Genomic DNA, 57671 nt, shown 5'->3' on the forward strand with positions numbered 1-57671 from the left:
GCTGCTGGAGGCGGCAGGGGTCGAGCGCGTCGTCTTCTACGAGCTGATCGACTCGGGCTCCAACCCCGCCGAGCCCGAGCACAACTTCGGCATCGTGCGTCAGCCCGCCGACGGCGGCACCGCTCTCGCGCCCAAGCCGGCCTACCCGGCGCTCGCCGTATTCGATCGGCTCACGGCGGGACGGGAACTGACCGCGCTGCACCGTCTCGACGGCGCCGTCGTGGCCGAGTACACGGATGCGGCGGGCGACGTCCTGCGGATGCTGTGGTCCACCGGCAGCCCGGTCACCTTCGCCGCCGACACGTCCGCGCAGCCGCGGATCACGAAGGGCGACGGCCGCTCATGGCGGGCGCGGGCCGACGGCCGCGTCGAGCTCACCGTGGGCTCGGATCCGGTGTATCTCAGTGGAGCGGCGTCGACACCGGCTCTCGTGACCGGGCCCGCGACGGTCATCGACACCCCCGATCGGATCGCGGTCGACGGCGGTGCTGCCGCGGCGGTCGCGGTCGACCGGGCGGCGCTGGGCGTGACGGGCGATGTGTCGGTGTACGGCCCCGTGGGCGGTGCTGTCGTGCTCAGCGGCGCGGACCCGACGCTCACCGGGTCGGCGAGTCTCGCCCCCTTCCGCGAGCTCGGCACGCACCCGCTCTGGTACACGCTGCGCAGCGGAGACGAGGTCGTCGCGTTCGTCGACGATTCCGCGACGGTGGTCGACAATCCACTGCTCTCGCTCGGGCCGACCGCCGGTGAGGCGCTGCGACCGGCGCTGACGCTGCACAACCTCGCGGGCGCGGGCGAGACGACCGTCGGCGACATCGCCTGGAGCATCGGACCGGCGTCGGGCATGCTCCCCGACGCCGCGCTTGCGGACGGCGCCCGCCGCACCGTCGAGCTCGCCGCCGACGGCCTGGAGCAATGGCATCCGTACCCGTTCACGGTGACCGCGACGACGTCCTCGGGGCAGCGCCGACTTGCGGGCACGACGGCACTGGCACCGGTCGTCGCCGAGCCGGCGACCCCCGTCGCCGTGTCGTGGCGCGATGCCGGCACGTACGTCACGATCGCGGGCGGTGCGCCGGTTGCCGCCGATCTGGGCGGAACGTTCGCGCTGTCGTGGGGCCCCGACGGCCTGCGAGTGCGCGCCGATGTCACCGACCAGGACCACTCGGCCGCAGCGACGATCGACCGGCTGTGGTCGGGCGACTCTCTGCAGTTCGCCGTCTCGCGCGGTCTTCCCGGCGACGATCCGCAGTCGCGTGTCGAGATCGGCGCCTATCTCGGCGCCGACGGTGCCGGCGTCTACCGCTACACCGCGCCGGTCGGGGTCGTCGAGGATGCCGCCGCCGTCGTGACCCGCACGGGCACCACGACCTCGTACGACGTGACGGTGCCGTGGGAGGTCCTCGGGGTCGACCCGCGTGAGGGAGCCTTCTCGTTCTCGGCGCTCGTGAACGACAACGACGCCGGTGTGCGCGAGGGCTTCTCCGAGTGGGGCAGCGGCATCGGCTCGGCCAAGAACGCGGCGCTGTTCGTGCCGGTGCTGCCCCTCGTCGCCGACGGCGCCGGGGTGACGGCGACGGCGCAGGCGCGGTGCCAGGGCGATGTGCCGGTCCTGGCGATCAAGGTGCGCAACACCGGGAGCGCCACGGCCGAGGTGCGGGCCCTGGCGGCGTTCGACGAGGACGAGCGCGCCGCCGTGCGGCCGGGTGCGGCGGCGGTGCTCCGGCTGCGCGCGAGTGGCCCCGCCGTCGGGGCCGGCACGGTCCGCGTCACCTCCTATGCCGGCGGCAGCGATGCGCACCCCGCCGGATCGTATGCGGCGACCGACGTGGCCACGCCGGCACTGGACTGTGCGGCATCCACACGATGACGATCCCCCGAGAGGACCTGACATGACACGACCGACGCGATACGCGCTCGTGGGCACCGGCGCCCGGGCGCAGATGTATCTCGGCGCCTTCGCCGGTGCACACGCCGCCGACGGACAGCTGGTGGCGTGGGCCGATCCCAATCCCGGACGCGTCGACTGGAACGCCCGCCGGCTGGCGGCAGCCGGTCTCGAGGTCCCCGAGAGCTTCGACCCCGCTGAGCTGGACGCCACCGTGCGCCGTCTCGGGATCGAGCGGGTGATCGTCACGGCTCCCGACTTCGCGCACGCGGATCTCGTGGTGGCCGCCCTGGAGGGTGGCGCCGACGCGGTGGTCGAGAAGCCCCTCACGACCGACACCGACGGCGTGCGCCGCATCGCGGACGCCGTCCAGCGCACCGGGCGCTCGGTCGTGGTCACGTTCAACTACCGCTACGCGCCGCGCAACACCGCTCTCAAGCAGCTCATCGCGGACGGAGAACTGGGCGAGATCACCTCGGTCCATTTCGAGTGGCTGCTCGACACGTCGCACGGCGCGGACTACTTCCGTCGCTGGCATCGTCGCAAAGAGAACTCGGGCGGACTCCTGGTCCACAAATCGTCGCACCATTTCGACCTCGTCAACTGGTGGCTGGACGACCTGCCTGAGCGCGTGTTCGCCAGCGGCGGGCTGCGGTTCTACGGTGCGCGCAACGCGGCGCAGCGCGGGATGCCGCCACGCACCGCGCGCGGGACCGCCGATGCCGCGACCGGGGACCCGTTCGCGCTGGATCTGCGCGAGCACGAGGTGCTCCGCGGGCTCTACTACGAGCAGGAGCATCACGACGGGTACCTGCGCGATCGCGACGTCTTCGACGAGGGCATCACGATCGAAGACAACCTGTCGCTGGTCGTGGACTATGCGCGCGGCGCCAGCATGACGTACTCCCTCAACGCCCACTCGCCGTGGGAGGGCTACACGGTCGCGGTGAACGGCACGAAGGGTCGCGCCGAGCTGTCTGTGGTCGAGCGCGGTGCGCTCCTTCTCGATGCCTCCGGGCGCCCCGTCGTCATCGATCCGAGCGCTCGCCCCGAGGACGTCGCCGACGAAACCGGGCGGCCGGTGGGCGAGCGGCTCGTCGTGCAGCGCCATTTCGGTGCGGCGCGCGAAGTCCCCGTCCCGCACGTCGCCGGCGGGCACGGCGGCGCCGATGACGCCCTGCTGCGGGACCTGTTCGCGGGTCCTGGCGCCGATCCGCTGGGGCACGCGGCGTCGTGGCTCGACGGCGTGCGCGCCATGGCAGTCGGCGTCGCGGGCAACACCTCGCTGGTCTCGGGACTGCCGGTCCGCGTGCGCGATCTGGACTTCGGTGCCGCGCGCGATGCACTCGACCCGGCGGCTGTCACGTTCTCGGCGGCATCGTGAGCGAGCGACGGATGCCGCACCCAGCGGTCCTTCGCGGTCAGCGTCGTCCGGTCAGTAGGATCGCGTGATGGTCACCCAACGCGCTGTGCGACTGAGCGACGTCGCCGCGGTGGCCGGGGTCTCGAAGGCGACCGCGTCCAAGGCGCTGAACGGCAGCCCGCTGGTGTCGGCGGCGACCACCGCCAGGGTGCGCGAGGTCGCCGAGCGACTCGATTTCCGGCCCAACGCTCTCGCCCAGTCCTTCGCATCAGGGCGCAGCCGGACGGTCGGGCTGCTCACCCACCGCGCGACGGCGACGTTCTCGCGAGCTGTCGTCATCGGGGCCGTCCTCGAGCTCGGGCGTCGCGAGCGGGCCGCGCTCGTCTTCGACGGCAGGATCGACACCCAACACGAGATGACCGAGAGCATCCGCACGCTCCAGGACCGCCGCATCGACGGGCTCCTCGTGGTGGGGTCGGGCTACGGCCGGATCACCCCCTCGATCACGCACCGGTTCCAGGTTCCCGTCACCTATGCGTTCGCGGCATCCGACAATCCCGACGATTCGGTCTTCGTCCCCGACAACGAGCAGGCCGGCTACCTCGCCGGACGACATCTCCTGGAGTCGGGCCGCAGCCGCATCGCCCACGTGACGGCCGATCGGGACGATCTGGCCGTGCGGCGCCGCGAAGCCGGTCTGCGGCGCGCGCTGGACGAAGCGGGGCTCGAACCGGTCGCCACGCTCTACGGCTCGTGGCGGCGCGAGTGGGGTGCGCAGGGCGCTGCGACCCTGCGCGACTCGGGCGTCGCCTTCGACGCGGTGTTCGCCGGGAACGACCACATCGGGTTCGGTGTGCTGGATGCGCTCGAAGAGCGCGGCATCGACGTTCCTGCGGATGTCGCCGTGGTCGGGGTGGACAACTGGGAGGAGGTCATCCTCGATCAGAAGCTGCGACGGCTGACGACCATCGACCTGGATCTGCTCGGCGTGGGGCGCGTCGCCGCCGACAACGTCATCCAGCCGGCGGCGACCGGAGGGGAGCGCTTCGTCGCACCCTCGCTCGTCCGCGGTCCGTCGAGCTGATCGTCGCTCGCGCCGGTCCGCCGCAGCGTCATCCATCCGGATGGATTGACCGAGCGTCCGGTGCGCCGACATACTGATCGCGACTGACGGTGCTCTGGGTGGATGCCGCTGGTCCGGTGACGTTCTTGGTCCCCGACTGCAGTTGCACTGCCCGACACACTGGCTCGAGCTCGTACCCGGAGTCCGGCGGATCGTTCGCCGGTCGTCGCCTGGTCCGTCGCTCGGACTCCTGGGGGACCCGTGGGGAGACACTCGCGCAACACGCGCCTGATCGCGATCGCTGCAATTCTGCTGGCCGCGTTGCTCAGCGCGCCTGACGGGGCCGTCGCAGCGACCGCGCATTCGGCGGCCAACCCGTCGGGGCTGGTGAAGACGGCTTCGTTCTCGGCACCTGCACCAACCATCTCGGGCACCACGCGGGTCGGATCCACGCTCACCGCATCGGTGGGCACCTGGACGCCGTCACCGTCGTCATGGAAGTTCCAGTGGTACCGATCGGGAGCCGCGATCTCTGGCGCGACGGGGAAGACCTATGTCGCGCAAGCAGCTGACAACGGCAGATCGCTCGTCGTGAAGGTATCGGGCACCCGCACCGGATACACGACGCTCAGCAAGTCGAGCGGGGCCAAGACGATCAGTGCGGGAGTGTTCACGGCACCGTCGCCGACGATCTCGGGCACGACCCGCGTCGGGTCGACCCTCACGGCCTCCGCCGGCACCTGGTCACCGGCACCCTCCGCGTGGAAATACCAGTGGTATCGCTCCGGGGTGCTGATCTCTGGCGCGACGGGGAAGACCTACATCGCGCAAGCCGCTGACAACGGCAAGTCGATGACCGTGAAGGTCAGCGGCTCGCGGTCGGGGTACACGAGCCTGACGAAGAGCAGCGGGGCGAAGACCATCAGCGCTGGAGTGTTCACGGCTCCCACACCGACGATCTCGGGCACGGCGCGCGTCGGATCGACCCTCACCGTGTCTGTCGGCACCTGGTCTCCGACGCCGTCGACGTGGACGTACCAGTGGTATCGCTCGGGAACGGCGATCTCGGGCGCGACGGGCAGGACCTACACGCTGCAGACCGCCGACAACGGCAGGTCGATGACCGTGAAAGCCACCGGCACCCGCAGCGGGTACACGACAGTCACGAAGGCCAGCGCCGCGAAGACGATCAGCGCCGGCGAATTCGGCAACTCCGTGCCGACGATCTCCGGAACCCCACGCGTGGGCTCTTCTCTTACGGCGAGCGCGGGCATCTGGACGCCCTCGGCAACGGCAGTGACCTACCAGTGGTACAGGTCCGGGACCGAGATCAGTGGGGCGACAGGGACGACATACGTGCTGCAGCCCGCCGACAGCGGCAAGCAGATCCTCGTCAAGGTCACAGGCTCGCGAGCGGGTTACAGCACTCTCACGGTGTCGAGTGCCGCGACGACGATCTCGGCGGGTGTGTTCACCGCACCGCTGCCGGTCATCACAGGCACGCCCCGCGTTGGCTCGACGATCAGCGTGACCACCGGCCAATGGTCGCCGACGCCGTCGACGTGGAAGTACCAATGGCTGCGCGACGGCGTCGCCATCTCGAGCGCAACCGGCAAGACCTACACGGTCGTCGCCGCTGACGCCGGTGCGGCGCTCACGGTGAGGGTGAGCGGGACGAGCACTGGTTACACCTCACTCAGCAAGGTCAGCGCCAGCGCCACCGCGACATCGCCGGACATTGTGCGGTATCTGTCGGGTGCGGTCACCGAGGACACGACATGGGACGCACTGGACGGGAAGGTCATCGTCTCGGAGTCTGTCGAAGTCGCCAGTGGCGTGCATCTGGTGATCGGTCCTGGAATCACGGTCAAGGGCGTGATCAGCGTCACCGGCACAGGCAGTGTGTCGGCCCAGGGCACGGCGGCCGATCCCGTCGTGTTCACGAGCCAGGCGGACGACTCCCGAGGCGGAGACACCAATGACGACGACGCGCCGAACGAGGTGTCACCCTCCGATTCGCGGTACTGGCCGACAGCGCCTCTTGACGTCCGGTACGCCAACGGGGCCTCGATCGAGCTCGCTCACGTTGAGGTCCACAACGCCTGGTACCTCTTTCAGGGGTACGGCAAGCCCTACGCCGCTGACATCCGCGACAGCGAGATCCACGCGCAGGTGTCGCTCGGCTACGGGGCGCCGAGTCTCAGGCGGACGACGATCGTCGCTTCCCAGGTGGGATCAGAGGGTCTGGTCGTCGCCGGCGGTTCCGATGTGACGGGCGTCATCCTCAGCGGTCCCGATAGCGTCACGCTCGTGGGATCAGCGAGGCAGCGTGCGGTGAACCTTGCATCGTCCACAGTCCCGGCCGGCAGCAAGTACCTGTTGACCTCCGAGTCCGGGGTGTCGTCATTCGTGGGTCTGCCGAGCATTCCCGAGGGCGCGACGCTGACCCTTGGCGACGGTGTCGTCGTCAAGGGCGGTGTGAAGGTGCGCGGCACGTTCGAGGCGATCGGCAGCGCGACCGCCCCGGTCCGGCTCACGGCCTCGTGGGACGACTCGGTCGGCGGAGACGTGGATGGAGAGGGCACCTCCTCCGGGCCGGGCCTCTACTCGATCGCCCTCGATGGCGCGGCGCCGCACGTGCGTCTTGTGCACGTCGAGGTGCTGAACACGCAGGCGCTGTTCGACTACGGACGCTTCGCGAGCGAGTCCGCGCCGGTCATCGAGATTCACGACAGTGAGGTCCACGCGGGAGCGTCGCTCATCAATGGTGCTCCGCTGATCGAACGGACCTCTTTCGAGGGGCCGTTGTCCATCACCGGCGAGCCGGTGGGCGTGGTTGTCGACGGCCCCGATCGCATCACGATGTCAGGCGATGAGCCGTGGGAGCGCACTATCGGCTTCGGCAGCTACGGCCGCACCGAGGGTGAGTACACGCTCTCGATGGCATCGGGAGTCTCCGCCTTCCTCGGCACTCCCGATGTCGGACCGGCCGGCACGCTGATCCTGCAGCCGGGGACACTCGTCAAGGGCACGACGGAGGTCGATGGCGGACGGCTCGAAGCGCGTGGCACGGAAGCGGCGCCCGTCGTGTTCACCGACTGGAGCGACGACAGCACTGCGGGCGACACGAACGACGACGGGCCATCAGAGCCATCTGAGACCTGGGAGTCCGGCACCGCGCGCATCGTGGCGTTGAACGGTGCCCACATCATCGCCACCCATGCGAACGTCCTCTACGGGCAGGACGGGGTCTCGACGTACGATCCCGCCTGGCGGAACGCGTACATGGCGTGGCGCGGGCAATCCTACGCACACCTCGAGCTCGACGACGTGCACTTCACCCACATCTCCCACACCTGCGTGCACGCTTTCGGCGATTATCAGTACGCGAATGCCGCGACGAGCGGTTGGTTCCACGGCACCGTCGAAGACTGCCAGACCGGTGTCGCCACAGACGCAGGTCAGGAGTACCCGACGTTCGACGCCACTGGCGTTCTCTGGGCGACGGCACAGGGGCCGGCGCCCTTCGGCCCGGGCCCTGCAGCAGCAGGGAACGTGGCCGTCATGCCGTGGGTCGGCTGGGTCGACCCACCACCCACCCCGGTTGTCGAGCCCGCACCCGCTCCGCTGACGTGCACCGCAGACCAGGTGGTCATCGCCCTGCGGGGCTCGGGCGAGCCCCCGCAAGGCGTCATGACACCAGACGTCTTCGACCGGTTCACCTATCAGCAGGCCGTCTCAGGCGACGGGCAGGAGACACGCGGCGTCGGCAACATACTGCTGCGAATGCTCACCGGGCAGGTCGTCACGTACCCCGCGATCGGGACGGACAACGCGTACTCCGTCACGCGCCAGGGCCTTGGCGCGCTCGGGCATCTGGAACAAGTCGACCCCGACCGCGCCAACAGCACCCTCCTGCTGCCGGTGCTCTACGCAGCGGAGCCCGTCAGTTCCCTGGGGAGCTGGATGACCGTGAACGACAATCCCTGGGGCGGGGTGTACTGGCCGGCGACGGGTCAATGGGCTCACCTCGATTCCACCGGCTTCGTCTCCTATATGAACAGCATCCGCCAAGGCATCGGGCAAGTCGTCCGATACGTCGACTGGGCCACCGACAACTGCCCGGACGGTACCGACATCGTTCTCGCCGGATACTCGCAGGGCGCGATGGCCATCAGAATGGCGCTGGCGGAGCTGGAGTCCCACGACTCCGAACTCCTCGGCCGCATCGATCTCGTGCTGCTCGTCGCGGACCCGCTGAAGAGCAAGGCCGGAGGATTCGTCACCCGGTCCGGAACGGACGACTGGTCGACGAACGGCTTGATCAAGGAGGTCTTCGGCCTGGGCGCCGCCAGGGGAGTCGCCACGTGGATCTTCGATGAGGCACAGGTCGACGCCGCATACCCGGCGGACATTCCGTTCCTCAGCATGTGCAACGCCAAAGACATCATGTGCACTCTCGGCGGGGACGTGGGCGTCCACACGGGGTACTCGGTCCAGGACCTTGACTCGATGGCAGGTCTGGCAGCCGTGTGGATGGAAGCAGAGTAGAGCGGGGCGCAGGAGACATGCCGATCCGAGCCGAGGGCAAAGTATGAGCATGCCGTCGTCAACCGGAAGGCGAGGTCACGTCAACGCATCGGCCTCGGTGGGGATGTCTGTCGTGAATACGCCGGTGCGGGTCACCCTGGCGTACCAGTGCGCGGAGTCCTTGAACGTCCGCTCGCCCGTCGGATAGTCGACGTGGAGGAGCCCGAAGCGCCGGGAGGTGCCGAACGCCCACTCGAAGTTGTCCATGAACGACCAGGCGAAGTAGCCCCGCACGTCCGCGCCCAGCGCCCGTGCGTCCGTCACCGCCGCCAGGTGGTCGCTGACGTAGGCGATGCGGTCGGCGTCGTGCACGCGACGCGCGCCTTCCTCGACGACCACGACGTCGTCGAACGCTGCCCCGTTCTCACTCACGACGATCGGCACGCCGGGGATCCGATGGTGGATGCCGAGCAGCAGCTCGCTGAGACCGCTCGCGTCGACCGTCCACCCCATGGCGGTCTGCGGCCCGGGCTGGGGGACGAACTCGACGTCATCGGCGGCCACCCACGGCGAGGCTGCGGACGGCGTGTGGCCGTCGAGACGGGGGCCGCCCGTGGGCCCGGTCCGCCGGCGCACCAGCGTCGGGTTGTAATAGTTGATGCCGAGCAGATCGATCGGCTGCGCGATGACCGCGAGGTCGCCGTCGAGCACGAACGACCAGTCCGACAGCGCGGCGGTGTCATCGAGCAGATCCTGCGGATAGCGGCCCTCGAAGAGCGGGCCGACGAACGCGCCGTTCGAGAGCGCCTCGATGCGACGCGCGGCTTCGCGGTCCTCGGGGCTGTCTGAGGCACTCCGGATCGGGCGAAGGTTGAGCGCGATCGACAGGCGCGCGTCGGGGAGCACTTCGCGGATCGCTGTGGCTGCGAGCCCGTGCGCCAGATTGAGGTGGTGTACGGCGGCGAGCGCCGCAGCCGGCTCGGTGCGACCGGGCGCATGGGCGCCCGCCGCGTAGCCCAGGAACGCCGAGCACCACGGCTCATTGAGCGTGATCCAGGTGTCGACACGGTCGCCGAGCTGTTCCGCCATCCGGCGCGCGTATTCCGCGAACGCGTGCGCGGTCTCTCGCACCGCCCACCCGCCCTCGTCCTCGAGCTCCTGCGGCAGGTCCCAGTGGTACAGGGTGACGTAGGGGCGGATGCCGCGTGCCTGCAGTGCCTCGAGAAGCTCGACGTAGAAGCGCACGCCGGCGGGGTTGAGGGGTCCTCGTCCACCGGGCTGCACGCGCGGCCACGAGATCGACAGCCGGTAGGCGTCGACGCCGAGCTGAGCGAGATGCTCCACGTCCTCCTGCCAGCGGTGGTAGTGGTCGCACGCGGTGTCGCCGGTCTGCCCGCCGAGCACCGCGCCGGGAACGCGGCAGAAGGTGTCCCAGATCGAAGCGGTGCGGCCGTCCTCGAAAGCGGCTCCCTCGATCTGGTAGGCGGCGGTGGCCGCGCCCCACACGAAGTCGTCGGGCAGTCGGCGGTAGGGGGTGGTGATGTCGGTCACGATGGACTCCGTTCGGGATTCGGGCAGGTCTCAGGGGGCGGTGACGACTTCGAGGTACGGTGCATCGGCGCCCGCCTCGCGTGATGTGAACTGGACGTGCGGGCCGTAGGCGGCGACAGCACCGGTCAGCGCCACGCCCAGCGGTTCACCGGCGGCGATGGCGGCCTGGACCGCCGCGGTCACGTCGACCTCGTACCATGCGGAAGCCCCTCCCGACACCGGGAAGGTGCTGATCCGGTCGCCCAGCGGGGGCATGGTGTTCCAGGTGAGGGCTGCCTCATCCCAGGCGGGCGAGGGGATCGCGTGCACGCCGACCGGCGTCGTGGCGGACTCGGTGCTCACGCGTCCGAAGAGGTGGATCTTCGCCGAGGCGACCTCGTGGCCCGCCGCGGCGTCGAGCGCGAACGTCAGGAACGAGATGCGCTCGAACCCGCTGCCGTTCGTCGGGTTGTTGCGGACCTCGAGGTTGCCTCGCCCGTACGCGGTGTCGCTGAACGCCCCGTTGCGGACGTGCGCGTCCTGCGAAGGCTCGATGTGGCCGGGGTCGCGCACGACGATCGTGGCGCGCACCGCGCCCCACGTCGCGCCGGACCGGACGATCGCACCCACCGTGGCCGTGCCGCCGCCGACGCCGGTGACGATGCCGTCCCCATCGACCGCGACCACGCCCGGGTTCGCCGACACCCAGTCGACGGCAGCCGTGGACAGGTCCACCGCGGTCCCATCCGTGAGGACCGCTGCCGCCTCGAGAGGCCGGCTCTCTCCCACCACCAGTTCCGGCACGGGTGACGGCGACAGCGATACCTCGCCGATGCGGGGCGTCGTGGCGAGGCTGTCGGCAGCGGCTGCGGCATCCGTCCCGTACACGCGCACCTCGAGCACGCTGTTGAACGCGCTCGCCGAGTTGCCGTGCCCGACGATGCGCACATAGCGGGCGGAACGGTCCCTGAGATCGTACGATTCGAGGTCGTCCGTCGTGCCGGTGGTGACGATGCGGTCGAGCCCGGCGTCCCACGTCTCGCCGTCGCGCGACGTGAGGACGTCGAACGTCGACGTGCGTGCGAAGCCGTTGTAGAACGCAAGGGCTGCCGCGGCCACGTCGGTCCGGTGCCCGAGGTCGAGCGTGAGAGTCTGGCCGTCGCCCTCCGCGCTCCACCGGGTGCTCAGGCTGCCGTCGACGGCCAGTGCGGCGCTGTTGCCGTCGTCGCTGCTCGCCGTCACGCCGGCGACAGGCAGCGCGAGTCCGGTGGTGCCGTCACGGTGCAGATGCACCTCGTAGGTCGGTCCGGCCTCGGCGCCGCGCCGCGTCTCGATCCGCACCACCCCGGGGACGCCTGGGGCCTTGGTGACCCGGGCCGAGACACGGGCGGGGGTGCTGACGCCGACCTTCGGGATCGTCGTGCGGGCGGCATCCACCGTCACGTCGTAGCGGAAGCGTCCGCCGGCGAAGTCCGTCAGCGATTTGCCGTCGAGCTTGATGCCGGTGAGCCATTCGCGATCGTCCGCGGTGACAGCCCAGTCGGCGAGACGAGTCAGCGCCGGAGCGGTCGCCTCAGGCTGCTGACCGGCGTCGAGGGGCACCAGCCGCACCGCGACGGTGGCATCCGTGACGTCGGGCAGGTGGATCATGATGCTGCGCAGACCCACGGGGTCCCGCTGGGAACCCGGATCCGAAACCCAGGGGAGCGGACCGGCGTCACCCACGGCGATGGTGCCTTCGGGCGTGATCAGCTGCAGCCACAGCCGCTGTCCGCCGCGCACGAGCATCGCCGAGCGCCCATCGTCCGCGACGGTCACATCGGCGCGGGTGAGCAGGAACTGACGGTAGTCGATGGGCTCTGCGCTCGACACCTCGTCCTGCACGAGCACCTGCCGCCGGTCGTCGAACAGCCGGATGCCGCGCTCTGCCCGCTCGACGCGTCCGGCGTAGAGCGGCGTGAGGTCGGTGACCGAGTACCACTCCCGGTCGGTTGAACCCGTGTCGGTGATGCGCGCGCCGGCGGCGAGCGCCTCGGAGGCCACCGGTCCGGTGCCCAGCACCATCGTGTTCTGGCCCTCGGCACGCGTCGTGAAGTAGTCCCAACGTCCGCCCTGGTCGAGCTTCCAGTCGAAGTACGCGCCCTGGTAGGCATCGGCACCCTGCTCTTCAAGCCACCGCATGCCGTTCGCCTCGAGGATGAAGTCGCCGGCATCGAGGTTCATGTGCGCCGCGACCTGGTCGTAGCCTGCGCGCAGGCCTTTGGTGGCGACGTAGGTGGCATACGGGTCGTCCCATGCGCTGCGGGCTGTCGCGACCTCGGTGCCGGCGAACACGGCATCCGTCTCGGGCGGATGCGGCGCCGCCGCCGCGGCATCGGCGTCGTACCAGAGGATGTCGAGCGGACTCGCGCCGAGGTCGGCGCGATCGGCCTGCCAGGCCGTGAGCTCGGGCTGGTCGTACCGGTCGCCGAGCCACATCATGAACGGCGAGTGCCAGCCGCCGACGACGCCGCCGAAGAGCTCGGTACCGCCGTCGCCGTAGTTGAACGTCTGCGCGGCCGGGCCGGTCACGTGGATGCCGAACGCGCCGGTTTGCGAGAGGCCCGGCAGGTCGGAGAGCCCGAAGTCGGTGCCGGTCGCAGTCGTGAGCGCCGCGAGATAGGTGACGAGGTAGTCCGTGCCGTACTGCCAGTACGAGGGGCTCTCGGCGTACGCGCCGTCGGGCCCGTACTCGGCGATGCCGTACTGGATGGACCGGACGCTCTTGCGCAGCACCTCGTCGGCGATGGCCGGCTCCTCGTCACCGATCGCGAGCGCGCCGAGTGCGACGGCGTTCGAGACGAGGTTCCAGTTGTGGCTCTGCCCGACGAAGAAGTTCGATCCGGTGGTGTCGTAGTACGGCAGCGCCACCTGGAGGGACTTGTTGACGATCGCGGTGCTGACTGCGTCGCGCTGCGGCTCGGTGAGCGCGTCGAAGAGCCAGTCGTAGCCGATCGCGACCGTCATCGTCATCTCGCCGACGTCGAGGAAGTGGCCGGGGTTCCAGTCTGAGAATCCCGCCGCGGCCATGAGCTCGGCGACGGCGCGGTCGGTGTAGCGCGCGTCTCCCGTCATCTCGCCGACGAACGCGAGTGTGAGGATTCGGCGTTTCATTTCGCGGACAGTGGTGAGGATGTTCGCGGAGGCAGGGCGGGTCTTGGGGGAGGTCGGCAGGACCGCATCCGCGTCGCCGGCAAGGTCGGCGAACCATTCGGCCACGCGGGGATCCGTCTCGACCCTGTCGCGCGCGACGTCGAAGGCGTTCGCATCCGCCAGCAGTCGCGGATGCTGCGGCTTCAGCAGCTCGACGATGTTCCCGGGAGGTTCGACGGGTGCCGGGGACGCTGCCGCCGGGACGGCCGTCGAGCGGCCGACGGCTGCCGTCGCCGGGCCGGCGATGAGGGTGCTGACGACGATGGCCAGGGAGGCGAAGACCGCGGTCATGCGGCGCGCGGACGTGCGACTGTGCCGGTCCATGTGGGGGCCCTTCTTCTTCGACGGGTGTCCGGTGGGGTGCGGCGTGCGCCGCGGCGACGTCGGGAGGTCGCCGCCGAAAGGTTAAAGCGTTTTCACTCTCGTCGTCAAGCATCGATCGCGTCGGCGGCGTCGGTGACGGTCCGGCATCCCTGGGGCCGCGCGATCGCGTCGGCGCGAAGGGACCGCCCGGAGTCGCGTCGATGGGGCCGGATCAGGCGCGCGGCGGCGCGACGCTCTCGCGCACGACCACGTGCGTCGCGAACATCGCGTGAGGCTCCACCGGCTCGGCCTCCAGTGCGAGGTGCGCGGCGGTACGACCCAGTTCGACCGAGGGGATGTGCACCGACGTCAGCCGCAGATCCGCGGCGAGCGGGGAGTCGTCGAAGCCGACGATCGAGATGTCTTCGGGAACCGAGAGTCCTCGTTCTCGCAACGACTGGATGACCCCGGCGGCCACCTGGTCGGTGTGCGCGAGGACCGCGGTGAACGAGGGGCCTCCCGCGGCGAGCACACGGTGCATCACGGCGCGGGCCGTCTCGCGGCTCCAGGCGGAACCCACCTCCAGGGCGGGGTCGCGTTCCACGCCGAGGTCGGCCATCGCCTTGCGGTAGCCTTCGCGACGGCGCACCGTGAAGCTGCTCCCCTCGGGTCCGCCGAGCAGCAGAATCCGCCGGTGGCCCCGGGAAATCAGGTGACTCGTCGCAGCGTACGCCCCGCCCTCGTTGTCGTACTCGACGACCGGGCATTCGGCGCCGGCGCCGAGGGGCGGGCGTGCGCACAGCACGAGCCGCGTACCCGACGCCTGGACCGACGACAGGAACGCGGACATGCTCCGGTGGTAGTCGTCGGACTCCACGACAGCTCCGACGAGCACGATCGCCTGGACGTGCTGGGCATGCATCTGCCGCAGAACCTCCAACTCGCGGTCGTTGCCGGTCGTCCCGATCAGGCTCAGCTTGCCGGCCTCGTCGACCGCGGCCGCGATGGCCTGCACGACCGATAACAGGAACCCGTCGTCGAGCTGGCGGACCACGATGCCGATCGTGGCGCTCTTGCTGCCGGTGAGGGCCCGTGCGTGCGGGTTCGCGACGTAGTCCAGTTCCTCGACGGCCCGCATCACCTTGTCGCGGGTGCGAGGTGCCGGCGGATAGCTGCCGTTGAGGATCCGCGACACGGTGGACACCGAGACCCCCGCCCGCGCGGCGACGTCCCGGATGCTGGGCCGCTGGCTCAACGCAGGACGAGGGGTGTCATCGATGGTCACGCGGCGATCGTAGCCCACGGATCCTGCAAGCGTTCGTCAGCCGGGCGCCGGAACTCCTCGGCGTCCCTCGTGGCGGCCCCCGGAATTCTGCGGAGAAATCACTTGACACCCCGATGTAAAGCGTTATAACTTTCCGTGCAGCGCCCGTCGCTCGCACGATCCCACGTGCACTGCACTCCGGCGGCAGCCCCAGAGAACCCGAATCGGCCGCCCGCCGTCCGACCGTCAAAGGAGAAGGTTGTGTCATCCATCCCGCCCCGTCGTCATCGCCGCACCGTCGCGGCCCTCGTCGCCGTCGCTGCCACTGCGTTCGTGCTCGCCGCGTGCAGCAGCTCCACTCCCGCCGAGGAGGGAGGCGACCAAGCGCAGGGTCCTTCCGGCACCATCACCCACCTCACGCACCTCGATCCCGCCCGCTTCGAGCCGTATGTGAAGGCGTTCCTCGAGAAGTACCCCGACGTCGACGACGTCAAGATCGAGCGCCTCACCAACTACGGCACTGAGATCAAGACACGCATGTCCACCGACGACTACGGCGATGTGCTCAACGTCCAGGGCGTGTCGCCCGACCAGCTGCCGGACTTCTTCGAGCCGCTCGGCTCCTATGACGAGATGTCGGAGACGTACCGCTGGCTGACCAAGACATACGACGGCACCACGTACGCGATCCCCGACCTCGGCAACGCCTGGGGATTCCTGTACAACAAGGACGTCTGGGCAGAGGCCGGCATCGAGGACTGGCCGACCACTCCGGACGAGTTCATCGAGGATCTGCAGACGATCAAGGACGAACTCCCGGACGTCACGCCGCTCGTGACGAACTACAAGGACGGCTGGATGCTCAGTCAGTGGGAGGGCTACCGCGGTCTGGTCTCGCTCGACCCCGACATCACTTACGACATGAGCACGTGGGACGACCCATGGGGCTCCGGCCACGACTATGAGGTGATCGACGGGCTGCTGTATGACGTGGCCGCCGAAGGACTCATCGAAGCGGATCCCACGACGGCGACGTACGACGAGACGAAGATCAAGATCGGCTCTGGCGAGATCGCCACGATGCCGGTGGCCTCATGGGCGATCACGCGTGCAGGCGGCGACATCGAGAAGGCCGGCCTGGATCCGGACGTGCTCGGCTACATGCCGTTCCCCATCCAGCACGACGGTGAGTTCTACGCCGCCACCGGCCCCGACATCTCACTGGGCATCAACGTCCATTCGAAGAACAAGGTGACCGCGCGCGCGTGGCTCGACTTCCTCGCCGACGAGTCCACCTACTCGCAGGACATGGGCGGGCTCTCGCCCCGCAAGGACGGCCCGACGCCCGAGGTGCTGCAGGACTTCCTCGACAACGTCGAGATCTTCGAACTCAACCTGCCGCCGGATGGCGAAGAGGCCCGCTACAACGACGTCAGCACCGCCGCCGGGATCATCACCACCGACGGCCGGTACCGCCAGGAGCTCATCGACGCGGCGCGAACCGGGTCCGAGACGAAGAAGCAGGCGTTCGATCGGCTGAACGAGGCCTGGGCGAAGGGCGTCGCGAGCGTCGACTGACGCCGAAACGGAGAACGATGAGCACCACACTGACCCGCACGCCGGGCCCAGTCGATGCGAACCCGCAGGGGGGTGCCGCGCGAACACGATCGCGCGGCACCCGCCGCGTCGGCTGGCGCGAACGACTGACGCCCTATGCATTCCTCCTGATCCCGGTCGCCCTTCTGCTGGTGTTCACGTACTGGCCGGTCGCCAACATGTTCGCGTACTCGGTGACCGACTGGGACGGCCTCAGCAAGACGAGCGACTTCGTCGGCCTCGATAACTACTACGCGACGCTCACGGAACCCGACAACCTGCGTGTGTTCCTGGTGTCGGTCTACTACTTCGTCGCGTCGCTCGTCCAGATGGCGCTCGCCCTCTACTTCGCCGTGCTGCTGTCCTTCCGGGTGCGCTTCAAGAACATGTGGAAAGGCATCCTCTTCTTTCCGTACCTCATCAACGGCGTCGCGATCGGGATGATCTTCCTCAACTTCCTCAAACCGGACGGTGGTCTTGACACGCTGCTCACCGCGCTCGGGTTCGAGTCGCTCATCCGGCAGTGGACGGGCGACCCAGCGCTGATCAACATCACGTTGGCCAGCGTCGCCGTGTGGCGATATATGGGCCTCAACTTCGTGATGTTCCTCGGCGCCATCCAGTCGATCCCGAGAGAGACCTACGAGGCAGCTGCGCTGGACGGCGCCAACCGCTGGCACGAGGTGCGATACATCATCCTTCCCTCGATCCGCCCGATCATCGGACTCCAGTTCATCCTCGCCATCTCGGGTGCCCTCGCCATGTTCGAGGTGCCCTACGTCATGACCGCCGGCGGCAACGGGTCAGAGACCTTCGTCATCCGCACGGTGTGGACTGCCTTCGAGCGGAACATGGTGGGCCTCGCCTCGGCCATGGCGGTCATCATGCTGTTGATCGTGCTGATCCTCACCTGGATCCAGCGCGCCGTGCTGCCCGAGCGAGCCGAGGACCTGGCATGAGACAAGCCACCGCCTCCGTCATCAAGTACGGGTCACTGGGCCTCGCGTCTCTGGTCGCGCTGGTGCCGCTCGTGCTCATCGTCTTCGGCGCGTTCAAGGACTACAAGGAGTACGTCAGCACGAGCCCGATGGACCCGCCTTCGAACTGGCTCAACTTCGACAACTTCGTCACCGCGTTCGTCGACGGCGGGATGGCGCTCGCATTCGTCAACACCGTGTTCATCCTGGCCGTCTCGATCACCGGTGCGGTGCTGAGTTCCGCCTTCGCCGCCTACGCGATCGACCGCTTCGAGTTCCGCGGGCGCAGATTCGTGCTCGGGGCCTTTCTCATCGCGGCGCTCGTGCCCGAGGTCACGACCCAGGTCGCGACCTTCCAGCTCATCAAGGGACTGGGCCTTTACAACACCCAGTGGGCACTGATCGTCTTGTTCACCGGCACCGGAATCATCTCCATCTACATCTTCCTGCAGTTCATGCGCGCGCTGCCTCGCTCGCTCGACGAGGCGGCCAAGATCGACGGTGCGGGCCAGCTGCGGATCTTCTTCCGCATCGTGCTGCCCAACCTCAAGCCGGCGATAGCGACGGTCGTGATCATCCGCGGGATCTCGATGTACAACGAGTTCTACCTTCCCTTTCTGTATCTCAGCGACACCGACCAGCGGCCGATCTCCACCACGCTGTTCGCGTTCAAGGGGCAGTACGGCGCGCAATGGGAGGTCATCTGTGCGGGTGTGATCCTGACGATCATCCCGATCCTCGTGCTCTTCCTGTTCATGCAGCGGTACGTCTACAACGGGTTCACGGCGGGAGCGACGAAATGATCGATCCCGGTCCCCGTCGCCCGCGGGTGGTGCTCGCGATGCGCGACGAAGCTCTCGCGCGGCAGCTTCTGGATGAGCGCGCGTGGGCGCGGCTGCATCGAGTCGCCGACGTGGCAGAGGGTGTGCTGCGCCCCGGCGCCGTAGGGGCATGGGACGCCGTGCTCGCCGAGACCGACGTGCTCCTCACCGGGTGGGACGCCCCCCGCCTCGATGCGTCGTTCCTCGACCGCGCCCCCCAGCTGTCGGCAGTCGTCCACGCAGCCGGGACGGTGAAGTGGATGGTGACCCCGGCGGTATGGGAACGCGGCATCCGCGTGTCCACCGCCGCCGAGGCCAACGCGATCCCCGTGGCCGAGTACGCCCTCGCCATGATCCTCCTGATGGGCAAGCGTGCGTTCGACGCGGAAGCGTCACTGCGCGGCGTATCCCCGCGGGCGTGGGACCCCTTCGGCGCATTCGGCAACAACGGCGCGGTCGTGGGGATCGTCGGCGCGTCGAGGATCGGACGGCGACTCCTCACACTGCTGCGGCCGCACGACCTGGAGGTGCTTCTCTACGACCCCACCGTCAGTGCCTCCGATGCCGCCGGGCTGGGTGCGCGGCCCGTGTCGCTCGACGAGCTGCTCGCGGCGTCCGACACCGTCTCGCTGCACGCCCCGTCGCTGCCCGGGACCCGCGGCATGATCGGCGCCCGCGAACTCGCACTGATGAAGGACGGTGCAGCGCTGGTCAACGCCGCACGGGGGAGTCTGGTCGACACGGATGCGCTCGTCGCGGAGCTGAACACACATCGACTCCGCGCGGCCCTGGACGTGACCGACCCGGAGCCGCTGCCTGCCGGTCATCCGCTCTTCTCGGCGCCCGGGGTGATCCTCACGCCGCACATCGCCGGCTCGTTCGGCAACGAACTGCGCCGCCTGGGCGCCCATGCCGTCTCCGAGATCGACCGGTTCATCGCGACGGGATCATTCGTCGAAGAGGTGCGTCAGGAGTCACTGGCGGGCATCGCGTGACCGCACACCTCTGAGCGGGGACTCAGAGCCCCGACAGGCCAGGACCATGAGTTCGTGCCGCCGTCGACGATGCCCACGGTGGGGTTGTAGACCTGGGGAGCAGGGGCTGTCGTCGGCCTTCGTGACGGGATGTGACGGGCGGACTCGGCGGGACCGTCGTCGTCGTCGACAGTGAACGTGTCGCCATCGGTCTGCAAGGAGGAGCCATGAGTCTCACCGACACCGGGATCCACTCGGACACCCTCGTCAGCGATCGGTACGGCGCCCGCCAGCCGATAGGGTTTCGCGTCGATCCCGCGGGGGTGGTGCCGCTGCTGCTGGCGCACCGTTCGGTCCGTGCGTTCGACCCCACGCCGATCGCGGACGAGGTCATCGACACGCTCATCGCCTCAGCCCAGTCGGCCTCGACCTCGTCGAACCTGCAGTCCTGGAGCGTGATCGTCGTACGCGACCCCGCGCGCAAGGCAGAGGCGGCGGCGCTCGCCGGCGAACAGCAGTTCATCGCGGACGCGCCGGTGTTCCTCGTGTTCGTCGCAGATTGGGCGCGCGGGGTGGACATCGCGCGACGCCGCGGTGAGGCATCCGTCGGGATCGAATACCTCGACAGCACGCTGGTCGCGACCATCGACGCCGCGCTCGCCGCGCAGAATGCCGTCGTCGCCGCCGAGTCGCTCGGTCTGGGCGCGGTCTACGTCGGCGCGGTGCGCAACAACCCCGAGCAGCTCTCCGAGCTCCTCGGACTGCCTGACGCGACGTACCCCGTCGTCGGCGTGGCGATCGGACGCCCGGCGGAGTCGGGTCGGGCGCGGGTGAAGCCGCGCTTGCCGCAGTCGGTGGTCCGCCATGACGAGCGGTATCGCGCCGCCGCCGCGGAAGACCTCGAGGGGTACGACAGAGTGCTGCGGAGCTTCAACGAGTCGCACGGTCGCAGCGGAGGATGGCTCGAGTCGGTGATCGCCCGCGTCCGCAGCCGATCGGCGCTGCATGGTCGTGACGCTCTGCGGTCGGTGCTGGACAAGCGCGGGCTGCCGTCGGCATGACCGCTCACGCCGGCGACCCCGGAGTTGCGACGGATCAGCGGATCAGCCTGGACTGGTTCCTGCCGCTCACGGGCGATTCGCGCACCGATCTCAGCCTGGGCAGCGCCACGAACAACGATCCGCTGCACAAACCGGTCGCCCAGCGCGCGGCGACGATCCCTTACCTTTCGCAGGTCGCCCGCGCCGCGGAACACCTGGGCTACGAGGCCGTTCTCGTCCCCACCGGGAGCGGGAACGAAGAGAGCTGGACGATCTCGGCTGCCCTCTCGCAGCACACCCGTTCGCTCCAGTACCTCGTCGCGGTGCGTCCAGGACTCATCTCGCCGACCATTCAGGCGCAGCTCGCCTCGACCTTCCAGAACATCAGCGACGGTCGGCTTCGGATCAATGTCGTCGGCGGCGAGGACGTCGAGCAGCGCCGGTATGGGGATCACGTCGGCCACGACGACCGCTATCGGCGCGCCGCGGAGTACCTCGTCATTCTGCAGCGGCTGTGGTCCGGAGAGCGGGTGACCCACCACGGCGAGTTCTTCGACATCGAGGACGCCTACATCGCGCCGCCGCTGCGGGTGCCGGCCGTCTACCTCGGCGGCTCGTCCGACGCGGCGATCGACGTCGCCGCGGAGCATGCGGACGTGTACCTCACGTGGGGGGAGCCGCCCGCGCAGGCGGGTGAGAAGATCCGGCGGGTGCGCGAGCGGGCAGCGGCCCGCGGGCGGGCGCTCAGCTACGGCGTCCGTCTGCACGTGATCGCGCGGCCGACGTCTGACGAGGCCTGGGCGATCGCCGATGCCCTGGTAGCCGGGCTGGATCCGGAGTTGATCGCGCGGCGCCGGGCGGCCTTCGCCGTGTCGGGGTCGGTGGGTCAGCGCCGGCAGCACGCGCTGACGAACGGCGGCACCACCCGCGCCGACCTCGAGATCCACCCGGGGCTCTGGGCCGGGGCCGCGCTCGTTCGCGGCGGCGCCGGGACGGCGCTCGTGGGCAGTTACGAGGAGGTCGCCGACCTGATCGGCGAGTACCACTCTCACGGCTTCCGTGAGTTCGTGCTGTCTGGATACCCCCACCTGGAAGAGGCCTACTGGTTCGCCGAAGGGGTGCGGCCGCTGCTCAACCGGCGTGGGCTGCTCTAGGGATGCACTCCGTGCGCGGCCTCTGCATCCTCTCGTGACCGCCCGTGACGGACTGTTTCGCCGGGTCGTCGACCCGCGGCGGCGGGCTCCCTAGCGTCAAGACATGACCGTTCAGCCCACCACGATCCGCAGCGCCCACGAGCACCCGGCGCACCGCAACATCGGCGCGGCCGTCTCGTCCGACGACTTCCGATCGCTGTTCCGCGGGCATCCCAGCGGCGTCGCCGTCATCACCGCGACCTGTTCGGAGGGGCCGGTCGCCCTGACGGCGTCGTCGGTGGCCTCGGTCAGTGCGGGCGCCGCCCTGGTCTACCACAACCGCAGCTGGCACCGACTCGGCGAACACTCCCGCGTCGGCTGAGGCAGCCGGATCCGCGTGCACAGGAATGAGGAGCACGAGATGTCATGGACGCACAGCTACGGCACCGAAGACGCGGGCGACGGCATCCCCGTCCGCCTGGTGGAAGCGCGCGACGCCTTCATGGAGGCGCAACGGACGTTGGAAGCCGCACGCGAGGACCTGCTGCGTGCGCACTCCGAGACGAATCGCCTCTGGGGTTCAGGTCGCTGACGGGGCCGCGAAGGTCGGGGAGCTCCTGGATCGTTACGCCGTCTGGCGTCGTGAGTCCTCCCGTGTCATCGGGTGTTGGACGGTGCCGCCGTCGCGACGAGATCGTGAAACAGATCGCCCCGGCGAGAGAAAGGACCGATCCCGTGACAGAACAGCTGCACCTGGCCATCGCCCTCGAACGGGCAGGCTGGCACCCGGCCGCATGGCGGGAGGAGACGGCCCGTCCGCACGACCTCACCTCGTCGCGCTACTGGCGCGACCTGCTGCGCACCGCCGACGACGCCGGCATCGTGCTCGCCACGATCGAGGACGCGCTCGCGCTGACCGACCGGTTCGAGCAGGTCGAAGGGCTGCGCCGTGACCGTGTCCGGGGGCGACTCGACGCCGTGCTCGTCGCGTCCTTCGCGGCGCCGCAGACCCGGCGCCTCGGGCTCGTGCCCACGGTCACGACCGCCCACCCCGAACCGTTCCACGTCGCCACCGGCATCCAGACCCTCGACTTCGCGAGCCGGGGTCGCGCCGGTGTGCGCCTGGTCGCAGGCGCCTCGGGTCCCGAGCGGGCGAACTTCGGGCGCCGACCGTCGGAGACCGACGCGTTCCCGGCGTCGGGCCGCGTCGAGGACGCGCCCGAGATCCTCGCCGCGTTCCGCGAGGCGGGCGAATTCGCCGACGTGCTCTCGCGGCTGTGGGACTCGTGGCAGGACGACGCCATCATCCGGGATGCCGCGACGGGCCGATTCCTCGACGCCGACCGCATCCACAACATCGAGTTCGAGGGCGAGTTCTTCTCGATCACCGGCGCATCGATCGTGCCGCGTTCGCCGCAGGGACGCCCGCTGCTCACCGTGCTCGCCCACCAGACGGTGCCATACCGGCTCGCTGCCGAGCACGCCGACCTCGTCTTCATCACCCCGCGCGAGGACCTGGTCGGGTTCGCACCGGCCGAGATCCTGGCGGAGCTGGATGCTGCTTCGGACCACTTGCGTGTCGCGCGCGAACCCCTGCGTGTGTTCGCCGACCTGCTCGTCATCATCGAAGACACCGCTGCCGCCGCCCGCGCGACGGCCGACCGACTCGACGACCGGGCCGGCGCGCCCCTGACGTCGGACGCACGCATCGTCGTGGGGACAGCCGCCGACGTGGTGGACGTGGTGCGCGAGCTCGCGGACTCCGGGGTCGACGGTGTGCGCCTGCGCCCCGCCCGACAGCCCGCCGACGTCGTCGCCATCGCCGAGCAGGTCGTGCCGCTGCTGCGCTCGGCCGGCGCCCTGCGTGCGGACGACGGCGCCGGAACGCTGCGCCAACGCCTGGACCTCGTCCGCCCCGAGAGTCGCTACGCCCGAGAGCCTGAGCCACGCTACGCCCGAGAGAAGGAGTTTGCGCTGTGAGCCGCAGCATCCGCCAGATCCACCTCGCCGCCCACTTCCCGGGCGTGAACAGCACCACCGTGTGGACGGACCCCACGGCGGGCAGCCAGATCGACTTCGCGTCGTTCGAACACTTCGCCGCAACGGCCGAGCGCGGACTGTTCGACTACATCTTCCTGGCCGAAGGACTGCGGCTGCGCGAGCACAAGGGGCGCATCCACGAGCTCGACGTGCTCGGCCGCCCCAACACCCTGTCGATCCTCGCCGCGCTCGCGGGGATCACCGAGCACGTCGGCCTCGTCGGCACGCTCAACACCACGTTCAACGAGCCCTACGAGCTGGCGCGCGAGCTCGCCACGCTCGACCACCTGTCGGGCGGTCGCGCCGGCTGGAACGCGGTGACGAGCTCCGACGCGTTCCACGGCGCGAACTTCCGGCGCGCTGGCTATCTCGACCACGACGACCGGTACGAGCGGGCACGAGAGTTCGCGGCGCTCGCCAAGGAGCTGTGGGACTCTTGGCCCGCGGACGGTGTGCGCGCCGACGCCGGGACCGGCGTGTTCCTCGGCGACGACGTGCCGGCGCGGGTGCGTCACAGCGGCGCGCAGTTCGACGTCGACGCACTCTTCGACGTGCCGCGCTCGCCGCAGGGCCAGCCGGTGATCGTGCAGGCGGGCGACTCGGCCGACGGCCGACGGTTCGGCGCCGAGCACGCGGAGGTGATCTTCTCGCTGCACACCGGCTTCGACGACGCCCGCGCGTTCTACGACGACGTCAAGGGGCAGCTCGCCGCCTACGGACGCGAGGAGGACTCGCTCAAGATCCTGCCTGCTGCCACCTTCGCGATCGGCGACACCGACGAAGAGGCGCGAGAGCGGTCGCGCGAGATCGCGCTGCAGCAGGTGCGCCCCGAGATCGCGCTCACGTACGTCGAGCAGGTGTGGGGCCGCGACCTGTCAGGCTACGACCCCGACGGACCGTTGCCCGCCGTCGATCCCGACACCGGATCCGAGACCGCGCGCGGCTGGGCCAATCGCCATGCGGCGGTGCGTGCGCGCATCGCGAAGCTGCGCGAACTGTCGGAGACGGAGGGGCTCAGCATTCGCGACACCGTCATCCGGCTCACCGCTAACCACACGTTCGTCGGGACGCCGGAACGGATCGCCGCCGACATCGACCGGTACGTGCAGGAGCGTGCGACCGACGGGTTCACGATCGTGGGCCATCTCACGCCGCATGGCCTCGACGAGTTCGCCGAACGTGTGGTGCCGCTGCTGCAGGAGCGCGGCTCGTACCGCGAGGCCTACGACGAGGGCGCGACGCTGCGTGACCTGCTCGGGCTGCCTCTCCCCGACCGGGCGTCACCGGCGCTCGCGGCACGATGACCGGGCGCCCGCGCCTGCTGTTCGTCGGAGCGGGCCCGCGGGCGGCCATGCTGCTGGAGCGCCTGCTGGCACGCACCGACGAGAGCACCCAGCTCGACATCGATCTCGTCGACCCGTACCCACCGGGAGCGGGGCGGATCTGGCGGCACGCACAGTCGCCACTGCTCAAGCTCAACTCGATGACGCGAGACGTCACGGTGTTCACCGACGACTCGTGCACGATCGACGGGCCGGTGCGCCCGGGTCCTTCGCTCAGCGAATGGCTCGAGCAATGGCGAGATGGCGCCTTGCCCGACGTCGTGCTCGACGAGCTGTCGGCGGCCGAAGCGGAGGTCCTGGAGCCGACGGGCTTCCCGACGAGGCGGCTGCACAGCCATTACCTCGACTGGTTCTTCCGGCGCACCATCGCCGACGCCCCGGCAGGCGTGCGCATCCGGTTGCACACCGACACCGTCACCCGCGTGCGTCCGGCGACCCGCGGACGTCACGCGGCCGCGCTCGCCGGCGGCGGCGAGATCGTCGTGGATGCCGTCGTCTACTGCTTCGGCCACACCGAGCGCGACCTCGACCCGGCCTCGGCGGCGCTGGTCGCGGCATCCACGCGATTCGGGCTGCAGTATGTGCCACCCGCGTTCACCGCCGACGCCGACCTGTCGCACCTCGCCGAGGGCGGCGACGTGATCGTCCGGGGCATGGGGCTCGCAGCGGTCGACCTCGTCGTGCTGCTCACCCAGGGCCGCGGCGGACGGTTCGACCGGGACGCCGAAGGCGCGCTGCGGTACCGTGCGTCAGGCCGCGAACCGCGCCTGCACCTCGGGTCGCGGCGCGGAGTCCCCTACCGGTCCAAGGTCACCTCGAGCCTGCAAGGCGATCCGCCGCAGCGCGACGTGCTCACCTCCACGACGGTGGCTGCCCTCGTCGACGCGGAGGATCCGATCGACTTCGAGCGCGACGTCTGGCCGCTCATCGCCGGCGAGCTGCTGCACGGGCACTACCGCGAACTGTTCACCGGGCATCCCGGTCGCGTCTCGGGCACCTGGGAGCAGTTCCGGGAGGTCCTGGGCGCCCACGCGTGGGACGACTCCGCCCTGCACGCCGCGGTCGCCGCCGTGGTGCCCGATCCGCTCGACCGGTTCGATGTCGCCGCCTTCGACCGGCCGTTCGCCGGCGTCGTGTTCACTGACGCCGACGACGTGCAGCGCCGGGTGCGGGTGCACATCACCGAGGACCTGCAGCTGCGGACGACGCAGGAGCGCAGCCCGGCCCAGGGCGTGTTCATCGCCGCGCTGCTGTCGTTCATGGCGCTGGCCGAGATCCCGAAGGAGAAGTGGAACGCGCGCTCCCGCGCGCACACCCTCCCGGTCCGGTGGCACACGTTCTTCAGCTACCTTGCGAGCGGTCCCCCTCCCCACCGGCTCGAGGAGCTGCTTGCCCTCGCCGATGCCGGTGTCGTGCGCTTCATCGGCCCCGACATCGCGGTCAGCGCGGGGCCAGGCGGATTCGTCGCGACCGGTCCGCAGGCAGCGGGAGCGACCGTCGCCGGCGCGCTCGTGGACGCCTGGCTGCCCGCCGCGGACGCCGCCATCAGCACGGATCCCGCGCTGCGCGAGCTCGCGACAGTGCACGGCAGCGGCTTGCGCATCGCGGACGCCGACTACGACGGCCTGCTCGGCCGCGTGAGGGTCACCGACGAGGGCCGTGTCGTGCGCCAAGACGACTCCGCTCACGATGCGCTCTTCGCCGTCGGCCCCTTCACATCGCAGACCGAGGCGGGCGCGTTCACCCGGCCCCGGGCCGACTCGCTGTCGCTGCGGCAGAACGACCGGGTCGCGGGAGCTGTCGCAGCGCACCTGGGGGTCGTCGTGCCGGTCGTATGGTGACCGGTCGCCTCGTTGTCCTGCGGGACGTGCGGGTGTGCCCGGGCCCGAGTGCGGCAGCGAGGCGATGTGACGCCGGATGACGACGTGTGACCACGCGCGACTCCGATTCACGTCCCGTGACACGCCCGATGGAGGCCAGCAGGGCGTCTCGGCGACGCTGTAGCGACGCGCCGGCACCCCGATCGCGATCCCCGACACAGCTTCTGGAGACACCATGTCGTTCACCCGACCCCGTACCGCCGCGCTCGCGGCGATCGGAGCCGTCGCGCTCGCGCTGACCGCGTGTGCGAGCGGCTCCGGCGACGCCGCACCCTCCGCCTCCCCCGACGCGGAGCCCACGAGCGGCGGCAACCTCACGTTCGCGATCTCGGTCGACAGCCAGTGCATCGACCCCCAGCAGGTCGGCAACAACGATGCGATCGCCATCGCCCGCCAGACCGTGGCCTCGCTCACGATCCAGGACCCCGAGACCGGCGACATCCTGCCGTGGCTCGCGGAGGACTGGAAGGTGAACGACGACGCGACGAGCTTCACGTTCACGCTGCAGGACGGGCCCACCTACGCCGACGGGGAACCCATCGACGCGGCATCCGTCAAGACGAACTTCGAGGCGATCGTCGCCCTGGGCGCGAAGGCGACGCTGGGTTCGTCGTACCTCGCCGACCTCGGAAGCATCGACGTCGTCGACGAGCACACCGTCACGATCAACTTCACCGAGCCGAACGCCCAGTTCCTGCAGGCGACGTCGACGTTCTCGTTGGGCCTGCTCTCGCCTGCGACCGCGGCAGTCAGCCAGGCCGACCGCTGCCTCGGGAACTACATCGGCTCCGGCCCGTTCTCGGTGAAGAGCTACACGCCCAACGAGGGTGCCGTGCTGGAGCGTCGTGACGGGTACGAGTGGGGCCCCTCGATCGCCGGCCACACCGGCGAGGCCTACCTCGACACGATCACGTACAAGGTGATCCCCGAGTCCGGCAACCGCACCGGCAGCCTGCAGTCCGGGCAGATCGATGCCACCACGGGCATCGCCACCGCCGATGCCGTGCTGTTCGAGGGCGACGACTTCTGGAGCCTCAACCGCGCCAATCCGGGGTCGGTGTACAACCTGTTCGCCAACCAGTCCACCGAGAAGCTCGCCGACGAGAACGTGCGGCTGGCGATCCAGAAGGGCATCGACCGCGAGCAGATCACGTCCACGCTGCTGAGCCCGGACGACAAGCCCGCGGTGTCTCCGCTCGCCTCGTCCACGCCCTACTTCACCGACCTGAGCGACGTGCTCGAGTACGACCCGAAGGCCGCCGAGAAGCTCCTCGAGAAGTCGGGCTGGACGGTCGGCGACGACGGCATCCGCGAGAAGGACGGCGAGAAGCTCAGCTTCCACGTCACCTACTGGCAGTCGCCCAAGGAGGTGCTCGAGCTCGTCCAGCAGCAGCTGCGCCAGATCGGCGTCGACCTGCAGCTGACCTTCGCGAGCATCGCCGACGTGCAGGCGGCGAACGCCGACGGCACGTACGACTTCTCGTACGGCAACCTGACGCGCGCTGATCCGGACGTGCTGCGCACCGTGTTCTCGGTGAACGGCACCAACAACGCGACCAAGCGCACCGAACCGGCCGAGATCGACGAACTGCTGGACGAGCAGGCCGCGATCATCGACCCGGCCGAGCGGCAGAAGGTCGTCGACGAGGCGGCGAAGGAGCTGATCACGGGCGGCTACTCGATTCCGATCTATCAGCTGTCGACGACCATCACAGCGGCGTCGAAGGCGCACGGCCTGACGTTCGAGGCCTCCAGTCGCCTCGACTTCTACGACGCCTGGGTCACCGAGTGAGTCACGGACTCTGACACGGAAGGGATGAGGGACGAGAACATGTGGTGGAGCTACATCGCCCGAAGGATCGGCCAGGGACTGCTGGTCCTGTGGGCCGCGTACACGATCTCGTTCCTCATCCTCTATCTGCTGCCCGGTGACGCCGCGACGCTGTTCGCGGGCGGCGGCGACCAGGAGGCGATCGACCCGGCGCTGGTGGCGAAGCTCCGCACCGAGCTCGGCCTGGACCGGCCGCTGTGGGAGCAGTACCTGGTCGCCCTCGGCAAGGCGGTGACCGGCGACTTCGGCGTCTCGACGCAGACCGGGCGCCCGGCATCCGATCTGCTCCTCGAATCGCTGCCGCCGACGCTCGCGCTCACCGCCTTCGCGTTCGTGCTGTCGGTCGTCTTCGGCATCGCGCTGGCGCTGGTCGCGTCGCTCGCGCGGGCCAAGTGGCTGCGAAGCCTGCTGTCGTCGCTGCCGCCGCTGGGGGTGTCGATCCCGGTGTTCTGGATCGGACTGCTCCTGCTGCAGGCGTTCTCGTTCCGGCTGCGGCTGTTCCCGTCCATGGGCAACGAGGGCTTCGAGAGCCTGGTGCTGCCCGCCATCACCATCGCGATCCCGTCCGGGGCGTTCATCGCACAGCTGCTGTCGCGGAGCCTCCGCTCGACGCTCGCGCAGCCGTACGTCGAGATCGTTCGCGCCAAGGGCGCGAGCGAGCGCCGCGTGCAGCTCGGGCACGCGTTCCGCAACGCCGCCATCCCGTCGCTCACGATGGTGGGCGTCCTCGTCGGCGGCCTGCTGTCTGGCGCCGTCGTCACCGAGACCGTCTTCTCCAGGCTCGGCATCGGCCGCCTCGTGGTGACCGCCGTCAACAACCGAGACGTGCCCGTCGTGCAGGTCGTGGTCGTCTTCGCCGCGCTCGTCTTCGTCGTCGCGAACCTCGTCGTCGACCTCGTCTACCCCCTCATCGACCGCCGCATCACGCTCGCCCGCACAGCGTTCGTCGCGGCCTGACAAGGAGCAGCCATGACCGTCGAGAACGTGCTCTCCGCCCCGACGCGGACCATCGAGCCGCGCGACCCCTTCCTCGAGTCGTTCACCGACCCCGATGCCGATCCGGCCGGCGGCCCCGTCGCGGCCGCCCTCGAAGAAGAGCGCAGGGATGCCGCCACCCGCCGCATCTCCTTGCGCCCGGTCGTCGCGGTCCTGAAGCAGCCGACGCTCGTGCTGTCGATCCTCGTGCTCGCGCTGGTGACGCTGTGGGCGGTGGTGCCTTCCTGGTTCACGGCGTGGGACCCTATCGAGGGCGTCCCGCAGGACCGGCTGCTGCCGCCCAGCGCCGCCCACCTGTTCGGCACCGACAACCTCGGCCGCGACCTGTACGCCCGCGTCGTGTACGGATCGGCGACCTCACTCGCCGCGACGAGCATCGCTGTCGTCGTGGGACTGGCGGTCGGGTCGTTGTTCGGACTGCTCGCCGGATTCCTGCGCGGCATCGTGGACGACGCGATCATGCGCTTCATGGACGTCCTGCTCGCCATCCCGAGCCTGCTGCTCTCGCTCGCGCTCATCACCGCGCTCGGCTTCGGCACGCTGAACGTCGCCATCGCGGTCGGGCTCGCCAGCGTGGCATCCTTCTCGCGGGTGATGCGTGCCGAGGTGCTGCAGATCGCCACCGCCGTCTACGTCGAGGCGGCCCGCGTCTCGGGGGTGCGCTGGTACACGGTGCTGCGGCGGCACGTCCTGCCCAACGCGTCAGGCCCGGTCGTGGCCCTGGCCGCACTCGAGTTCGGCGTGATGGTGCTCGCGATCTCGTCGCTGTCGTTCCTCGGCTTCGGGGCACCGCCGCCCACGCCGGAATGGGGATCGCTCGTGTCGGGCGGGCGCGACTACCTCGCCGTGGCATGGTGGCTGACCACCCTCCCCGGCCTCGTGATCGTCGCCGTCGTGCTGTCGGCCAACCGTATCTCGCGTGCGCTCGAACGCGATGGCGGAATCCGATGACCGCCCTGCTGGAGGTCTCCGGCCTGTCGGTGTCGTACACGCTCGACGGCCAGGCGCGCCCCGCCGTCCGTGACGTGAGCTTCACCGTCGGCCGCGGCGAGGTCGTCGCGATCGTGGGCGAGTCGGGCTCGGGCAAGAGCACCACCGCGCACGCCGTGATCCACCTGCTCGCGGGCAACGCGTCGGTGGATGAGGGCACGATCTCGTTCGACGGCGTCGATCTGACCGCTCTGTCGCGCCGCGCCTGGCGTGAGGTGCGCGGCCGCCGCATCGGCCTGATCCCTCAGGACCCGACGACGAGCCTCAACCCCGTCAAGCGGGTGGGCCGCCAGGTGGGAGAGCCGCTCGTGATCCACGGCCTCGCGACTCGTCGCAGCGCCGACGCGCAAGCCGTCGAACTGCTGCGCCTCGCCGGCATCGGCGAACCCGAGGCGCGGGCGCGCCAGTTCCCGCACCAGTTCTCGGGCGGGATGAAGCAGCGTGCACTGATCGCGGCGGCGCTGGCTGCCGAACCGCAGCTCGTGATCGCCGACGAGCCCACCAGCGCGCTGGACGTCACGGTCCAGAAGCAGATCCTCGACCACATCGACACGCTCGCTTCGACGCTCGGGACCTCCGTGCTGCTCATCACCCACGACCTGGGCGTGGCCGCCGACCGCGCGGACCGCATCATCGTGATGCAGAACGGCGGCATCGTCGAGACCGGGCCCGCGCGCGAGGTGCTGGAGCACCCGCGGCATCCGTATACCCGAGCGCTCATCGCCGCGGCCCCGAGCCTGCGCGGCACCGTCGGCGTCCCCGCCCGCACGACCGACCGCGGCGAGCGATCGGCGGCGCCCGCCCCCGAGCAGCCGGCGCTCCTGGAGGCGACCGGGCTGCGCAAGGAATTCCCGCTGCCGGGACGCGACAAGCTGGTCGCGGTCGATGACGTGTCGTTCCGGATCGACCGCGCAGAGACACTCGCCATCGTGGGGGAGTCGGGATCCGGCAAGAGCACCACGGCGCGGCTCGCGCTGCGGCTGGAGCGGCCCACGGCGGGCGGCATCCGCTTCGACGGCAACGATCTCGTCGAGGCGAGCCGTGAGGAGCTGCGCGCGCTGCGTCGGCGGTTCCAGCTCGTGTACCAGAGTCCCTACGCGTCGCTCGACCCACGCTTCACGATCGCCGACGTGATCGACGAGCCGCTGCGCGCATACGGCGTCGGACGGGCCGAGCGGGTCCGCCGTGTGAGCGAGCTGATCGACCAGGTGGCGCTGCCGGCAGGTACCGGTCAGCGCCGCCCCGCGCAGCTGTCGGGCGGACAGCGCCAGCGGGTGGCCATCGCCCGTGCCCTGGCGCTGCGGCCCGATCTGGTCGTGCTCGACGAGGCCGTGTCGGCACTGGACGTATCGGTGCAGGCCCAGATCCTCGATCTGCTGGCAGAGGTGCAGCGCGATGTCGGCGTGTCGTACCTCTTCATCAGCCACGACCTCGCCGTCGTCCGCGAGATCTCGGACCGCGTCGCCGTGATGCAGCGTGGCCGCATCGTCGAGCAGGGCGCCACGTCCCAGGTGCTGCACGCGCCACGCGAGGACTACACACGCCGTCTCATCGAGGCGATCCCGGGCTCGACGCCGGCGCGGCAGGCTGGTGCGGCACTCGTGGGCGAGCCGGCATGAGCGCCGCGCTCGTCCCGGCCGCAGGCATCATCCTGGCCGGCACGTTCCCCGAGGGCGACCCCCGCGACGGCTTGGAGACGACCCTCCGGCTGTTCACGCTCGCCGAGGAGCTCGGCTACGACGTCGCCGGCATCCGTCAGCGTCATCTCGAACGCGGTGTCTCTGCGGCACTGCCCTTCCTCGCCGCCGCGAGCCAGCGCACGCGCACCATCCGCTTGGAGACGGACGTCGTGCCGCTCGGATATGAGACGCCGTTCCGGCTGGCCGAGGATTTCGCGACCGTCGACGCCCTCTCGGGCGGGCGGGTCAACGTCGGCGTCAGCACGTCGGCGCCCCACGGCGACCTGCTCGCCGACCTCGGAAGAGGGGATGCCGCGACAGCCGCCGATCCCTACACGCTGATCGATCGGTTCCTGGTGTCGCTGGAGGGGCACCCGCTGGCACAGGATGAGCTCTCGACCCCGTACGGACCGCAGATCCCGCGTGTCCAGCCACACGTCGCCGGGCTGCGTGACCGGGTCTGGCTGGGCGGCGGTTCGCTGCGGTCCGTGCGCTGGGCCGCTGAGCGGGGACTGAAGCTGCTGCTCGGCAACGTCGGCGACGGCGAGGCGGCCGCCACGTTCGAGGCCGCGCAGCGGGTGCACATCGACGCCTACCTCGCCGAGTTCCGCGGCGACGAGGCACGTGTCGGCGTCGAGCGCGTGATCGTGCCGACCGACTCGGCGACCGCGACACAGCGCGCGCACTACGCCGCTTACGTCGCCGCGCGAGACGAGCGCACCGCCCAGCCGGTGACGCTCGGAGGCCGCACCGTCGTCTTCCAGCGCGATCTGCACGGCACCGCCGAGCAGATCGCCGCGCGCCTGGCGGAGGACCCGACGTTCGACGGCCGCACCGAGCTGAGGGTCGCGCTGCCCTACGGCTTCGGCGAAGACGAATACCGCCAGATCCTGACCGACATCCGCGCCGCCGTCCTGCCGCTGGTGGGCTGGCAGCCCGCACTGACACCGGCCCACGCCGTCTGACACCGAGGAGGACCCATGACCACGACACTCGACACCGAGCTCGACCGCGCCCAGTTCGGCCGCGATTGGGAAGACTGGCATCGCGCGCATGAGACGCGTCGCGCCGATGGCCTCGGATTCTTCGCGATCACCGGGCTGCATTGGCTCGGAGCCGACCCGGTCAGGCTCCCGGACGCGCCAGGCACATGGCGGCTGGGCGCAGCCGGTGTCGTCGTCGAGCTCGCCGACGGCGAGAGCCTGACGCTCGACGGTGCGACCCTCTCCGGGCGCCATGCCTTCGGCGAGCTGCCCGAGCGCACCAGCATCACGCCGACATTCACCGACGGCGAGGTCGCGGGAGCTGTCGAGATCGCCCAGCGCGGCGGCCACACGATCCTGCGCCCGCGACGGTCGGACCACGAGTTCCTCGCCGAGTACGCGGGAACGCCGACCTACGTCCCCAACCCGCGGTGGCGTGTCGCGGCACGCTTCCGCCCGTTCGAGGCACCGCTGCCCACGGAGGTGGGTGCGGCCGTCGACGGGCTGACGCACGTCTATGACGCGCCGGGGGTGCTGGAGTTCTCGTGGCGAGGCGAGGAGTTCACCCTCATCGCGTTCGACGGCAAGGGCCCCGGCGACCTGCTGGTGCTGTTCACCGACGCGACGAGCGGGCTCACCACGTACGCCGCGAACCGGTCGGTGGGGGTGCACGCGCCCGACGCCGACGGCTGGACTGTCATCGACTTCAACCGCGCCGTCAACCTGCCCTGCGCGTACACCGACTTCGCCACCTGCCCGCTCCCGCCGGCGGGCAACCGGCTGCCGGTCGGCATCGAGGCCGGCGAGAAGACGCCGCTCTCGCGCGTTCGCTCGGACGACGCCCTCGTCGCGCCGGAGCAGCACGCATGAGGTTCCAGCTGCTCGACATCGTCCCGTACCGCGCCGACCCGATCACGGGTCGACAGGTGTCGCCCTCCGAGCGGTTCGCCGAGACGCTCCGGCAGGCGATCCGCGCCGAAGAGCTCGGATTGGATGCCGTCGCCATCGGCGAACGGCACGCGGGACACTTCATCTCGTCGTCGCCGACGGTGCTGCTGGGAGCCGTCGCGGCACAGACGAGCCGCATCCGCCTCAACTCCGGGGTGACGGTGCTCTCCGTCCTCGACCCGGTGCGCGTCGCGGAGGACTACGCCACGATCGACCAGCTGTCCGCCGGACGACTCGACCTGACGATCGGCAAGGGCAACGAGGTCGATCAGTTCCCGCTGTTCGGCCTCGACATCGACGATCAGTGGGAACTGCTCGCCGAGAAGTACGAGCTGCTGCGAACGCTGTGGCGCGAAGAGGACGTCACGTGGCCCGGGACCGCGTTCACCCGGGCCCTGACGGGGGTCACGACGCTGCCACGACCTTTCGACGGCGCACCCCGGGTGTGGCACGGCTCGGCGACGACGCTGTTCTCGGCCGGGCTCGCTGCGCGCTACGGCGATCCGCTGTTCAGCGCGAACGCGATCCAGCCGCTCGAGAACTACGGCGTGCTGGTGGACCACTACCGCGCCGAGTACGCACGTCACGGGCACGACCCCGCGGCCGCCTTCGTGGCGGCCGGGTCGGGGGCCCTGTTCATCGCCGACACCACCCAGGAGGCGATCCGTGAGTACGGGCCGGTGTACAACGCGATCGTCGCCGCCACGAACGTGCCCGGCAACAACACCCCCTTCCGCGACATCGAGCACGCTGTCGCAGAAGGCCCCGCCCTCGTGGGCACACCGCAGCAGGTGATCGACAAGATCGCGCGGTTCCACGGTCGCCTCGGCCATGATCTGCAGTCGATCAGTCTGCCGACGACGGTGCCCTTCGAACGCCAGCTCGACATCCTGGAACGTTTCGCGCTGGAGGTGGCCCCGGTGCTGCGTCGCGAGTTCCCGACCGCACTGTGGACGGACGCCGACCCGCTGGGGCACCGCGCCCGGGAATTCGCAGCCGCATGACCGCCCAGAGCGCGGGCCCCGCGCGGACGCCCCGCGCGCGGCCCGCGCTCTGGGCGTGCCTGGCTGCCGGGTTCGCCACCCTGTTCGACGCCACCGTCATCACCTACGCCGCGCCCGCCGTGAGCAGTTCGCTGGGCGGCTCGACGGCGGGCACGCAGTGGCTGCTGGCCTCGTTCTCGCTGACGTTCGGGCTCGGTCTCATCCCGTCGGGGCGGCTGGGGGACGTCTACGGCCGACGGCCGCTGTTCCTGCTCGGATTGGGCATCTTCCTCGTGGGCGGTGTCGCCGCCGTCGCCGCTCCGACGATCGTGGTGCTGGTCGCCGCACGGTTCGTACAGGGGCTGGGCGCCGGCGTCATCAGCGCCCAGGTGCTCGGGGTGATCCAGGACCTCTTCGCGGGCGCCGCCCGGCTGCGCGCGCTCGCCGCGTACACAGCCGTCGGCGGGTGTGCCGGCGTGCTCGGCCCCGTACTGGCGGCGGTGCTGCTGGGCGCGGTCGGCGCCGACGCGGCCTGGCGCCTCGTGCTGCTGACGCCGCTGCCGCTGGTGGTGGCCGCGCTCGTCCTCGGATGGCGAGGGATGCCGGCAGCCCGGCACGCACGTGCGACGCGGGTCTGGCTGGACCTGCCCGGAATCGTGCTGCTGTGCCTGATCGTCGTCGCGCTGACGCTTCCCGTCGTCGAGCCCGGGCTGTCGGGGGCCGCGGGCATCGGCGTCGTGGTCTTCGCGGCGGGGCTCGCCGTCGTCCTGGTGCTCTGGGAGCACCGGTACCACCGCAGCGGCCGCCTGCCGCTGTTCGCCCCGGCGCTCGTGCGCTCGCGGGGGTTCGTCGTCGGCAACATCGTCGCGCTGCTGTGGTTCGGCAGCGGCATCGCCGCGAGCTCGGCGGTAACCCTGTACTTCCTGCAGTCTCCGGCGTTGTCGGCTCTGCTCATCGCCCTGGTCTTCGCGCCAGGAGCACTCGCCCGGGTCGGCGGATCGCTCGTCAGCCTGCCCGTGGTGCACCGACTGGGCGCGTCCGCGACCGTGTGGATCGGCCTGGGGCTGCAGACGACGCTGTTCGCCGGGCTCGCGATCAGCGCACCGCTGCTCCCCGACGGCGCGCTGTTCGTCGTGGCGGCGGCGGCGCAGATCGGCCTGGGCATCGGTGGCGGGCTCGTGGAGCCGGTCGTGCGGGCATCGACGCTGTCGTTCGCGCCGCCTGAACTGCACGGTGTCGCCGCGTCGTTCCTGCAGCTCACGCAGCGCCTGGCCGCGACCTTCCTGGTCGCGCTGGCCGCCGGCATCCTGCTCACCTCCACCGGAGTGTCCACGGCCGCGACCCTGCAGACCGCTCTCGCCACGTGCGCACTGGGCTCACTGGTCGCCGTCCTCGCCTCGTTCGATCCCGCCTTCCGCCGTGCGGGCGCCAAGGATGCCGTCACTCCGGTGCGGCCCGTGCCCGTGGCCAGCGCGGCCGACGCCTGACCTTTCGCCGACGCGCTCAGCCGACGGGGATGAGGGCGGCGACCACGGCGACCGCCGCCGCGATCGCGAACGCCAGCACCGTGATGAGCAGCGCCTTGCGCTGATCCTTCTTGCGGAACTCCGCCTCGTACACGGTCTCTTCCGAGCCGAGTTCGCCGAAGTTGTACAGTCCGCGCGATGCGAATCCGACGCAGAAGTGGAACGCCGCCTGCAGGAAACCCTGCGCCGAGAGGAAGATCGGCAGTGCCACGAGCAGCCGCCACGACGCCGCCCATCCCAGCGCGAACACGACCGCAAGGAAGACGACGGCGATGGCCAGGCCGACCCAGCCCGACATCCGCCGCTTGCGGATCTCGGCCGGTCCGATGTTGCACACGCCCGGCTGATAGACGGCTGCCTTGGTCATGGTGCCATTGTGGCCCCGCTGCCGACCGTGGTCACGATGCCGGCACGAGCTCTTTCTCGAAGCACTGCGAGAACGCGAACGCCCGGTAGGGCTCGAAGATCGGGATCGGCCGGTAGCCGATGCGCTCGTACAGTGCGACCGCGTCGTGCTGCCGGTCACCGGTCTGCAAGATCAACCGATTCACACCGCGGTCCTGGGCGATGCGCTCCAATTCGGCGAGGAGTGCGCGACTGGCGCCGATGCCCCGAGCCCGTGGCTTGACGAAAACGCGCTTGACCTCCAGGTCGCGGGTGCCGTCGTGGGCGAGATCCCGCAGTGCTGCATGGCCGACCGCGTCACCGGTCTCGTCCACGACGAGCACGGTCGCCACGATCGACTCGGGGTGCACCGTGAACGTCCGCTCCGCCTCGTCGCCGAGGTCGGCGGCCGCGGCGGCGAACCGGTCGGCGTACCGGGGCGAGACCTCTGCGTCCATCTCTTCGCGCAGCGCCGACGCGCGGGGGTCGTCCCAGGCCACCGTCTCCAGCGTCCACGAGCGGTCGCGCGCAGGAGCGGGGGCCGGTTCGGGCGCGAGGTCGTAGCCGAACGAGAGCAGCTCGATGAGCCGACCGGGCTCGACCTCCTTGACGCCCTCGCGTTCGGGAAGCCGTGCGAACCCGAGTTTCGCATACAGGGCGTGGGCACCGACCATCTCTGGCCCGCTGTTCATCACCACACGATGCGACCCTCGTTCGCGGGCCAGATCGATCACGTGCCGGGTGAGAGCCTCACCGATGCCGCGTCCGCGTGCAGAGGGCGCGACCGCGAGCTGCCGGAAGTCGGTCTCGCCGGGTCGTGCCACCTCGGCCAGCGGCCGGTTGGGACGCGAGACCCAGACCGTGCCGAGGATCTCGCCGGCATCGGTTGCGGCGACCCACACGTCACCTGACCGCACGCGCCCGGCCACATCGCGCAGCGATGCCACATACTGCTCCGACAGTTCGCCGTAGCTCGACAGGTACGCCTGGGCGGTCACCTCGCCCGCCCGCTCATACTCCTCGGTGCGCACGAGCCGGATGGTCCACTCTGACGCGGACGCCGCCTGCGGTGCCTGGTCGGCGGCGACCGTTCCCCACGCCTCGGCGAGCAGTTCGTAGGACCGGATCCGGTCGGCAGGGTCATGCGTGACCGTCGTGACGAGCAGTTCGTCGGCACCCGTCACGCGCTGCAGGGTCTCCAGACGCTGCACGACAGTGCCGGGGGAACCCGCGAACTGAGTGTCGAGGCGGTCGCGGACGATGGCGCGTTCCTCGTCGGTGAGCGGGTCGGCGGCGGCTTCTTCGGGCGAGGGGAAGGGGACGGCGCCCTGGCCGGCGCGGATGCTGTGCACCCATCGACCGTAACCCGCTGCGAGCCGTCGGGCTCCGGCGTCCGTCTCGGCGACCACGGCGTCGACCGACACGACCACGTACGGCTCGGGGATGAGTCCCGGCCGGAAGGCGGCGCGGTATTCGGCGATCGCGTCGAGGACGAATCCGGGGGCGACGTGGTAGTTCGCGCCGAAGGGCAGACCGAGCTCGCCCGCCAGTCTCGCACTCGGCCCGGCGGTGGAGCCGTGGATCCACACCGTGACATCGGCTCCCTCGGCGGGCGTCACATGGATCGGCAGGTTCTCCGGCGGGGCGTAGGTCCCGTGGAAGAACGACAGGATGTCCGCCACGTCGTCGGCGAACCGCTCGCCGTCGGTCTCGCTGCGACCGAGCAGGCGTGCCTGGACGATGAAGCGCTCCGAATCGAACCCGGCGAACGGGCGGGCGGCGGGCAGGAGCAACCCGTCGACGATCCGGTCCTGCACTGTCGCGGGCGGCGGAGTCTGCGCTGCGCTGCGGGACCCTGACCGGCCGATGCCCAGGTCGAAGCGACCGGGATGCAGTTGGGCGACGACCCCGGCCGCCTCGGCGACCTGTGCGGGGGAGTAGTTGCCGATGATGGTCGCAGCGGTGCCGATGCGGATGTCTCGGGTCGCCGCGGCGACCGCGGCCAGGAGCACGTGCGGCGCGGCGCCGGCCACTCCGGGATTGAAATGGTGTTCGGCGACCCAGTAGCGCCGGTAGCCGAGCTGCTCGGCGGCGCGGGCCAGTTCGATGCTGGCGCGCAGGCCGTCGGCCGGCGTCTGTCCGGTGCCGAACGGCGAGAGATCGAGGACGGAGAGCGGGACGCGGGACATGGGATCTCCTGGGTGCAGGGACAGCGGACGCGGCGGAGCCGGTCGGGCCCGGAGGCCCGACCGGCGGAGGATGTCAGGGCTTGGGGAGCCCGGGCGGGTTGATCTCGGACGAGGTCACGGCCTCCGAGTCGAGGCCCCAGAACTCGAGAAGGTCGGTGTAGGTGCCGTCCTCGATGATCTTGTTGAGGACGATGTTGACGGCCTCGATGAGCCCGTTCCCCTTCGCCGTGCCCGCGGCGATCTGCGCCGTGTCCGGCCAGCCGCCGGGCACGATCCCCACGAGCTTCGTGTCGCCCGTCTCGCGCGCCGACCAGGCGGCCGTCGCGTTGGGACCGAACGTCGCATCGGCACGGCCCGACTGGATCGCGAGGGTGGCCGCAGCAGTGTCGTCGTAGTACACGAGCTCGGCGGGTGCCTCGCCCGCGGCCTCGAGCTCTTCGTTCCATCGCAGCAGCACCTGCTCCTGGTTGGTCCCCGAGCCGACGATGATCTTGAGGCCCGAGATGTCGGCGGCCTCCGAGATCGAGTCGATGTCGCTGTCGCTCTTGACGTAGAAGCCCAGCAGGTCCTCGCGATAGCTGGCGAAGTCGTACAGCTCCTTGCGTTCCTCGGTCACCGTGACGTTGGAGGTGATGAGGTCGTACTTGCCCGACTGGATGCCCAGCGGCCAGTCGGCCCACGCGACGACCTGCGGGTTGTACTCCAGCCCGAGGCCCTCGGCGATCAGCGAGCCGATGTTCGGCTCCGTGCCGGCGACGTCGGTCGCCGCCGAGGTGCCGTCAGGCTGGTAACTCAGCGGCGGGACGAACGCGCCGACCGCGACGGTGAGCTTGCCCTCCTGGACGGGTGTGAAGCCGCTGTCCTCGAGTGCTGCGACCGCCTCGGGGACGACATCGGTGTGGAACCACTGGATCTCGTCGGTGGCCGTGTTGCTCTCGGTCGGCGCGGGGGTCGCCTCGTCCGCCGCGGCGGCGCCGTTGAGGTTGACGGCGGCGATGATCCCGCCCACGACGACGGCCACCGCGACGACGCCGACGCCGATCGCGATGCCCTGCTTCTTACTGAGTGCCATGCTGCGTTTCTCTCTTTCGGGATGCCGGAGCCTGCGTTGCGTCAGGCCAGGACTTTGGCGAGGAACTCCCGCGTGCGCGGGTGTTCGGGGGCGACGAGGACCCGGTCGGGCGGGCCCTCCTCGAGGATTCGGCCGCCGTCGACGAACACGATCCGGTCGGCCACTTCGCGGGCGAAGCCGATCTCGTGCGTCACGATGAGGAGGGTCGTGCCGCTGCGGGCGAGGTCGCGGATGACGTCCAGCACCTCGCCGACCAGCTCGGGGTCGAGGGCGCTCGTCGGCTCGTCGAAGAGCAGCACCTTGGGGCTCAGGGCCAGTGCCCGGGCTATCGCGACGCGCTGCTGCTGGCCGCCCGAGAGCTGCCGCGGGTAGTGGCCGGCCTTCTCGCGCAGTCCCACGCGGTCGAGCAGCTGCAGCGCGAGCTCGTGTGCGGCATCCTTCTCGAGCAGCCCCGTCGCGACGGGCGCCTCGGTGATGTTCTCGAGCGCCGTGAGATGGGGGAACAGGTTGAAGTTCTGGAACACCAGGCCGACCTGCGTGCGACGCTTCAGGATCTCCTTCTCGCGCAGTTCGTACAGCCGGTCGCCGCGCCGTTCGTAGCCGATGAGTTGACCGTCGACCGCGACCGAGCCGCGATCGACCGACTCGAGGTGGTTGATCGTGCGCAGCAGCGTCGACTTGCCCGAGCCGCTGGGGCCGAGGATCGCGACGACTTCGCCCGGCTGCACGGTGAGGTCGATCCCTGCCAGCACCTCCAGGCCGCCGTAGCTCTTGTGGACGTTGTGGATCTCGACGAGGCCGCGGGTCGCGGACTGTGCCAGGGTGTCGGTGCTCATGCTCCTGCTCCTCCGGAGTGCTTGGCGTCGTTCGACGAGCCGCGGAACGTCGCGCGGGCATGGATCGGCGCGTCGACGCCGACCAGCGGCGGCGGCCCGGTGTCGGCATCGCCGAGGCGCGCCCACTGCACCGCGATCCAGTGGCGGAAGCCCTGCAGCGGCGTGGGCGGCAGCACGCGAACGCTTCCGCGGGCGTAGTGACGTTCGATGTAGTACTGCGCGATGCTCAGGATCGTCGTGATGATCGTGTACCAGACGACCGCGACGAGCAGCAGCGGGATGACGCGGCTGTTGCGGTTGTAGATGACCTGGACGGCGTAGAAGACCTCGGGGATCGCGATGACGAAGACGACCGACGCGCCCTTGACCAGGCCGATGACCTCGTTCGTCGCGTTGGGGACGATCGAGCGCATCGCCTGCGGCAGGATGATGCGGAAGAGCCGCTTGCGAGACGGGATGCCCAGTGCCGCCGCCGCCTCCTGCTGCCTCTGATCGACAGACAGCAGCCCGCCGCGGATGATCTCGGCCGAGTACGCCGCCTGATGCAGGCCGAGGCCGAGGATCGCCGCGGCGAATGAGCTGATGAGGTTGACCGTCGGGAACTCGACGATCCAGTAGTCGGTCGTGAACGGCGTTCCGAGGCCGAGCGTCGGGTACAGGTACCCGAGGTTGTACCAGACGATGATCTGCACGACGAGGGGGACCGAGCGGAAGAACCAGATGTACGACCACGAGGCCGCCCGCAGCAGCGCGGACTTCGACAGCCGGCCGAGCGCGAGCACCGTCCCCAGCGTGAAGCCGAAGACAGCGGAGACCGCCGTCAGCGAGAGCGTGTAGCCGATGCCGATGAGCACGGGCTCCGCGAAGAAATAGTGTGCGAAGACGTCCCACTCGTAGTTCTCGTTCGTGAACACCGACCACACGAACTGCGCGACGACGAACAGCACGACGGCGCCGATCGACCAGCGGAACCAATGTCGCGTGTGCACCACGGGGATGTCGCCGAGGTCGACTCGCGCGGCGTCGGCGGACGCGGACGCGGACGCGGACGCGGCCGCCGTCGACGGCGTCGCCTCGACCGCGTCGGCCCGGCGCGGGAGGGTATCGGTCATGAGGTCTCTCCTCGATCGGCGGCGCGGGGTGAGCGGGTTCGTGCGCCGGTAGGGCGACGGTAGGGGCGTCCCTCAGCTGCCGCCTAGCAGCCCCGGTCCCTGGCCGACACGGATCGTGACGGTCTGAAACGCGACGAAACAGATCGGAATGCACCGACGTACACCGTCCGCGCAGACCTCGGGCGCCCTACCGTGGCAGCCATGTCAGACCACCCGTTCGCCGTCGTGCTCGAGGGGGACGCCGCGGGCGCCCACCCCGCAGCATCCGCCTTCGCCCCCGCCGCGCTCGACGTGCGTCGGCTCGCCGCCCGTGTCGTCGAAGCCGAACGCTTCGGATTCTCCGCTGTCACCTTCGACGATTCGCCACTGCCCGTGACCGACGCCGTCGCGCGTCTGGATGCCGTGCAGCGCGCGGCGTTCGCGGCGCCGCTGACCTCTGCGATCGGCCTCGTGCCGGTCGCGCACGTCGCGTACAGCGAGCCGTTCCACGTGGCGACGCAGCTCGCCAGCCTCGACTGGGCGTCGAACGGCCGTGCCGGCTGGATCGCCGCCGCCTCCGGCACGGCGCATGAGGCCGCCGCCTTCGGGCGCGACGAGCTCACGTCCGACGACCTGCGGCGCGAACGCGACGACGTGATCGAGGTCGCGCGCCGGCTGTGGGACTCGTGGCAGGACGACGCGGTGATCCAGGACGCGGCGACCGGTCGCTACCTCGACGCCGACCGCCTGCATTACGTCGACTTCGAGGGCGCGCGCTTCTCGGTCAAGGGACCGCTCATCACGCCGCGCCCGCCGCAGGGGCAGCTCGTCGTCGTGGCGCCCGCCGGCGCGGCGGGCATCGACGTCGCCCTGGTGGAGGGTGCCGACCCGGCGGCGATAGCGGACGCCTCGGCCGCGGCCCGCGCCGCCGGCGCCGCGCGGGTGTGGGCCGAGGTCGAGGTCGCGCTCGACGCACGTGGCGTCACGGCCGCGCGCCGCGTCGAAAGCGTCGGAGTGTGGCCGGCGACCGGCCGGCTGCGCCACACCGGCGACGCCGCCGGCCTGACCTCGCTGCTCGTCGAGCTGGCGGCATCCGTCGACGGTGTGCGGCTGCATCTGGCCGAACTCGACGTCGACCTCGACGAGGTGGGGCGTGGGGTGCTGCCTGGACTTCGCCGGCAGATCGGGTTCCGCTCGCCGACCGCGGGCGACACGCTGCGCGGCACCCTCGGCCTCGCCCGCCCTCTCAGCCGCTATGCCGCACCCACCGTGAAGGAGTTCGCATGACCACGTCTCGCCGCATCCAGTTCGGAGTCTTCTTCCAGGGCGTCAACTTCGGCACCATCTGGTCGAGCGAGCGCAGCGGCTCGCAGTACGACTTCGAGTCGTTCCGCCGCATCGCCCAGACCGCCGAACGCGGGCTGTTCTCGGCGTTCTTCCTCGGCGAGGGGCTGCGTCTGCGCGAGCACTTCGGACGCATCCACGACCTCGACATCGCCGGTCGCCCGGATGCTCAGACGCAGCTGGCCGCCCTCGCCGCCGTGACCGAACGCATCGGTCTGGTGGCTACGCAGAACACCACCTACAACGACCCGTACGACCTGGCGAAGCGCCTCAATTCGCTCGACCTGCTGTCGGGCGGCCGCGCCGGCTGGAACATCGTCACCACCGACAACGCGTGGACCGGAGCCAACTTCCGCCGCGGCGGCTACCTCGAACACGCCGATCGCTATCGCCGAGCCGCCCAGTTCGTCGATGCGGCGCAGCGGCTGTGGGATGCCGGAGCCGAGGGCGTGGGCACGTCCGTGGTCGTCGCCGAAGACCTGGTGTCGTTCACCGGCCCGGCGCCGCTGCCGCCGAGCCCGCAGCGCCGGCCCGTGCTCTTTCAGGCGGGTGATTCCGACGAAGGGCGCGAGTTCGCGGCATCCAGTGCCGATGTCATCTTCTCGGGGCACCCCGGCTTGGAGGACGCGATCGCGTTCGCGGCCGATGTTCGACGCCGCCTGCCTGCGCATGGTCGCAGCGTCGACGAGCTGAAGTTCTTCCCCGGCGCGCAGTTCATCCTCGCCGCGACCGACGCGGAGGCACGCGAGAAGGCCGAGTGGGTCACCCGCGCGCAGGTGTCGCCGCAGACCGCGATCCGGTTCCTCGAGCCGATCTGGGGCCGTGACCTCTCGGAGTACGACGCCGACGGACCGCTGCCCGACATCGACCCCGCGGTCGACGAGGTCGACGGACAGCGCGGTTCGCTGTTCCAGGGTCGAAAGGCCGTCGAGACAGCGCGGGAATGGCGCGAGAGCGCCGCGGCCGCGGGGCTCTCGATCCGCGAGTTCGTCATCCGCCGGTCGTCGCTGCGCACGTTCGTCGGCGGCTATTCGACGATCGCCGACCGCATCGTGGAGTACGTCGACGCGCGCGCGGTGGACGGCTTCAACGTGTCGCCGTACCTCGTGCCCGAGGGCCTGGACGACATCGTCGACGGGCTGATCCCCGAGCTGCAGGATCGCGGCGTCTACCCGACCGAGTACCCGGGCACGACACTGCGCGAGAACTTGGGTCTCCCGGAGTTGACCGCACAGGCCGCGCTCGCCGCCTGACGGCTGGCGCACACCCGGCTCGCGCCGCTGAGACGCCCCCTCTCCCGGAGAGCGGTGACGTCTCAGCGGCGCAACGGCGTCACCGACGTGCGAGCAGCGGGCCTCAGCGGTCGTAGACGTAGCGGAACACGACGAGGAACCCTCCTCGCGACGCCGGGACGGTCTCGCGCTCAGGGAGACGCTCGAAGCCGAGGCGGACGTACAGTCGCTGCGATCGCTCGTTCGTCGGGCCCGTGTCCAGGACGAGCGCGGGCGCACCCCAGGCGCGGCCGCGCGCGATCGCCTCGCGCATCAGCGCCTCGCCGATGCCGTGCCGCCGCGCCTCCGGCAGCACGGCGAGCAGCCGCAGCTCGGCCTCGCCGCCACGGGACTGGCGCACCAGCGTGCTGTCGGCTCGCAGCAGGCTGGCGGTGCCGACGATCAGGTCCGTCTCGTCGACCGCGACGAGCAGCTCGCCGCCCTGCGCACGGGATGCCGCGTCACGCAGCAATGCCAGCCGTGCGGTGTCGGGCTGGATCGCGCCCGGCTCACCGTGTCCGAATCCCAGGTACGTGACCTCTCCGACGCGGTCGAACTCGTCGGCGCGCGCGGTCCGCACCGAGACGGTGCGCCCCGTCGAACCCGCGCTGCCGGCCTGCACCGACTGCGGTCTCATCGGACTGCCTCCGGCACGGCTGCGGCGTGGGCGAGGAGTTCGTCGCGGGTGGCGACGGCGACGATCCTGCCGTCGCGGAGGATGGATGCCGCCTCCCAGCCGAGAGGCGCCGCCTCCAGTCGATGCACCGCGTCCTCGGCGCAGCGCCCGACGCCGACCGTCGGGGGAGGGGGACCGACATGGTCACGGACGAGATCGTCCGCGCGTCCTGCCACGACCGCGGTGCGCAGCGCGCCCAGCGTGACGACCCCGACCACGTCGGCTGCGGGGATCGGTGCCAGACCGTCGCTGCGGCGGTAGACGGCGAGGGCAGGGGAACCGGGGTCCACGTTCCCGGCCTCGAGCCGGCGTATCGCGTCCGCGATCGTGAGGTCCGCCGCGACCCGCCGTGCGGGCTCATCGACGAGTGCATCGAGGCCGGGCGCCACATCTTCGTCGAAGACGAACCCGCGTTCGGCGAGCCATTCGTCGTTGTAGTAGGTCGACAACGCGTTGCGACCCGAGTCGGGGGCGAGAGCGACCACGAGGTCGTCCGGCCCCAGGCGATCGGCCAGCCGCAGGGCGGCGGCCAGCGCCGTGCCCGCCGAACCGCCGAGCAGCAGGCCGTCCTCGCGCGCCGCGCGGCGCAGGGTGAGGATCGCCTCCCTGTCGTCGACGGTGAGGTATTCGTCGACGACGTCGACATGGAACGACTGCGGCCAGACATCAACTTCGGCTTCCGGGTGCACCGTATGTCCGGCACCTTCGACGAACTTCGGGCTGCCGTCACCTCCCGAGTACGACGAGCCGGTCGGGTCGGCGGCGATGATGCGCACCCTGCCCGAGCTCAGCGCCTTGAGGGATGCGCCGGTCCCCGAGATCGTTCCTCCGGTGCCGACACTGGCGACGAAGTGGGTGACGGCCCCCGCGGTATCGGCCCAGATCTCGGGACCGGTCGTTGCGACGTGCGCCGCCGGGTTCGCGGGGTTGTCGTACTGGTCTGCGCGCCAAGCGCCCGGGGTATCGGCGACGAAGCGGTCCGCTGCTGCGCCCAGACTGTCGGGGTGGCCGCGCGGTACGAATGCGTCGACGAGTCGTACGTCGGCGCCGTACGCGCGTAGCAGGGCGATCTTCTCGGCCGCGATCTGACTCGACGTGAACACCACGGTCCGGTAGCCGAGGTGGGCGGCGACGAGCGCGAGACCGACCCCGGTGTTGCCCGAGGTGACCTCCACCACTGTTCCGCCCGGGCGGAGGACGCCGTCGCGTTCAGCCGCGCGGAGCATCGACAACGCGGCGCGATCCTTCACGCTGCCGCCCGGGTTCTGGTGCTCCAGCTTCACATAGACCCGCGGCCGCAGCCCGGCAGCGAGGCGATGCACGCGCACGAGCGGCGTGCTGCCGATGGAGTCGATCACCGATTCGAAGAGGGTCATGCGCACCACGCTTTCCGTACGACGTCCCCGGAACGATAGGTCCCGTCGGCGCGCCTGCTGCGGCCGTGCCGTAGCCCGGCGGCATGCGACGTAGTCCGACGTCACACAGCGTGCGGTGATCCGGCGTACCGAAGACCACGTGGCGCCGTGTGACGGCGCGATACACCGTTCGAGACGACCGGGTCGTAGCGTGACGCCGAACACCGGCATCCATCACCTCCGAAAGGACCTGCACATGACCGACACCGTCGACACCGCGATCGAGCCGACGTACGACGCCCCGCTCATCACCCCGGAGGAAGCCGCCGGGCGCGCCGCCGCCGGCGCCCTCGTCGTCGACGTGCGCAGCGACGCGGGCCGCGCGCGCGACGGCGTGATCCCCGGTTCCATCCGCGGCGACCGCGACAACCTCGACGCTCAGTTCCTGATCGACTCGCCTGAGAAGTTCGCTGAGATCACCGACTGGGACCAGGACATCGTCATTGTGTGCGGCTCGATCCGCGGCTCGGGTCCGGTCGCCGAGGAACTCCGCGCGAAGGGCTTCACCAACGTCGCCCACGTCGACGGGGGATTCCCGGCGTGGAAGGAGTCCGGCGCACCGACGGCCGAGGCCGGCGAGGACCTCTGAGACCCACAGCCGTCTGACGACGGTTCAGGATGCCTCGACCTGCCCGTGCGGCAGTCGAGGCATCCGTCATTCGGCGGCGGTCAGGCCGTCTGAAGGATCTGGGCGGTCACCCGCGCAGAGAACAGCAGGGCGTCGACCGGAACACGCTCGTCCGCAGCGTGGAACTGCGCGAAGACATCGAACTCGCCCGGCACGCGCAACGGCACGAAGCCGTAGCCGTTGATCCCCAGTCGCGCGAAGTGCTTGTTGTCAGTACTCGCGGGCAGCAGGTAGGGCACGACCACGCCGTCGGGGTCCTCGCGCGAGATCGCATCCTGCAGCACTGCGATGATCGGGGCGTCGACGGGCGCTTCGGTCGCCGACCACCACCGCCCCTCGCGGATGTCGATACCGTCGCCGACCAGCTCACGCAGACCAGCACGCAGCGCGTCGTCCTGTCCTGGCAGCACACGGATGTCGAGGCGTGCGGAGGCCTCGGCGGGGATGATGTTCGTCTTGTCGCCCGCCGACAGCACCGTGGGGGTCGCGGTGTTCCGGGTCGTGGCCCCCACCAGCGACGCGACGAATCCCAGACTCTCCAGATCGGTGGCAAGCGACTCGTCGGTGAACGCCAGACCCCGCGCTTCGCCGAACACATCGAGAAAGCGCTGCAGGGCGGGTGTACGCACCACCGGGAAGCGATGCGCACCCACCGACGCGACCGCCTGTGCGAGACGCACGACGCTGTTGTCGTCGGTCGGGCGCGATCCGTGCGCGGCGTGGCCACGGGCGCGGAGCGTCGACCAGGCGACGCCCTTCTCGCTCGTGGCCACCAAGTACGCACGGCGGTCGTCGGAGGCGTCCGCCGTCAGCGGCACCGAGAAGCCGCCGACCTCGCTGAGCGCCTCGGTCACTCCGTCGAACAGCTCCGGGCGATTCTCGACCAGCCACCCCGCACCCCACACCCCGCCGCTCTCTTCGTCGGCAAGGAACGCGAAGACCAGGTCGCGCCGCGGCACGATCCCCTCGCGGCGCAGGTGGCGCGCGACTGCGAGGATCGTTCCGGCGAAGTTCTTCATGTCGACGGCGCCGCGGCCGTAGAGATAGCCGTCCTCTATGTCGGCGCCGAACGGCGGGTGCGTCCAGTCCTTCTCTTCCACCGGCACGACATCCAGGTGTGCGTGCACCAGCAGGCTGCCGGCCTCCGGATCCCGGCCGGCGATCCGCGCGACCAGGGAGCCGCGGCCGGCGCGCGACTCCACGAACTCCGCGTCGATGCCCGCCTCAGCGAGGCGCTCCTGCACGAATCGCGCGGCGCGGGTCTCGCCGTCTCCGATCGTCTCGGCGACGCCGGTGTTGACGCTCTCGATCCGGATGAGCTCGCGGACGAACTCGAGGGCTTCCCTCTCCAGCAGGGTCGCGTTCTGCCAATGGGCGGTCATTCGTCCTCTTCCTTCGGGTCGGCGTGCGAACCCGGCCGGGTCTCGGCCAAGGCGAGCCCGGCGCGCGAGACGGTGGGCGCAGCACTTCTCGTGTCCGTCTCGTCCTCGGCAGTCAACCTCGTCAGTCGAGTGGGGCCGGTCTCCCAACGTCACGTGGCGTAGCACGGCAGACCTGCTGAGTGCTCGCATCCCAGCCTCAGGGCGGCGCAGCGAGCCACCTGCGGAGCGGTCGAACGAGCCCTCGAACCCTGACGCGCCCCCGCGCCGACATTCCCAGAAGCGGCAGAAAGCCGCGTGATTCCGGGAAAGACGAAACCCCCGCGATGTAGAAGCTACGCGAGGGTTCCTGGGGTGACTGTAACGATCACCCGTGTGGCTCCGACCGGCATCGATCCGGTGACCTTTCGATTTTCAGTCGAACGCTCTACCAACTGAGCTACAGAGCCATGCGGCACATACAAGATCTGCCGCATCCTAGACGAAAGGCCCTCTTCAAGAAAAGGGCCCGTCGCTCGGAGCGACCCTGACGGGACTTGAACCCGCGACCTCCGCCGTGACAGGGCGGCACGCTAACCAACTGCGCTACAGGGCCATGCTTATTGAATTGTGGGCGTGACCCCAACGGGATTCGAACCCGTGCTACCGCCGTGAAAGGGCGGCGTCCTAGGCCGCTAAACGATGGGGCCGGGTGAACCTCAGAGGCTCACTGCCGAGGACCAAGCATACGTAAACATCGAGCAAAACGCCAATCGAGGGCGTGGCGCTCTTGTGGAACCCCGCATGCGGGGTGAAACTGGCGGGGTGACCGCTCGGTGCGGGCAGCTTTCGACGTGCGAATCTGGGGGTTCCGCAACGCCGAGTTGGGGGTTTGCGCAACGCCGCGCTGGGGGTTGCGCATGTTACTGATGTTGCTAGTGTGAAAACGTTGACGTCGCGAGGGGAGGACCCGTGCAACCCGACAACGTCACCGCCGAATCCTCTGCCGAGCCCATTCCGGAGTGCGGGTGCGCCCCCTCACCGGCTGAGCGCAAGCGTCTCTGGCCGACGGTCAACCGTCGTGCGGCGCTGGGCATCGGCATCCTCGGCGTCGCCGCGCTGAGCGCGTTCGGCGCCGCGGTGAGCCCGTTCGGCAGCCGCGCCTTCGCCGCCGACTATCCCTCGTGGGACGACGTCGAGGCGGCCAAGGCGAATGAGGCGGCCAAGCAGGTCGAGATCACGAACATCCAGAACCTCATCGCGGGCTTGCAGGCCGATGTCGAGGCCAAGAGGCAGATCGCGCAGCAGGCCTCCGACGAGTTCTACGCCGCGCAGCAGGCCTTCTTCGATGCGGCGCTGCGTGCCGACCAGCTGCAGCAGCAGGCCGACGAACAGGCGGCAGCCGCAACCGATGCCGCCGACAAGGCGGGCCGCGTCGCCGCACAGCTCTATCGCAACGGCGGCGACGACACCTCGATGGAGCTGTTCTTCTCGGGGTCGGCGAAGGGTGCGGACGACCTCCTCGCGCGTCTGGGCACGATGGACAAGCTCGTCGAGCGCAACCAGGACCTCTATGCGCAGGCGGTCACCGCCCGTGACTCCGCCCAGAGCCTGAGTGACCAGGCCGCGGTGCAGCGCACCGAACGCGACAAGCTGCAGAAGATCGCCGAAGAGAAGATGGTGGCCGCGCAGAAGGCCGCCGACGAGGCCCAGGCCGCTCTCGACGCGCAGACCGCGAAGCAGGGCGAGCTCGAGGCGCAGCTTGCCGCTCTCCAGGACACGACGGCGAAGACCATCGCCGAGTACCAGGAGGGCGAGCGCATCCGCAAAGAGGCCGAGGCGGCGGCAGCCGCCAAGGCGCGCGCCGACGCCGAGGCTGCCGCGCGCGCAGCGGCCGCGTCGGGCGGCGGCGGTGGTGGCGGCGGCGGAAGCGGGGGCGGCGGCGTCGTCATCGGCTCCGGATGGTGCCGGCCCAACTCCGGGTGGCGCAGCTCGGGCTACGGCGCGCGCGCCACGCAGTGCGGCAGCCAGGGCTGCTCCAGCAGCTTCCACTACGGCGTCGACCTCGCCGCGGGCTGCGGCTCGGCCATCTACGCGGCCTATGCGGGCCGGGTCGTGTACGCCGGCTGGAACGGCGGCTACGGCAACTACATCAAGATCGACCACGGCGGCGGCATCGGCACCGGCTACGGCCACATCCGCAACGGCGGCATCTTCGTCGGCGTCGGCCAGTGGGTGTCGGCCGGTCAGCTCATCGCGAGCGAGGGCAACACCGGCCGCTCGTTCGGCTGCCACTGCCACTTCGAGACCTATGTCAACGGCTACCCGGTGAACCCGGTCGACTTCATGGCGGCCCGGGGCATCTCGGTCTGACCCCCTGAACGAACGAAAGAGGTGGATGCCGGGCGCCCGGCATCCACCTCTTCACATGTCGTTCGTCAGAGCGTCGACGGCGCGATGCCCTCACCCTGGGTCTTGGTCTGACCCTCGTGCTCGGCGAAGCGCGCGAACGCCTCGTCGACCAGGCGCTCGGCCTCGGCCGCACCCGCCCACTCGTCGACCTTGACCCACTTGTTGGGCTCGAGGTCCTTGTAGTGCTCGAAGAAGTGCGCGATCTCCTTCTGCAGGAACTCCGGGATGTCGCCGACGTCCTGGATGTGCGCCCAGCGCGGATCCTTGGCGAGCACGGCCACGACCTTGTCGTCGCCGCCGGCCTCGTCGCTCATCTTGAGCACGCCGACCGGGCGGACCGAGGCGAGGATGCCGGGGGCGAGGTCGACGTCGAGGATGACGAGCACGTCGAGCGGGTCGCCGTCCTCACCGAGCGTGTTCTCGAAGAACCCGTAGTTGGTGGGGTAGCCCATGGGCGTGTAGAGGATGCGGTCGAGGAAGACACGGCCGGTGCCGTGGTCGACCTCGTACTTCACGCGGCTGCCGCGCGGGATCTCGATGACGGCGTCGTACGCGCCCATAGTGGTGCTCCTTCGGAAGACGGGGATGCCGCGACAAGCCTAGTCGCGCGCCCCCGTTCGTTGAGCGGAGCGAGGAACGAGCGAAGACGAAGCGTCGTGAGCCGCTCTCGGGACTCGGCCATGCGCCGGAGTCGGCGAGGTGGCGCGTCGGATGGGCGGCGTGCGGCGTTTCGTCTCGCTTCGCTCGCTCAACGAACGGGTGGGCGGGGACCCGCTACCGTGGACGCGTGGACGAGCGCAGATCCCGACTGGACCCCGCCGTCGCCGAGGTGCGCCTGGCGGTGCGCCGGGCGCTGGCCGTGTTCGAGCCGGGGGGCACCGTGGTCGTCGCCCTGTCGGGCGGCGCGGACTCGCTCGCGCTGGCGGCCGCGACCGCCTTCGAGGCGCCCAAGCGCGGCCTGCGTGCGGTGGCCGTGACGATCGACCACGGACTGCAGGAGGGATCGGTGGATGCCGCGGCCGCCGCCTCCGCCGCGGCCGGGGCTCTGGGACTCGAGGCCCGCGTCGTGCGCGTCGAGGTGACGGGCGCGGGCGGCGGTCCGGAGGCGGCGGCCCGCGATGCGCGCTACGCGGCGCTGCGGCAGGCGGCGATCGCCGAGGATGCCGCGGCGATCCTCACCGGCCACACCCTCGACGATCAGGCCGAGACCGTGCTGCTCGGCCTCGCACGCGGATCCGGCGCGACCAGCCTGCAGGGCATGGCCGAGGCATCCCGGCTCTCCGAGGTCCTGCTGCTGCGGCCGTTGCTGGGCGTGCGGCGCTCGACGACGCGTGCCGCCTGTGCGGCCGAAGGGCTGGCGCCGTGGGACGACCCGCACAACACCGACCCCCGCTTCGCACGGGTGCGCGTGCGCGAGACGGTGCTGCCGGTGCTCGAGGCCGAGCTCGGGCCGGGGATCGCCGAGGCCCTCGCGCGGACGGCGGCCCAGCTGCGTGAAGACGCCGCGGCCTTCGACGAGATGATCGACGAGACGATCGAAGACATCGTGGAGCACGCCGAGGCCGGCATCTCGGTGTCGGCGGCGGCGCTCGCGGCCAACCCGGCGGCGCTGCGCCACCGCATCATCCGGCTGGTCGTCGCGAGCGAGTTCCACGAGAGCCTCACCCGTGCGCAGACCCTCGAAGTGGCGCGGCTGGCGACCGACTGGACCGGCCAGGGGCCGATCGATCTGCCGGGATGCCGCGCCCGCCGTGCCGGTGGACGCATCGAGTTCTCAGCCCGGGCCTGAATAGAATCTGTCCATGCGCGCGGCCGACGTTTCCAGCGACATCACCGAAGTCCTCGTCACCGAGGAGGAGATCCGAGCCAAGCTCGACGAGATCGCGGCGCAGGTCGCCGCGGACTACGACGGCCAGGATCTGCTGCTCGTGGGCGTTCTCAAGGGGGCGGTCATGGTCATGGCCGACTTCTCCCGGGCCCTCAAGAAGCACGTCACGATGGACTGGATGGCGGTGTCGTCGTACGGCGCCGGCACGAAGTCCAGCGGCGTCGTGCAGATCCGCAAGGACCTCGACACCGACATCCTCGGCAAGCACGTGCTGATCGTCGAGGACATCATCGACTCGGGCCTGACCCTCAGCTGGCTGCTGGAGAACTTCGAGGCCCGTGGGGCGGCGTCCGTCGAGGTCTTCGCCCTGCTCCGCAAGCCCGAGGCCGCCAAGGTCGAGGTGCACTGCAAGTACGTCGGGTTCGACATCCCGCCGGAGTTCGTCGTGGGCTACGGCCTCGACTACGCCGAGAAGTACCGCAACCTGCGCGATGTCGCGGTGCTCGCACCGCATGTGTACAGCTGACGAGGATTACGCCCGGGGCGAATGCACAGATTGTGCCTAGGAAGCCCGCGCTACCCTGAAACAACCGTCGACGGGGGTAATCGGCCCTGCGACGGGTCGTCGACGAAAGGGATCGGGCTCGGGCCCGCACCATGGACTTCAAGAAGATCACTCGCAACCCGCTCTTCTACGTCCTGCTGATCGGGGTCTTCCTCATCGTGGGGTTCTCGCTCATCTCGAGCCTGAACGGCGCGAAGCAGATCTCGACGCAGGAGGGTCTCGAGCTGCTCAAGGGCGACACCGTCACCGAGGTGGTCAACACCGACGGCGACCAGCGTGTCGACATGAAGCTCTCGAAGGACTACGAGGGCGCGAGCGACGTGCAGTTCTACTACGTCACGGCCCGTGCCGACGAGGTCGTCGACGCGATCAACGCCGCCGACCCGAAGGACGGCTTCAACGACGAGGTGCCGCGCGCGACGTGGTTCGACGGCTTCCTCTCGCTCCTGCTGCCCATGCTGCTGCTGGGCCTGCTGTTCTGGTTCCTGCTGTCCAGCGCCCAGGGCGGCGGCAGCAAGGTCATGCAGTTCGGCAAGTCGCGCGCCAAGCTCGTGACCAAGGAGATGCCCCAGGTCACCTTCCAGGACGTCGCCGGCTCCGACGAGGCGATCGAAGAGCTCGAAGAGATCAAGGACTTCCTGAAGGACCCGTCGAAGTTCCAGGCCGTCGGCGCCCGCATCCCGAAGGGCGTGCTGCTGTACGGCCCTCCCGGAACGGGCAAGACGCTGCTCGCGCGCGCCGTCGCCGGCGAGGCGGGCGTGCCGTTCTACTCGATCTCGGGCTCCGACTTCGTCGAGATGTTCGTGGGTGTCGGCGCGAGCCGCGTGCGCGACCTCTTCAACAACGCGAAGGACAACGCGCCGGCCATCATCTTCATCGACGAGATCGACGCGGTGGGCCGCCACCGCGGCGCCGGTCTCGGCGGCGGCCACGACGAGCGCGAGCAGACGCTGAACCAGATGCTCGTCGAGATGGACGGCTTCGACCCCAAGGCGAACGTCATCGTCATCGCGGCGACGAACCGCCCCGACATCCTCGACCCCGCCCTGCTCCGCCCGGGCCGCTTCGACCGCCAGATCGGCGTGGACGCCCCCGACCTCAAGGGCCGCCAGAAGATCCTCGAGGTGCACGGCCGCGGCAAGCCGCTCGCCGACGGCGTCGACCTCGAAGTCGTCGCCCGCAAGACCCCCGGCTTCACCGGTGCCGACCTCGCCAACGTGCTGAACGAGGCCGCCCTGCTCACCGCTCGCTCGAACGCGCAGCTGATCGACAACCGCGCGCTCGACGAGGCCATCGACCGCGTGATCGCCGGCCCGCAGCGGCGCACCCGCGTGATGAAGGACAAAGAGAAGCTGATCACGGCCTACCACGAGGGCGGCCACGCTCTCGCGGCAGCGGCGATGAACCATACCGACCCGGTCACGAAGGTCACGATCCTGCCGCGCGGCAAGGCCCTCGGCTACACGATGGTGCTGCCGCTCGACGACAAGTACTCAGTCACCCGCAACGAGCTGCAGGACCAGCTGACGTACGCGATGGGCGGCCGTGTCGCCGAAGAGATCGTGTTCCACGACCCGACCACCGGCGCGTCGAACGACATCGAGAAGGCGACGAGCATCGCCCGCAAGATGGTCACCGAGTACGGCATGACCGGCGACATCGGTCCCGTCAAGCTCGGCCAGTCCTCGGGCGAGGTCTTCATGGGCCGCGACATGGGCCACGGCCGCGACTTCTCGGAGCGCATCGCCGAGCGCGTCGACTCGCAGGTGCGCGACCTCATCGAGCAGGCGCACAACGAGGCGTACGAGGTCATCAACGCCAACCGCGCGGTCCTCGACAAGCTCGCTCTCGAGCTGCTCGAGAAGGAGACGCTGGACCACCTGGAGCTCGCCGAGATCTTCAAGGACGTCAAGCGCCTCCCGCCGCGTCCGCAGTGGCTGTCCAGCGAGCAGCGCCCCGTCTCGGAGCTGCCTCCGGTCGAGGTGCCGCAGCGTCGCGATGAGGCCGGCCTCGCCGCGAGCGTCGAGGCCGAGCAGCAGACCGAGAAGGCCGCCAAGCGCCGTCCGTCCGGGCAGGCGCGTCCCGCGACGGCCTGAGCCGCCCGTGGCCGTCGACCGTGAACGTGTCGCCGCTCTCGTCCGCGAGCTCCTCGAGGCGATCGGCGAGGATCCTGAGCGCCCCGGCCTGAGACAGACCCCCGAGCGCGTCGCCGACGCGTATGCGGAGTTCTTCGCGGGCGTCGGGGCGGATGCCGCCGCGCCGCTCGCGCATACGATCTCGGTGTCGCGCGGCCCCGCCCCCGACACACTGCCCTCGGGTGCCGTGATCCTGCGCGACGTGCTGTTCCGCTCGGTGTGCGAGCACCACCTGCTGCCGTTCCGCGGTCACGCGCACCTCGCGTATCTGCCGGGCGAGCAGGTCGTCGGACTCGGAGCGCTGCCCAAGGTCGTCGAGATCCTCTCGTCGCGCCCGCAGGTGCAGGAGCGCCTCGGCGAGCAGATCGCGGATGTGATCGCGGCATCCCTCGACGCCCGTGGCGTTCTCGTGGTCCTCGATGCGACGCACGAGTGCGTGACGATGCGCGGCGGTCGCCAGACCGATGCCTCGACGGTGACGATCGCGGCACGGGGCGCGTTCGCCGAACCGGCGGCGCGCGCAGAGATCGTGGCCCTGATCGGGGCGGGCCGCTGATGGTCGCGCTGATCATGGGGATCGTGAACGTCACGCCAGACTCGTTCAGCGACGGCGGACGATATGCGGATGCCGACGACGCCGTGGCGCACGGGCTCCGGCTGCGCGCGGAGGGCGCCGACATCCTCGACGTGGGCGGCGAGTCGACCCGGCCCGGCGCGGAGCGCGTCGATCCGCGCGTCGAGCAGGATCGCGTCATGCCCGTGGTGCGCGCCTTCGCCGAGGCCGGCATCCCGGTGAGCATCGACACCATGAACGCGTCGACCGCGGTCGCCGCCGTCGAGGCCGGCGCGCGGATCGTCAACGACGTGTCGGGCGGCCTCGCCGATCCCGACATGCTCGCCGCCGTCGCGCCCACCGGCGCCGACATCGCGCTGGGGCACTGGCGCGGTCACTCGACCGACATGTACGCCCGCGCCGAGTACGCCGACGTGGTCGGCGAGGTGGTGGCCGAGCTGCGCGATCGCGTCGCGGTGGCGGCATCCCTCGGCATCGCGCCGTCGCGCGTGATCCTCGATCCCGGTGTCGGCTTCGGCAAGCGCGGCGACCAGAACTGGGCAGTGCTGCGAGGCCTCGACCGCCTGGTCGGACCCGGGTCACGCGTGCTCGTGGGGACGAGCCGCAAGCGGTTCCTGGCCGAGGTGCTCGACGACGACCGCGCCGAGGTCGGCGAGGTCCGCCGCGATCTCGCCACCGCGGTGACGAGCGTGCTCGCGGCGCAGGCCGGTGCGTGGGCCGTGCGCGTGCACGATGTCGCAGGTACGCGCGATGCTCTGACGGTGGCGCGCAGCTGGGAGGAAGGAGCCGCATGGGCCCGCTCGACGAGATCACGCTGACCGGCGTCCGCGCGTTCGGCCGTCATGGCGTGTTCGCCGACGAACGCCGCGACGGCCAGGAGTTCGTGGTCGACGTGAGCCTGTACGTCGACACGACGGCGGCTGCGGCATCCGATGACGTCACCGACACCGTGCACTATGGCGAGGTGGCCGAGCGGATCGTCGAGCTCGTCGGCCGCGATCCCCTGAACCTCATCGAGGG

The 57671-nt window shown here is 70.2% G+C and carries 47 protein-coding genes, 3 tRNA genes and 1 pseudogene (2 of these 51 only partly in view); 33 read left to right on the forward strand and 18 right to left on the reverse strand.

The genetic code is table 11. The features are described 5' to 3' along the window. From ABEA46_RS11180 to ABEA46_RS11190, 3 genes are all read left to right on the forward strand, one after another. Window positions 1-1870: the 3' portion of a hypothetical protein gene (locus ABEA46_RS11180; RefSeq protein ID WP_345544624.1), read on the forward strand. Its footprint begins 1595 nt before the window's first position; the window shows 1870 of its 3465 coding nt (coding positions 1596-3465); the start codon falls outside the window, past its left edge; the stop codon is at window positions 1868-1870. A 22-nt stretch (window positions 1871-1892) separates the two neighbouring features. Next, entirely contained in the window at window positions 1893-3272 is a 1380-nt protein-coding gene (locus ABEA46_RS11185; RefSeq protein ID WP_345544625.1) for a Gfo/Idh/MocA family protein, read from the forward strand. Between the two features lie 67 nt (window positions 3273-3339). Next, window positions 3340-4335: a LacI family DNA-binding transcriptional regulator gene (locus tag ABEA46_RS11190; RefSeq protein ID WP_345544626.1), complete on the forward strand. Its 996-nt coding sequence runs from the start codon at window positions 3340-3342 to the stop codon at window positions 4333-4335. Window positions 4336-4865: 530 nt separating this feature from the next. On the opposite strand, the gene ABEA46_RS11195 is transcribed toward ABEA46_RS11190, so the two are convergent. The 3 genes from ABEA46_RS11195 to ABEA46_RS11205 all read right to left on the reverse strand — a co-directional run bounded on the left by ABEA46_RS11195 (window position 4866) and on the right by ABEA46_RS11205 (window position 5588). Then, complete coding sequence (locus ABEA46_RS11195; RefSeq protein WP_345544627.1) at window positions 4866-5015, reverse strand: hypothetical protein; 150 nt, start codon at window positions 5013-5015, stop codon at window positions 4866-4868. 117 nt (window positions 5016-5132) lie between these two features. Continuing rightward, window positions 5133-5321: a hypothetical protein gene (locus ABEA46_RS11200; protein ID WP_345544628.1), complete on the reverse strand. Its 189-nt coding sequence runs from the start codon at window positions 5319-5321 to the stop codon at window positions 5133-5135. A 78-nt stretch (window positions 5322-5399) separates the two neighbouring features. Beyond that, window positions 5400-5588, reverse strand: coding sequence for a hypothetical protein (locus ABEA46_RS11205; protein ID WP_345544629.1), 189 nt, complete (start codon window positions 5586-5588; stop codon window positions 5400-5402). Between the two features lie 193 nt (window positions 5589-5781). Here ABEA46_RS11205 and ABEA46_RS11210 point away from each other — a divergent pair, with 193 nt between their 5' ends. Continuing rightward, entirely contained in the window at window positions 5782-8865 is a 3084-nt protein-coding gene (locus tag ABEA46_RS11210) for a cutinase family protein (RefSeq protein ID WP_345544630.1), read from the forward strand. A 75-nt stretch (window positions 8866-8940) separates the two neighbouring features. Here ABEA46_RS11210 and ABEA46_RS11215 read toward each other — a convergent pair whose 3' ends face one another. The 3 genes from ABEA46_RS11215 to ABEA46_RS11225 form a co-directional block, all read right to left on the reverse strand. Beyond that, window positions 8941-10395 carry a GH1 family beta-glucosidase gene (locus ABEA46_RS11215; RefSeq protein ID WP_345544631.1) on the reverse strand — a complete coding sequence of 485 codons (1455 nt, stop codon included), beginning with the start codon at window positions 10393-10395 and terminating at the stop codon, window positions 8941-8943. Window positions 10396-10425: 30 nt separating this feature from the next. Then, a complete protein-coding gene (locus tag ABEA46_RS11220; protein ID WP_345544632.1) occupies window positions 10426-13890 on the reverse strand; it encodes a CBM96 family carbohydrate-binding protein in 3465 nt (1154 codons plus the stop codon). Between the two features lie 211 nt (window positions 13891-14101). After that, window positions 14102-15154: a LacI family DNA-binding transcriptional regulator gene (locus ABEA46_RS11225; protein ID WP_345544633.1), complete on the reverse strand. Its 1053-nt coding sequence runs from the start codon at window positions 15152-15154 to the stop codon at window positions 14102-14104. Window positions 15155-15394: 240 nt separating this feature from the next. Between ABEA46_RS11225 and ABEA46_RS11230 the strand changes: the two genes are divergently transcribed. The 19 genes and pseudogenes from ABEA46_RS11230 to ABEA46_RS11320 all read left to right on the forward strand — a co-directional run bounded on the left by ABEA46_RS11230 (window position 15395) and on the right by ABEA46_RS11320 (window position 36834). Further along, window positions 15395-16711 carry an ABC transporter substrate-binding protein gene (locus ABEA46_RS11230; RefSeq protein WP_345544634.1) on the forward strand — a complete coding sequence of 439 codons (1317 nt, stop codon included), beginning with the start codon at window positions 15395-15397 and terminating at the stop codon, window positions 16709-16711. A gap of 17 nt (window positions 16712-16728) precedes the next feature. Then, the gene (locus ABEA46_RS11235; RefSeq protein WP_345544635.1) at window positions 16729-17688 is read left to right on the forward strand and encodes a carbohydrate ABC transporter permease; all 960 of its coding nucleotides are present in this window, start codon (window positions 16729-16731) and stop codon (window positions 17686-17688) included. Then, on the forward strand, window positions 17685-18509 hold the full coding sequence (locus ABEA46_RS11240) for a carbohydrate ABC transporter permease (RefSeq protein ID WP_345544636.1): 825 nt from the start codon (window positions 17685-17687) through the stop codon (window positions 18507-18509). The genes ABEA46_RS11235 and ABEA46_RS11240 overlap by 4 nt, the downstream gene beginning before the upstream one ends. Further along, window positions 18506-19522, forward strand: a complete 1017-nt coding sequence (locus ABEA46_RS11245) for a hydroxyacid dehydrogenase (RefSeq protein ID WP_345544637.1) — start codon at window positions 18506-18508, stop codon at window positions 19520-19522. The genes ABEA46_RS11240 and ABEA46_RS11245 overlap by 4 nt, the downstream gene beginning before the upstream one ends. A gap of 206 nt (window positions 19523-19728) precedes the next feature. Then, window positions 19729-20562, forward strand: coding sequence for a nitroreductase family protein (locus ABEA46_RS11250; protein ID WP_345544638.1), 834 nt, complete (start codon window positions 19729-19731; stop codon window positions 20560-20562). Then, window positions 20559-21695 carry an LLM class flavin-dependent oxidoreductase gene (locus ABEA46_RS11255; RefSeq protein ID WP_345544639.1) on the forward strand — a complete coding sequence of 379 codons (1137 nt, stop codon included), beginning with the start codon at window positions 20559-20561 and terminating at the stop codon, window positions 21693-21695. The genes ABEA46_RS11250 and ABEA46_RS11255 overlap by 4 nt, the downstream gene beginning before the upstream one ends. 103 nt (window positions 21696-21798) lie before the next feature. Beyond that, window positions 21799-22005: pseudogene (locus ABEA46_RS11260) on the forward strand (flavin reductase); the annotation flags it as partial. A gap of 90 nt (window positions 22006-22095) precedes the next feature. Continuing rightward, complete coding sequence (locus tag ABEA46_RS11265; RefSeq protein WP_345544640.1) at window positions 22096-22266, forward strand: hypothetical protein; 171 nt, start codon at window positions 22096-22098, stop codon at window positions 22264-22266. A 143-nt stretch (window positions 22267-22409) separates the two neighbouring features. Continuing rightward, complete coding sequence (locus tag ABEA46_RS11270; protein WP_345544641.1) at window positions 22410-23654, forward strand: LLM class flavin-dependent oxidoreductase; 1245 nt, start codon at window positions 22410-22412, stop codon at window positions 23652-23654. Then, window positions 23651-25018, forward strand: coding sequence for an NtaA/DmoA family FMN-dependent monooxygenase (locus ABEA46_RS11275; RefSeq protein ID WP_345544642.1), 1368 nt, complete (start codon window positions 23651-23653; stop codon window positions 25016-25018). Before ABEA46_RS11270 ends, ABEA46_RS11275 begins: the two co-directional genes overlap by 4 nt. Continuing rightward, window positions 25015-26898, forward strand: a complete 1884-nt coding sequence (locus ABEA46_RS11280; RefSeq protein ID WP_345544643.1) for an FAD/NAD(P)-binding protein — start codon at window positions 25015-25017, stop codon at window positions 26896-26898. Before ABEA46_RS11275 ends, ABEA46_RS11280 begins: the two co-directional genes overlap by 4 nt. Before the next feature lie 214 nt (window positions 26899-27112). Then, complete coding sequence (locus ABEA46_RS11285; protein ID WP_345544644.1) at window positions 27113-28729, forward strand: ABC transporter substrate-binding protein; 1617 nt, start codon at window positions 27113-27115, stop codon at window positions 28727-28729. Window positions 28730-28753: 24 nt separating this feature from the next. Then, window positions 28754-29725 (forward strand): ABC transporter permease, encoded by a 972-nt coding sequence (locus ABEA46_RS11290; RefSeq protein ID WP_345544645.1) that lies wholly within the window; start codon window positions 28754-28756, stop codon window positions 29723-29725. A 12-nt stretch (window positions 29726-29737) separates the two neighbouring features. Next, window positions 29738-30715, forward strand: coding sequence for an ABC transporter permease (locus tag ABEA46_RS11295; RefSeq protein WP_345544646.1), 978 nt, complete (start codon window positions 29738-29740; stop codon window positions 30713-30715). Then, window positions 30712-32373, forward strand: coding sequence for a dipeptide ABC transporter ATP-binding protein (locus tag ABEA46_RS11300; RefSeq protein WP_345544647.1), 1662 nt, complete (start codon window positions 30712-30714; stop codon window positions 32371-32373). Before ABEA46_RS11295 ends, ABEA46_RS11300 begins: the two co-directional genes overlap by 4 nt. Further along, window positions 32370-33398, forward strand: a complete 1029-nt coding sequence (locus ABEA46_RS11305; RefSeq protein ID WP_345544648.1) for an LLM class flavin-dependent oxidoreductase — start codon at window positions 32370-32372, stop codon at window positions 33396-33398. Before ABEA46_RS11300 ends, ABEA46_RS11305 begins: the two co-directional genes overlap by 4 nt. Before the next feature lie 15 nt (window positions 33399-33413). After that, window positions 33414-34286, forward strand: coding sequence for a DUF1684 domain-containing protein (locus tag ABEA46_RS11310; RefSeq protein ID WP_345544649.1), 873 nt, complete (start codon window positions 33414-33416; stop codon window positions 34284-34286). Beyond that, window positions 34283-35368 carry an LLM class flavin-dependent oxidoreductase gene (locus tag ABEA46_RS11315; RefSeq protein WP_345544650.1) on the forward strand — a complete coding sequence of 362 codons (1086 nt, stop codon included), beginning with the start codon at window positions 34283-34285 and terminating at the stop codon, window positions 35366-35368. Before ABEA46_RS11310 ends, ABEA46_RS11315 begins: the two co-directional genes overlap by 4 nt. Continuing rightward, a complete protein-coding gene (locus ABEA46_RS11320) occupies window positions 35365-36834 on the forward strand; it encodes an MFS transporter (RefSeq protein ID WP_345544651.1) in 1470 nt (489 codons plus the stop codon). Before ABEA46_RS11315 ends, ABEA46_RS11320 begins: the two co-directional genes overlap by 4 nt. Window positions 36835-36850: 16 nt before the next feature. Here ABEA46_RS11320 and ABEA46_RS11325 read toward each other — a convergent pair whose 3' ends face one another. From ABEA46_RS11325 to ABEA46_RS11345, 5 genes are all read right to left on the reverse strand, one after another. Continuing rightward, window positions 36851-37240, reverse strand: a complete 390-nt coding sequence (locus ABEA46_RS11325) for a hypothetical protein (RefSeq protein WP_345544652.1) — start codon at window positions 37238-37240, stop codon at window positions 36851-36853. A 31-nt stretch (window positions 37241-37271) separates the two neighbouring features. After that, window positions 37272-39446, reverse strand: a complete 2175-nt coding sequence (locus tag ABEA46_RS11330; RefSeq protein WP_345544653.1) for an LLM class flavin-dependent oxidoreductase — start codon at window positions 39444-39446, stop codon at window positions 37272-37274. Window positions 39447-39519: 73 nt separating this feature from the next. Then, window positions 39520-40518 (reverse strand): ABC transporter substrate-binding protein, encoded by a 999-nt coding sequence (locus tag ABEA46_RS11335; RefSeq protein WP_345544654.1) that lies wholly within the window; start codon window positions 40516-40518, stop codon window positions 39520-39522. 41 nt (window positions 40519-40559) lie between these two features. After that, on the reverse strand, window positions 40560-41354 hold the full coding sequence (locus ABEA46_RS11340; protein ID WP_345544655.1) for an amino acid ABC transporter ATP-binding protein: 795 nt from the start codon (window positions 41352-41354) through the stop codon (window positions 40560-40562). Then, complete coding sequence (locus ABEA46_RS11345; RefSeq protein WP_345544656.1) at window positions 41351-42466, reverse strand: amino acid ABC transporter permease; 1116 nt, start codon at window positions 42464-42466, stop codon at window positions 41351-41353. The genes ABEA46_RS11340 and ABEA46_RS11345 overlap by 4 nt, the downstream gene beginning before the upstream one ends. Before the next feature lie 201 nt (window positions 42467-42667). Between ABEA46_RS11345 and ABEA46_RS11350 the strand changes: the two genes are divergently transcribed. Further along, window positions 42668-43732: an LLM class flavin-dependent oxidoreductase gene (locus tag ABEA46_RS11350; RefSeq protein ID WP_345544657.1), complete on the forward strand. Its 1065-nt coding sequence runs from the start codon at window positions 42668-42670 to the stop codon at window positions 43730-43732. Continuing rightward, entirely contained in the window at window positions 43729-45042 is a 1314-nt protein-coding gene (locus ABEA46_RS11355) for an LLM class flavin-dependent oxidoreductase (protein WP_345544658.1), read from the forward strand. Before ABEA46_RS11350 ends, ABEA46_RS11355 begins: the two co-directional genes overlap by 4 nt. A 103-nt stretch (window positions 45043-45145) precedes the next feature. On the opposite strand, the gene ABEA46_RS11360 is transcribed toward ABEA46_RS11355, so the two are convergent. Both ABEA46_RS11360 and ABEA46_RS11365 read right to left on the reverse strand, forming a co-directional pair. After that, window positions 45146-45697 carry a GNAT family N-acetyltransferase gene (locus ABEA46_RS11360; protein ID WP_345544659.1) on the reverse strand — a complete coding sequence of 184 codons (552 nt, stop codon included), beginning with the start codon at window positions 45695-45697 and terminating at the stop codon, window positions 45146-45148. Further along, window positions 45694-47322, reverse strand: coding sequence for a pyridoxal-phosphate dependent enzyme (locus ABEA46_RS11365; RefSeq protein WP_345544660.1), 1629 nt, complete (start codon window positions 47320-47322; stop codon window positions 45694-45696). Before ABEA46_RS11365 ends, ABEA46_RS11360 begins: the two co-directional genes overlap by 4 nt. 25 nt (window positions 47323-47347) lie before the next feature. On the opposite strand from ABEA46_RS11365, the gene ABEA46_RS11370 reads away from it, so the two are divergent. Next, window positions 47348-47740 (forward strand): rhodanese-like domain-containing protein, encoded by a 393-nt coding sequence (locus ABEA46_RS11370; protein WP_345544661.1) that lies wholly within the window; start codon window positions 47348-47350, stop codon window positions 47738-47740. Window positions 47741-47820: 80 nt separating this feature from the next. On the opposite strand, the gene ABEA46_RS11375 is transcribed toward ABEA46_RS11370, so the two are convergent. The 4 genes from ABEA46_RS11375 to ABEA46_RS11390 all read right to left on the reverse strand — a co-directional run bounded on the left by ABEA46_RS11375 (window position 47821) and on the right by ABEA46_RS11390 (window position 49847). After that, a complete protein-coding gene (locus ABEA46_RS11375) occupies window positions 47821-49161 on the reverse strand; it encodes a M20/M25/M40 family metallo-hydrolase (protein WP_345544662.1) in 1341 nt (446 codons plus the stop codon). Between the two features lie 373 nt (window positions 49162-49534). Beyond that, a tRNA-Phe gene (locus ABEA46_RS11380) sits at window positions 49535-49607 on the reverse strand. 72 nt (window positions 49608-49679) lie between these two features. Next, window positions 49680-49753 (reverse strand) — tRNA-Asp (locus ABEA46_RS11385). Between the two features lie 21 nt (window positions 49754-49774). Continuing rightward, window positions 49775-49847, reverse strand: a tRNA-Glu gene (locus ABEA46_RS11390). A gap of 262 nt (window positions 49848-50109) precedes the next feature. Between ABEA46_RS11390 and ABEA46_RS11395 the strand changes: the two genes are divergently transcribed. Next, window positions 50110-51510: a M23 family metallopeptidase gene (locus ABEA46_RS11395; protein WP_345544663.1), complete on the forward strand. Its 1401-nt coding sequence runs from the start codon at window positions 50110-50112 to the stop codon at window positions 51508-51510. 65 nt (window positions 51511-51575) lie between these two features. On the opposite strand, the gene ppa is transcribed toward ABEA46_RS11395, so the two are convergent. Continuing rightward, window positions 51576-52109: an inorganic diphosphatase gene (gene ppa, locus ABEA46_RS11400; protein WP_345544664.1), complete on the reverse strand. Its 534-nt coding sequence runs from the start codon at window positions 52107-52109 to the stop codon at window positions 51576-51578. 227 nt (window positions 52110-52336) lie between these two features. Here ppa and tilS point away from each other — a divergent pair, with 227 nt between their 5' ends. From tilS to folB, 6 genes are all read left to right on the forward strand, one after another. Next, entirely contained in the window at window positions 52337-53338 is a 1002-nt protein-coding gene (tilS, locus tag ABEA46_RS11405; RefSeq protein WP_345544665.1) for a tRNA lysidine(34) synthetase TilS, read from the forward strand. Between the two features lie 13 nt (window positions 53339-53351). After that, the gene (hpt, locus tag ABEA46_RS11410) at window positions 53352-53903 is read left to right on the forward strand and encodes a hypoxanthine phosphoribosyltransferase (RefSeq protein ID WP_345544666.1); all 552 of its coding nucleotides are present in this window, start codon (window positions 53352-53354) and stop codon (window positions 53901-53903) included. A gap of 131 nt (window positions 53904-54034) precedes the next feature. Further along, window positions 54035-56038 carry an ATP-dependent zinc metalloprotease FtsH gene (gene ftsH, locus ABEA46_RS11415; protein WP_345544667.1) on the forward strand — a complete coding sequence of 668 codons (2004 nt, stop codon included), beginning with the start codon at window positions 54035-54037 and terminating at the stop codon, window positions 56036-56038. A 7-nt stretch (window positions 56039-56045) separates the two neighbouring features. After that, window positions 56046-56633, forward strand: coding sequence for a GTP cyclohydrolase I (gene folE, locus ABEA46_RS11420; protein ID WP_345544668.1), 588 nt, complete (start codon window positions 56046-56048; stop codon window positions 56631-56633). Further along, window positions 56633-57469, forward strand: coding sequence for a dihydropteroate synthase (gene folP, locus ABEA46_RS11425; RefSeq protein WP_345544669.1), 837 nt, complete (start codon window positions 56633-56635; stop codon window positions 57467-57469). The genes folE and folP overlap by 1 nt, the downstream gene beginning before the upstream one ends. After that, window positions 57442-57671: the 5' portion of a dihydroneopterin aldolase gene (gene folB, locus ABEA46_RS11430; protein ID WP_345544670.1), read on the forward strand. The gene runs 154 nt beyond the window's last position; the window shows 230 of its 384 coding nt (coding positions 1-230); it begins with the start codon at window positions 57442-57444; its stop codon lies beyond the right edge, outside the window. Before folP ends, folB begins: the two co-directional genes overlap by 28 nt.

Origin of the sequence: Microbacterium jejuense (assembly GCF_039544225.1) — a bacterium.
Lineage (GTDB): Bacteria > Actinomycetota > Actinomycetes > Actinomycetales > Microbacteriaceae > Microbacterium > Microbacterium jejuense.

What these genes read in the sequence shown, in the direction of transcription:
- ABEA46_RS11350 (WP_345544657.1), top strand. Translation starts at nt 42,668, where the DNA reads ATGTCAGACCACCCGTTCGCCGTCGTGCTCGAGGGGGACGCCGCGGGC.
- ABEA46_RS11280 (WP_345544643.1), top strand. Translation starts at nt 25,015, where the DNA reads ATGACCGGGCGCCCGCGCCTGCTGTTCGTCGGAGCGGGCCCGCGGGCG.
- ABEA46_RS11250 (WP_345544638.1), top strand. Translation starts at nt 19,729, where the DNA reads ATGAGTCTCACCGACACCGGGATCCACTCGGACACCCTCGTCAGCGAT.
- ABEA46_RS11305 (WP_345544648.1), top strand. Translation starts at nt 32,370, where the DNA reads ATGAGCGCCGCGCTCGTCCCGGCCGCAGGCATCATCCTGGCCGGCACG.
- ABEA46_RS11290 (WP_345544645.1), top strand. Translation starts at nt 28,754, where the DNA reads ATGAGGGACGAGAACATGTGGTGGAGCTACATCGCCCGAAGGATCGGC.
- ABEA46_RS11220 (WP_345544632.1), bottom strand. Translation starts at nt 13,890, where the DNA reads ATGGACCGGCACAGTCGCACGTCCGCGCGCCGCATGACCGCGGTCTTC.
- hpt (WP_345544666.1), top strand. Translation starts at nt 53,352, where the DNA reads ATGCGCGCGGCCGACGTTTCCAGCGACATCACCGAAGTCCTCGTCACC.
- ABEA46_RS11245 (WP_345544637.1), top strand. Translation starts at nt 18,506, where the DNA reads ATGATCGATCCCGGTCCCCGTCGCCCGCGGGTGGTGCTCGCGATGCGC.
- ABEA46_RS11310 (WP_345544649.1), top strand. Translation starts at nt 33,414, where the DNA reads ATGACCACGACACTCGACACCGAGCTCGACCGCGCCCAGTTCGGCCGC.
- ABEA46_RS11185 (WP_345544625.1), top strand. Translation starts at nt 1,893, where the DNA reads ATGACACGACCGACGCGATACGCGCTCGTGGGCACCGGCGCCCGGGCG.
- ABEA46_RS11355 (WP_345544658.1), top strand. Translation starts at nt 43,729, where the DNA reads ATGACCACGTCTCGCCGCATCCAGTTCGGAGTCTTCTTCCAGGGCGTC.
- ABEA46_RS11360 (WP_345544659.1), bottom strand. Translation starts at nt 45,697, where the DNA reads ATGAGACCGCAGTCGGTGCAGGCCGGCAGCGCGGGTTCGACGGGGCGC.
- folP (WP_345544669.1), top strand. Translation starts at nt 56,633, where the DNA reads ATGGTCGCGCTGATCATGGGGATCGTGAACGTCACGCCAGACTCGTTC.
- ABEA46_RS11300 (WP_345544647.1), top strand. Translation starts at nt 30,712, where the DNA reads ATGACCGCCCTGCTGGAGGTCTCCGGCCTGTCGGTGTCGTACACGCTC.
- ABEA46_RS11375 (WP_345544662.1), bottom strand. Translation starts at nt 49,161, where the DNA reads ATGACCGCCCATTGGCAGAACGCGACCCTGCTGGAGAGGGAAGCCCTC.
- ABEA46_RS11335 (WP_345544654.1), bottom strand. Translation starts at nt 40,518, where the DNA reads ATGGCACTCAGTAAGAAGCAGGGCATCGCGATCGGCGTCGGCGTCGTC.
- ABEA46_RS11205 (WP_345544629.1), bottom strand. Translation starts at nt 5,588, where the DNA reads ATGCCCGCGCTCGCCGTAAGAGAAGAGCCCACGCGTGGGGTTCCGGAG.
- ABEA46_RS11255 (WP_345544639.1), top strand. Translation starts at nt 20,559, where the DNA reads ATGACCGCTCACGCCGGCGACCCCGGAGTTGCGACGGATCAGCGGATC.
- ABEA46_RS11235 (WP_345544635.1), top strand. Translation starts at nt 16,729, where the DNA reads ATGAGCACCACACTGACCCGCACGCCGGGCCCAGTCGATGCGAACCCG.
- ABEA46_RS11345 (WP_345544656.1), bottom strand. Translation starts at nt 42,466, where the DNA reads ATGACCGATACCCTCCCGCGCCGGGCCGACGCGGTCGAGGCGACGCCG.
- ABEA46_RS11320 (WP_345544651.1), top strand. Translation starts at nt 35,365, where the DNA reads ATGACCGCCCAGAGCGCGGGCCCCGCGCGGACGCCCCGCGCGCGGCCC.
- ABEA46_RS11295 (WP_345544646.1), top strand. Translation starts at nt 29,738, where the DNA reads ATGACCGTCGAGAACGTGCTCTCCGCCCCGACGCGGACCATCGAGCCG.
- ABEA46_RS11365 (WP_345544660.1), bottom strand. Translation starts at nt 47,322, where the DNA reads ATGCCGGTGTTCGGCGTCACGCTACGACCCGGTCGTCTCGAACGGTGT.
- ABEA46_RS11370 (WP_345544661.1), top strand. Translation starts at nt 47,348, where the DNA reads ATGACCGACACCGTCGACACCGCGATCGAGCCGACGTACGACGCCCCG.
- ABEA46_RS11285 (WP_345544644.1), top strand. Translation starts at nt 27,113, where the DNA reads ATGTCGTTCACCCGACCCCGTACCGCCGCGCTCGCGGCGATCGGAGCC.
- ABEA46_RS11330 (WP_345544653.1), bottom strand. Translation starts at nt 39,446, where the DNA reads ATGTCCCGCGTCCCGCTCTCCGTCCTCGATCTCTCGCCGTTCGGCACC.
- ppa (WP_345544664.1), bottom strand. Translation starts at nt 52,109, where the DNA reads ATGGGCGCGTACGACGCCGTCATCGAGATCCCGCGCGGCAGCCGCGTG.
- ABEA46_RS11315 (WP_345544650.1), top strand. Translation starts at nt 34,283, where the DNA reads ATGAGGTTCCAGCTGCTCGACATCGTCCCGTACCGCGCCGACCCGATC.
- ABEA46_RS11340 (WP_345544655.1), bottom strand. Translation starts at nt 41,354, where the DNA reads ATGAGCACCGACACCCTGGCACAGTCCGCGACCCGCGGCCTCGTCGAG.
- ABEA46_RS11325 (WP_345544652.1), bottom strand. Translation starts at nt 37,240, where the DNA reads ATGACCAAGGCAGCCGTCTATCAGCCGGGCGTGTGCAACATCGGACCG.
- ftsH (WP_345544667.1), top strand. Translation starts at nt 54,035, where the DNA reads ATGGACTTCAAGAAGATCACTCGCAACCCGCTCTTCTACGTCCTGCTG.
- ABEA46_RS11265 (WP_345544640.1), top strand. Translation starts at nt 22,096, where the DNA reads ATGTCATGGACGCACAGCTACGGCACCGAAGACGCGGGCGACGGCATC.
- ABEA46_RS11190 (WP_345544626.1), top strand. Translation starts at nt 3,340, where the DNA reads ATGGTCACCCAACGCGCTGTGCGACTGAGCGACGTCGCCGCGGTGGCC.
- ABEA46_RS11240 (WP_345544636.1), top strand. Translation starts at nt 17,685, where the DNA reads ATGAGACAAGCCACCGCCTCCGTCATCAAGTACGGGTCACTGGGCCTC.